Origin of the sequence: Azospirillum sp. (genome assembly GCF_035628975.1) — a bacterium.
In the GTDB taxonomy this organism is placed as follows: domain Bacteria; phylum Pseudomonadota; class Alphaproteobacteria; order Azospirillales; family Azospirillaceae; genus Azospirillum.
Genome location: NZ_DASPIS010000016.1, coordinates 1 through 44,924, shown reverse-complemented (window position 1 = coordinate 44,924; position 44,924 = coordinate 1). Strand labels below are relative to the sequence as shown.

36 protein-coding genes are annotated in these 44,924 nt (G+C 68.4%); 19 read left to right on the top strand and 17 right to left on the bottom strand.

The features are described from left to right. From VD964_RS03535 to VD964_RS03525, 3 genes are all read right to left on the bottom strand, one after another. Positions 1-370: NAD(P)-dependent oxidoreductase (locus tag VD964_RS03535; protein ID WP_324865631.1), on the bottom strand; the 370-nt coding region annotated here is incomplete at its 3' end. 42 nt (positions 371-412) lie between these two features. After that, positions 413-1,747, bottom strand: coding sequence for a glucarate dehydratase (gudD, locus tag VD964_RS03530; protein ID WP_324865629.1), 1,335 nt, complete (start codon positions 1,745-1,747; stop codon positions 413-415). Positions 1,748-1,845: 98 nt separating this feature from the next. Continuing rightward, the gene (locus VD964_RS03525) at positions 1,846-3,240 is read right to left on the bottom strand and encodes an MFS transporter (protein ID WP_324865627.1); all 1,395 of its coding nucleotides are present in this window, start codon (positions 3,238-3,240) and stop codon (positions 1,846-1,848) included. Between the two features lie 590 nt (positions 3,241-3,830). On the opposite strand from VD964_RS03525, the gene VD964_RS03520 reads away from it, so the two are divergent. Beyond that, positions 3,831-4,010: a hypothetical protein gene (locus VD964_RS03520; protein ID WP_324865625.1), complete on the top strand. Its 180-nt coding sequence runs from the start codon at positions 3,831-3,833 to the stop codon at positions 4,008-4,010. 35 nt (positions 4,011-4,045) lie between these two features. Here VD964_RS03520 and VD964_RS03515 read toward each other — a convergent pair whose 3' ends face one another. Next, positions 4,046-5,131 carry a LacI family DNA-binding transcriptional regulator gene (locus VD964_RS03515; protein WP_414637091.1) on the bottom strand — a complete coding sequence of 362 codons (1,086 nt, stop codon included), beginning with the start codon at positions 5,129-5,131 and terminating at the stop codon, positions 4,046-4,048. Between the two features lie 395 nt (positions 5,132-5,526). Between VD964_RS03515 and pyk the strand changes: the two genes are divergently transcribed. Both pyk and VD964_RS03505 read left to right on the top strand, forming a co-directional pair. Continuing rightward, entirely contained in the window at positions 5,527-7,026 is a 1,500-nt protein-coding gene (pyk, locus tag VD964_RS03510) for a pyruvate kinase (RefSeq protein ID WP_324865621.1), read from the top strand. 95 nt (positions 7,027-7,121) lie between these two features. Next, on the top strand, positions 7,122-7,376 hold the full coding sequence (locus tag VD964_RS03505; protein WP_324865619.1) for a hypothetical protein: 255 nt from the start codon (positions 7,122-7,124) through the stop codon (positions 7,374-7,376). 33 nt (positions 7,377-7,409) lie between these two features. On the opposite strand, the gene VD964_RS03500 is transcribed toward VD964_RS03505, so the two are convergent. Both VD964_RS03500 and VD964_RS03495 read right to left on the bottom strand, forming a co-directional pair. Then, the gene (locus VD964_RS03500) at positions 7,410-7,940 is read right to left on the bottom strand and encodes a GNAT family N-acetyltransferase (RefSeq protein ID WP_324865617.1); all 531 of its coding nucleotides are present in this window, start codon (positions 7,938-7,940) and stop codon (positions 7,410-7,412) included. A gap of 5 nt (positions 7,941-7,945) precedes the next feature. Next, on the bottom strand, positions 7,946-9,196 hold the full coding sequence (locus VD964_RS03495; protein WP_324865615.1) for an MFS transporter: 1,251 nt from the start codon (positions 9,194-9,196) through the stop codon (positions 7,946-7,948). Between the two features lie 75 nt (positions 9,197-9,271). Here VD964_RS03495 and VD964_RS03490 point away from each other — a divergent pair, with 75 nt between their 5' ends. The 3 genes from VD964_RS03490 to VD964_RS03480 all read left to right on the top strand — a co-directional run bounded on the left by VD964_RS03490 (position 9,272) and on the right by VD964_RS03480 (position 13,120). Further along, positions 9,272-10,162, top strand: coding sequence for a LysR family transcriptional regulator (locus VD964_RS03490; protein WP_324865613.1), 891 nt, complete (start codon positions 9,272-9,274; stop codon positions 10,160-10,162). Positions 10,163-10,279: 117 nt separating this feature from the next. Next, a complete protein-coding gene (locus VD964_RS03485) occupies positions 10,280-12,787 on the top strand; it encodes a PAS domain-containing protein (RefSeq protein ID WP_324865611.1) in 2,508 nt (835 codons plus the stop codon). A 138-nt stretch (positions 12,788-12,925) separates the two neighbouring features. Next, positions 12,926-13,120, top strand: a complete 195-nt coding sequence (locus tag VD964_RS03480; RefSeq protein ID WP_324865609.1) for a hypothetical protein — start codon at positions 12,926-12,928, stop codon at positions 13,118-13,120. A gap of 91 nt (positions 13,121-13,211) precedes the next feature. Here VD964_RS03480 and VD964_RS03475 read toward each other — a convergent pair whose 3' ends face one another. Then, complete coding sequence (locus VD964_RS03475) at positions 13,212-13,616, bottom strand: 6,7-dimethyl-8-ribityllumazine synthase (RefSeq protein WP_324865607.1); 405 nt, start codon at positions 13,614-13,616, stop codon at positions 13,212-13,214. 414 nt (positions 13,617-14,030) lie between these two features. Between VD964_RS03475 and VD964_RS03470 the strand changes: the two genes are divergently transcribed. Together VD964_RS03470 and VD964_RS03465 are read left to right on the top strand one after the other, a co-directional pair. Then, positions 14,031-15,137, top strand: a complete 1,107-nt coding sequence (locus VD964_RS03470) for a hypothetical protein (RefSeq protein ID WP_324865605.1) — start codon at positions 14,031-14,033, stop codon at positions 15,135-15,137. Beyond that, positions 15,134-16,555 (top strand): hypothetical protein, encoded by a 1,422-nt coding sequence (locus VD964_RS03465; RefSeq protein ID WP_324865603.1) that lies wholly within the window; start codon positions 15,134-15,136, stop codon positions 16,553-16,555. The genes VD964_RS03470 and VD964_RS03465 overlap by 4 nt, the downstream gene beginning before the upstream one ends. A 69-nt stretch (positions 16,556-16,624) precedes the next feature. Here VD964_RS03465 and VD964_RS03460 read toward each other — a convergent pair whose 3' ends face one another. Continuing rightward, positions 16,625-17,620, bottom strand: coding sequence for a bile acid:sodium symporter family protein (locus VD964_RS03460; protein WP_324865601.1), 996 nt, complete (start codon positions 17,618-17,620; stop codon positions 16,625-16,627). Positions 17,621-17,933: 313 nt separating this feature from the next. On the opposite strand from VD964_RS03460, the gene VD964_RS03455 reads away from it, so the two are divergent. From VD964_RS03455 to VD964_RS03415, 9 genes are all read left to right on the top strand, one after another. Further along, positions 17,934-19,106: an isovaleryl-CoA dehydrogenase gene (locus VD964_RS03455; protein ID WP_324865599.1), complete on the top strand. Its 1,173-nt coding sequence runs from the start codon at positions 17,934-17,936 to the stop codon at positions 19,104-19,106. A gap of 68 nt (positions 19,107-19,174) precedes the next feature. Beyond that, complete coding sequence (locus VD964_RS03450; RefSeq protein ID WP_324865597.1) at positions 19,175-20,356, top strand: acetyl-CoA C-acyltransferase; 1,182 nt, start codon at positions 19,175-19,177, stop codon at positions 20,354-20,356. Positions 20,357-20,539: 183 nt separating this feature from the next. After that, complete coding sequence (locus tag VD964_RS03445; RefSeq protein ID WP_324865595.1) at positions 20,540-21,673, top strand: acyl-CoA dehydrogenase; 1,134 nt, start codon at positions 20,540-20,542, stop codon at positions 21,671-21,673. 46 nt (positions 21,674-21,719) lie between these two features. Next, the gene (locus VD964_RS03440; protein ID WP_324865593.1) at positions 21,720-23,327 is read left to right on the top strand and encodes a carboxyl transferase domain-containing protein; all 1,608 of its coding nucleotides are present in this window, start codon (positions 21,720-21,722) and stop codon (positions 23,325-23,327) included. Positions 23,328-23,338: 11 nt separating this feature from the next. After that, a complete protein-coding gene (locus VD964_RS03435; protein ID WP_324865591.1) occupies positions 23,339-24,121 on the top strand; it encodes an enoyl-CoA hydratase/isomerase family protein in 783 nt (260 codons plus the stop codon). A gap of 19 nt (positions 24,122-24,140) precedes the next feature. Then, the gene (locus VD964_RS03430) at positions 24,141-26,144 is read left to right on the top strand and encodes an acetyl/propionyl/methylcrotonyl-CoA carboxylase subunit alpha (RefSeq protein ID WP_324865633.1); all 2,004 of its coding nucleotides are present in this window, start codon (positions 24,141-24,143) and stop codon (positions 26,142-26,144) included. A gap of 2 nt (positions 26,145-26,146) precedes the next feature. Beyond that, complete coding sequence (locus VD964_RS03425) at positions 26,147-27,046, top strand: hydroxymethylglutaryl-CoA lyase (protein WP_324865589.1); 900 nt, start codon at positions 26,147-26,149, stop codon at positions 27,044-27,046. Between the two features lie 136 nt (positions 27,047-27,182). Beyond that, the gene (locus VD964_RS03420; RefSeq protein ID WP_324865587.1) at positions 27,183-28,577 is read left to right on the top strand and encodes a YcjX family protein; all 1,395 of its coding nucleotides are present in this window, start codon (positions 27,183-27,185) and stop codon (positions 28,575-28,577) included. Beyond that, positions 28,574-29,596: a TIGR01620 family protein gene (locus tag VD964_RS03415; RefSeq protein WP_324865584.1), complete on the top strand. Its 1,023-nt coding sequence runs from the start codon at positions 28,574-28,576 to the stop codon at positions 29,594-29,596. The genes VD964_RS03420 and VD964_RS03415 overlap by 4 nt, the downstream gene beginning before the upstream one ends. Positions 29,597-29,600: 4 nt before the next feature. Here the strand turns inward: VD964_RS03415 and VD964_RS03410 are convergent, their stop codons facing one another. The 7 genes from VD964_RS03410 to VD964_RS03380 all read right to left on the bottom strand — a co-directional run bounded on the left by VD964_RS03410 (position 29,601) and on the right by VD964_RS03380 (position 39,363). Beyond that, entirely contained in the window at positions 29,601-30,299 is a 699-nt protein-coding gene (locus VD964_RS03410) for a pirin family protein (protein WP_324865582.1), read from the bottom strand. A 119-nt stretch (positions 30,300-30,418) separates the two neighbouring features. Next, the gene (locus VD964_RS03405; RefSeq protein ID WP_324865580.1) at positions 30,419-31,873 is read right to left on the bottom strand and encodes an ATP-binding protein; all 1,455 of its coding nucleotides are present in this window, start codon (positions 31,871-31,873) and stop codon (positions 30,419-30,421) included. Between the two features lie 40 nt (positions 31,874-31,913). Further along, positions 31,914-32,591: an RNA pseudouridine synthase gene (locus tag VD964_RS03400; protein ID WP_324865579.1), complete on the bottom strand. Its 678-nt coding sequence runs from the start codon at positions 32,589-32,591 to the stop codon at positions 31,914-31,916. Positions 32,592-32,598: 7 nt separating this feature from the next. After that, on the bottom strand, positions 32,599-32,916 hold the full coding sequence (locus VD964_RS03395; protein WP_324865577.1) for a CcdB family protein: 318 nt from the start codon (positions 32,914-32,916) through the stop codon (positions 32,599-32,601). Beyond that, positions 32,916-33,155: a type II toxin-antitoxin system CcdA family antitoxin gene (locus VD964_RS03390; RefSeq protein WP_324865575.1), complete on the bottom strand. Its 240-nt coding sequence runs from the start codon at positions 33,153-33,155 to the stop codon at positions 32,916-32,918. Before VD964_RS03390 ends, VD964_RS03395 begins: the two co-directional genes overlap by 1 nt. Before the next feature lie 127 nt (positions 33,156-33,282). Then, the gene (locus VD964_RS03385; RefSeq protein WP_324865573.1) at positions 33,283-34,908 is read right to left on the bottom strand and encodes a fumarate hydratase; all 1,626 of its coding nucleotides are present in this window, start codon (positions 34,906-34,908) and stop codon (positions 33,283-33,285) included. A gap of 336 nt (positions 34,909-35,244) precedes the next feature. Beyond that, entirely contained in the window at positions 35,245-39,363 is a 4,119-nt protein-coding gene (locus tag VD964_RS03380; protein WP_324865571.1) for a Pls/PosA family non-ribosomal peptide synthetase, read from the bottom strand. 614 nt (positions 39,364-39,977) lie between these two features. Between VD964_RS03380 and VD964_RS03375 the strand changes: the two genes are divergently transcribed. Next, a complete protein-coding gene (locus VD964_RS03375) occupies positions 39,978-40,742 on the top strand; it encodes an SDR family oxidoreductase (RefSeq protein WP_324865569.1) in 765 nt (254 codons plus the stop codon). Between the two features lie 30 nt (positions 40,743-40,772). Here the strand turns inward: VD964_RS03375 and VD964_RS03370 are convergent, their stop codons facing one another. Then, positions 40,773-41,255, bottom strand: coding sequence for an Lrp/AsnC family transcriptional regulator (locus VD964_RS03370; protein ID WP_324865567.1), 483 nt, complete (start codon positions 41,253-41,255; stop codon positions 40,773-40,775). Between the two features lie 132 nt (positions 41,256-41,387). On the opposite strand from VD964_RS03370, the gene VD964_RS03365 reads away from it, so the two are divergent. Beyond that, positions 41,388-43,799: a transketolase gene (locus VD964_RS03365; protein ID WP_324865565.1), complete on the top strand. Its 2,412-nt coding sequence runs from the start codon at positions 41,388-41,390 to the stop codon at positions 43,797-43,799. 20 nt (positions 43,800-43,819) lie between these two features. Here the strand turns inward: VD964_RS03365 and VD964_RS03360 are convergent, their stop codons facing one another. Beyond that, positions 43,820-44,569, bottom strand: a complete 750-nt coding sequence (locus VD964_RS03360; protein ID WP_324865562.1) for a FadR/GntR family transcriptional regulator — start codon at positions 44,567-44,569, stop codon at positions 43,820-43,822. Positions 44,570-44,924: the final 355 nt, after the last annotated feature.

The window sequence follows — 44,924 nt, the reverse complement described above, 5'->3', positions numbered from 1 at the left end:
CGCCGCCGGACACCGGCGCGTCGAGATAGTCGCAGCCCAGCTCGTTGACGCGGCGGGCGAAGTCCTTGGTGGCGACCGGGGAGATCGAGGACATGTCGACGACGATCTTGCCGGCGCCGAGGCCCTCGGCGACGCCGCCGGCGCTGAACAGCACCTTTTCGACGTCGGGGGTGTCGGGGACCATGATGAAGACGATCTCGGCCTGTTCCGCCACCTCCTTGCCCGACGCGCAGGTCACGGCGCCGCCGGCGGTCAGGCTGTCGGGCACCGGGCCGACGGTGTGGACGAACAGCGTGTGACCCGCCGCCTGAAGGTGGCCCGCCATCGGCGCGCCCATGATCCCCAATCCGATAAAGCCGATCTTGCTCATCTCTTTTCCTTCCAAAGCAATCTTGTCGTCGCGGGGCGGGGTTCAGCGAACCAGGCAGGGGCGCTTGTTGTCGAAGGTCCAGCCGGAGATCAGGTACTGCATGGCGATGGCGTCGTCGCGGGCGCCCAGGCCGTGTTCCTTGTAGAGCTCATGCGCCTTCGCCAGCTGGTCCATGTCGATCTCGACGCCCAGGCCCGGCTTCTGCGGCACGGCGACCAGACCGCCCTTGATCTGGAACGGCTCCTTGGTGAGGCGCTGGCCGTCCTGCCAGATCCAGTGGGTGTCGATCGCGGTGATCTTGCCCGGCGCCGCGGCGGCGACGTGGGTGAACATCGCCAGTGAGATGTCGAAGTGGTTGTTGGAGTGCGAACCCCAGGTCAGGCCCCATTCGTGGCACATCTGGGCGACGCGGACGGAGCCCTGCATGGTCCAGAAATGCGGGTCGGCCAGCGGGATGTCGACCGACTGCAGCTGGATGGCGTGGCCCATCTGGCGCCAGTCGGTGGCGATCATGTTGGTCGCCGTCGGCAGGCCGGTGGCGCGGCGGAACTCCGCCATCACCTCGCGGCCCGAATAGCCCTTCTCGGCGCCGCAGGGGTCCTCGGCATAGGCCAGCACGTCGCCCTTGCCCTTGCACAGGCGGATCGCCTCTTCCAGCGACCAGGCGCCGTTGGGGTCGAGCGTGATGCGCGCCTGGGGGAAGCGCTTGGCGAGCGCGGTCACCGCCTCGATCTCCTGCTCGCCGGCCAGGACACCGCCCTTCAGCTTGAAGTCGTTGAAGCCGTAGCGGTCATGGGCGGCCTCGGCCAGCCGGACCACCGCCTCGGGCGTCAGGGCCTCTTCATGGCGCAGGCGGAACCAGTCGTTCTTGGCATCGGGTTCGCTGCGATAGGGCAGGTCGGTCTTGGTGCGGTCGCCGACATAGAAGAGATAGCCCAGCATCTCCACCGCGTCGCGCTGCTGGCCCTCGCCGAGCAGGGCGGCGACCGGAACCTCCAGGAACTGGCCGAGCAGGTCGAGCAGGGCCGCTTCCAGAGCGGTGACGGCATGGATGGCGATGCGCAGGTCGAAGGTCTGCAGGCCGCGACCGCCGGAATCGCGGTCGGCGAAGGCCTTGCGGGCGGCGTTCAGGATGTTGTTGAAGGCGCCGATCGGCTGGCCGACCACCAGGGCGCGGGCGTCCTCCAGGGTCTGGCGGATCTTCTCGCCGCCGGGGACCTCGCCGACGCCGGTGTGGCCGGCGCTGTCCTTCAAGATCACCACGTTGCGGGTGAAGAAGGGGGCGTGGGCGCCCGACAGGTTCAGCAGCATGCCGTCATGGCCGGCGACCGGCACGACCAGCATTTCGGTGACTTTGGGGGAGGATTGGGAAGCCATGGTGGGTCTCCAGGGAAGGGGCGCGGCCATGGGAGCCGCGCTCCGCTTCGGATGATCGTGTGATGAGGGGGGGCGGATCGGGTTCCGGCGTGGAGGGGTCAGAGCGTCTTCAGTTCCACGCGCTTGATCTCGCCGACGATGAACAGGTAGCTGAGGATCGCGACGGCGGCGTTGGCGGCGACGAAGATCAGCGCACCGTCGAAGGACCCGGAACCGGCGACCAGATAGCCGATGACGATCGGGGTGGTGATGCCGGCGGTGTTGCCGAAGGTGTTGAACAGGCCGCCCGACAGGCCGCCGATCTCCTTCGGCGAGGTGTCGGCGACGACGGCCCAGCCCAGCGCCCCGACGCCCTTGCCGAAGAAGGCGAGCGCCATGATGGCGACGACCAGCCATTCGGCATCGACGTAGTTGCAGGCGATCATGCTCATCGACATCAGCATGCCGAGCACGATCGGCGTCTTGCGGGCAACGGACAGCGAGTAGCCTTTCTTGATCAGCCAGTCGGAGATCACGCCGCCCAGCACGCCGCCGATGAAGCCGGCGATGGCGGGAACCGAGGCGATCAGGCCGGCCTTCAGGATGGTCATGCCGCGGCCCTGGACGAGGTAGACCGGGAACCAGGTCAGGAAGAAGTAGGTCAGCGTGGTGATGGCGTATTGGCCGATGTAGATGCCCAGCAGCATGCGGTTGGACAGCAGCTGCTTCAGGTAACCGAGCTTCGGACCGCCGCCGGCCTTGGCCTTCTTCGCGTTGTCCATGTCGACCAGACCGCCGCCCTGCTCGATATGGTCGAGCTCGGCCTTGTTGATGAGCGGGTGGTCCTTCGGGCTGTACAGAACCTTCATCCAGACGAAGCCGAGCACGATGCCCAGCACGCCCATGACGTAGAAGACGTACTGCCAGCCGTAGGTCGCGGTGATCCACGCCATCAGCGGGGCGAAGATCACGGTGGCAAAATACTGCGCCGAGTTGAAGACGGCCGAGGCGGTGCCGCGCTCCGCCGTCGGGAACCAGGCGGAGACGATGCGCGAGTTCGCCGGGAAGGACGGCGCTTCGGTCAGGCCGACCATGAAGCGCAGGGCGAACAGCGTGAGGATCGCCGTGCCGGCGCCGAGGAAGCCGACGAAGCCCTGCAGCAGGGTGAAGATCGACCAGGTGATCAGGCTGAAGAAGTAGATGGTCTTGGAGCCGAAACGGTCGAGCAGCCAGCCGCCGGGAAGCTGGGCCAGCACATAGGCCCAGCCGAAGGCGGAGAACACGTACCCCATGGCGACGGCGTCGAGGCCGAGCTGCTTGGAGGCGGCGGGACCGGCGATCGACAGCGTGGCGCGGTCGGCATAGTTCACGGCGGTCAGGATGAACAGCATGAGCACGATCAGGTAGCGCACATGCGTCGGCTTCGCCTGGGCGGCTGCTGCCTTTTCTGCTGTTGGCGGTGTGGCCATTCCGTCAACCACCGTGTCGGTTGGTATGGAGGCTTCAGCGGACATGGACATTGCTCCCTATGATACCGCCCGGCTCCAGCCCGATTCTTGCTTTTTGGGGGCTTTGGCGTGTGCCTTGCGGAAGGTCACGGTTTGGCGCTTCTGCGGGTCCTGCCAGCGGGCGGTCCCTTGGTTTCGCAGCGCTATCAGTGACGAATTGATAGCGCTGCCATTCGGTAGATCCAAGGGCAAAATTCGATTCTTTCACGGCGTCTATGACAACGCTGTCAAAGAAAAATGGGCGCGATGTCCCTAAGGTGCTGAAAACAAAAAGCTCTTCTTGGGATCTGCGGCAGGGCGCCGCATCGTTTGCCTAGGTCAGGCTATACTTCTGGGGAGAGGGCATATTCATGGCCATGTCCCGGGTTCTTCTATGAAGCCCGCAAGTCATGGCTAAATAATAGCGCTGCGACCGGCAAGGAGCGAAGGGGCCGGGACCCATAATAGCGCTGCGCTGCGCTGCAGCATCGTAAAGCCAGTCATGCGGCACCGGCTGTTGTGCGTAGTGACAGCGCTGTCAATAATCTCGGGCAACGGCGGGAATGGCCCCGCCACCCTTTCACCCGATGCCTGCGCATCGTGATCAGGAGCGCAAAATGTCAGAACAGCCGGCGGAATTTCAACGTTTCGCCTTGAAGTTCATGGTCATGGCGATACTCGCGGCGGCGGTGGAGCTCGCCGTGCTGCACGGGTTCGACTCAGGCGAGGCCGAAACCGGCCATGCGGAGTGGGTCCGGAATGTTCCGGTGCTCGGCATCGATCTTCCCTTTACCTGATCGGGTCCTTCACCTGACTGGCGGACAGACCGGGCTCAGGTGCTTTCCCGCTCCACGATCTCGAAGCCGATGTCGACGATCTTCTCGACGGGCTTGTCTTCGAACCGCGCGAGCATCGCTTCGGCCGACAGCCGGCCGATCGCCTGCCGGTCGATCCGCACGGTGGAGAGGGCGGGATAGGTGTAGGGGGCGAACTCCAGGTCACCGAAGCCCATGATCGCGAGATCGCCCGGCACCGACAGGCCACGGGCCTGGGCTTCCGTCAGGACGCCTTGCGCAAGCGCATCGGAGCTGCAGAAGACGGCATCCGGAGGCTGCGGCCCGTCCAGCAGCTTCGCCAGCCCTTCGCGTCCAAGCTTCAGGTTGCCGGGCGCCGGCAGGATCGCGACCTGGATGTCGGTGACGCCACGTTCGGCCGCGGCCTCCTCGAAGCCCCGGCGGCGGACGGCGGCGCGTTCGTCGCTCGCCCAGACCAGCCCGAGGCGGCGGTATCCCTTGCCGATCAGATAGGCGGCCACCGCGCGCCCGAGCTTCTCATGCGAGAAGCCGACCAGCATGTCGATGGGCGTGGGCGTGAGATCCCAGGTCTCCACGACCGGAATCTTCGCCGCCAGAAGCCGCTGCCGGCTTTGGGGCGAATGGGTGATGCCGGTGAGGAACACCGCGTCGGGGCGGCGGCTCAGCACCGTGGCGAGCAGCTCGTCCTCCCGCGAGGCCGGATAGCCCGACAGGCCGAGCAGCACCTTGTAGCCGGCCTCGCCCAGCCGGTCGGTCAGGCATTCGACCGCCTCGGCGAAGATCGAGTTGCCGATGGTCGGGACGATCGCCGCCACCAGCCGGCTGCGCTTGGAGGCGAGGCCGCCGGCCAGCAGGTTCGGCACATAGCCGCTGCGGGCGATCACCTCCCGCACATGCTCCAGCGTGTCCTTGGTCACCAGTTCCGGCCGGTTGATCGCCCGTGAGACGGTGATCGGCGCCACGCCGGCCATTCGCGCCACTTCTTCCAGCGTGACGCTGCCGGAAGACCGGCTGGAAGTCCGGGGCGCAGGTTTTTTTTGATCCGGCTGGGGCGCCTTCTTGCCCGGCTTCCGTTTGGCATGGGTGGGCAGGGGATCCGACACGAGTGTACCTTCGGTAAGCCGGTTCAAGAGTTCAGGACAACATAGGGCTGTCGCGCGCCGTTTGCCAAGTTCCCGAGGGTCCGGTCCAAGCCCCTTCGGCAAGATGAACGAGAGGATGGGCGACTTGTCGCAGGAAACGACGAAGAAAATTCTTCTCAAGCCATGAGCACGGCGATACGGTGCCGATTGACAGCGCTGTCATAGGTGAATGTGGCTGGGATCGTATGCGATCCCCGCCGGCCGGGAGCGCGGTCCCCAATCCTCTGCCCGCTGCGCCGGCCCCGGTTCCGGGCGGCGCCGGTGCTCCGCCGTTCCGGCGATTCCGCAGCCCACGCGCCGTGCCGCATTCCGCCATGCCCATTGTTCCAGGCACCACGTTCAGGAGTAACCAGCCCATGGCCCTTCTCCGCAGCAGCCCATCAGGCCTTCCGCCGCGTCAGCGCAAGACCAAGATCGTGGCGACCCTCGGACCGTCCAGTTCGACGCCGGAGCGCATCCGCGAGCTGTTCGTCGCCGGGGTCGACGTCTTCCGCCTGAATTTCAGTCACGGCAGCCACGCGGACCATGGCGAGCGGCTGCGGGTGATCCGCGAGATGGAGCAGGAATTCGGCCGTCCCATCGCGATCATGGCCGACCTGCAGGGGCCGAAGCTGCGGCTCGCCACCTTCCGCGACGGGTCGATCACCCTCAACCCGGGGCAGGCGCTGCGGCTGGACCTGTCGTCCGAACCGGGTGACGGGACGCGCGTGGGCATGCCGCATCCCGAAATCTTCGCGGCCCTCCGGCCGGGGGCCGAACTGCTGCTGGACGACGGACGGGTCCGGCTCAGCGTCACCGCCTGCGGGTCGGACCATGCCGATACGGTCGTGGTCAGCGGCACCCGCCTGTCGGACCGCAAGGGCGTGAACGTGCCGGGCGTGGTGCTGCCGCTGTCGCCGCTGACCGCCAAGGACCGCCTGGATCTGGACTTCGCGCTGGAGCAGCGCGTGGACTGGGTCGCGCTCAGCTTCGTGCAGCGGCCGGAGGATGTGGCGGAAGCGCGCCGCCTGATCGGCGGGCGTGCCGCGCTGCTGTCGAAGATGGAGAAGCCGCAGGCGATCGAACATCTGGAACTGATCGTCGAACTGTCGGACGGCGTGATGGTAGCGCGCGGCGACCTCGGTGTCGAATTGCCGCCGGAGGATGTCCCGGCGCTTCAGAAGCGGATCGTGCGCGAGGCCCGCTTGGCCGGCAAGCCGGTGATCGTCGCCACCCAGATGCTGGAATCGATGGTGTCGGCGCCGGCGCCGACCCGGGCCGAGGCATCGGATGTCGCGACCGCCGTCTATGACGGTGCCGACGCCGTCATGCTGTCGGCCGAAACGGCGTCGGGCGAGTATCCCGTGGAAGCGGTGTCGATCATGGACCGCATCGCGCAGCGCGTCGAAGCCGACCCGCTTTACCGCAGGATCGTCGAATCCCAGCACCCGAGCCTGCAGGAAACCTCCGCCGACGCGATCACCGCGGCGGCCGGCCAGGTTGCCAGGACGATCCATGCGGCGGCGATCGTGACCTACACCACCTCCGGCTCGACGACCTTGCGCGCCAGCCGGGAACGGCCGGACGTGCCAGTCCTTTGCCTGACGTCGAACATGGCCACGGCGCGGCGGCTGCAGCTTGCCTACGGCGTGCACAGCCTCCACACGCGCGACATCGGCAGCTTCTCCGAGATGGTGCAGAAGGCCGTCCGCTATGCCCATGCCAGCGGGCTTGCCCAGGAAGGCCAGCGCGTCGTCATCACCGCCGGCGTGCCCTTCGGCGTTCCGGGCAACACCAACATCCTGCGGATCGCCTGGGTCGAGCGGCCGTCGCAGGGCTCCTCAATGCAACGCGAGACCGCGGCGTGTTTTCCGTGAGCGGCGCCTGTTGTGACGATCGGCCGCATGGTTCAAGCTGATCCCGGCACATGAGGCCTGTCGAAAAAGGCCCGACGGGAAGGGGAGGACGCAGCATGGCCCTGCCGGATCGCGACGACACCGGATCCGGCGGCGGGAAAGGCCCGCTGGCCGGGGTGGACCGCCGGCTGTTGGTGGTGGCGCTGGCCCTGGCGCTGCTGACATTGCTGGCGGTGCTGGACCGGCATCGGCCGACGCCGGGCTCGGCACCGCCGGTCGATTGGCGCCTGCCTATGGTGGAACTGCCGCGGACGGTGCCGATGGCGAAGGCGCCCGGCCCGCGTCGGGACGAGCTGCTGGGGGCGGATTGAGGTGGACGGATTGGTCGGGGCGGATTGATCGGGTCAGCCGACCGGCAGCCCGTCGCTCCCCTCGCCCAGCGGGCGTTCCATCAGAACGCTGTCCAGCCAGCGGCCGAACTTGAAGCCGACCGCCGGCAGCACCCCGACGGGACGGAAGCCGCAGGCGGCATGCAGGCCGATGGAGCCGTGGTTGGCGCTGTCGCCGATCACCGCGATCATCCGGCGGTATCCCGCCGCCTCGCAGATTTCGATCAGCGGCTCCATCAGCGCCCGGCCGATGCCGCGCCGGCCCATGCCGTCGGCGACGTAGACGGAATTCTCCAGCGTGAAGCGGTAGGCGCTGCGCGTGCGGTAGAGCCCGGCATAGGCGTAGCCGGCAAGCCGCCCCTCGCACTCCGCCACCAGATAGGGCAGGCCACGGGCCAGGATGTTGGCGCGGCGCCGCGCCATTTCCGCCTCGTCCGGCGGAACCTCCTCGAACGACGCGGTGCCGTGCAGGACATGGCGGGCATAGATCGCGGCGATGGCGGGGATGTCGGCGTCGGTGGACGCTCGCACGGTGATGGCAGGCATGAATGTCAACTCCGGTGAGGACGATCGGCGGGAAGAAGAAGGGCGCAGACGGTCGCCAACCCGCCGCCGACGCCGAGAAGTGCGAAACCCCAGCCCCAGGGCGAGCCTCCCATCTGGCCACCCATGCCGCCGGCCTGGTCCAGCACCAGCCCGACCGCCAGCGGCGCCGCGCCGCCGGCGCCGAAGCCGAGGATGGAGCGCACGGCCAGCGCCGCCCCCAGGCTGCCGGGCTCGACCGATTCCGTCATCGCCGTGGACAGGACGGGGGAATCGCCCAGCGCCGAGAAGCCGTAGAGGGCGGCCACCGCCAGCACCAGGACCAGCGGCATCCCGTCCATCCAGCCGATGGTGAAGGAACAGGCCGCACCCAGCAGCCCCATCGCCACCAGAACGGACCGCCGGCCCAAACGGTCGGAAGCCCGCCCCATCATCAGCGACGACAGGAAGCCCGAGAGATGGATGGCCGCGGCGATCCACAGCCCGCGCATGCCGGCTCCGCCGTCTCCTGAGCCGCTGAGGCTCGCGGTCAGGAAGGCAGGAAGCCAGGCCCACATGCCCAGCAGTTCCCAGCAATGGGTGGTGTAGCCGGCGGTCAGCAGGAAGGACCGGCGGTCGGCCAGGAAGCGGAAGGCGCCGCGCAGCCGCCGGGCGCCACCGCCGGCGACCAGATTGGCGCGCCCGCGCAGCCCCGGCGTGGCGAGCAGCGCCGCCAGCAGCGGCCCCAGCCCGCAGGCGATGAAGGCGGCCTCGTAGCCGAACCGCTCCGCCAGCCATGCTGCGAGAGCGATGGAGGCGAAATAGCCGAGCGACCCCGCCGCCAGCAGCCAGCCGACCGCCGCACCCCGGCGCGCCGTCGGCACGCCCTGCGCCACCAGCATGATGGACGGGGCATAGGTTCCGCCCTGCGTCAGCCCCATCAGCGCGAACAGCAGCAGGCCGCTTTCCGCCGAGCGGGCGAAGAAGGCGAAGGCGAGGCCGGTCAGGGCCGTCGCCCAACTCGCCCACAGGAAGACGCGCTTGGCGCCCAGGCTGTCGGCGAACCAGGAGGACCCCACCAGCGACAGGGCATAGCCGATGTTGAAGGCGGTCTGGATCGATCCGGCCTCCCCCGCCGACATGCCCCAGGCCTGCATCGCCGGCACGAGCGCGCCGGCATAGACCATGAAGGACAGCGACGTGGCGAAGCGGCTGGCGCACAGCAGCACGAGCCATGTGGAGGAGGGGGCCGGGGAAGGGGCCGGGGAGGCGGTCGTCATGGCCCCACCGTCGCGGAGCATCGCGGAAAAGGCAAATTTATTGATTTGATCGGAATCATAAGGAAGGCTGTGGGTATGCGCGGCTTGAATCTCGACCAACTCATCACCTTCGCCACCGTCGTCGAGCATGGCGGCTTCACCGAGGCGGCAAGCCGGCTCGGGCTGACCCAGCCGGCGGTCAGCATGCAGATCCGCAATCTTGAGGAGCGGTTCGGCGTGCGGCTGGTGGAGCGGGTGGGCAAGCGCGCCCTGCCGACGGCGGCCGGCCGCGACCTGCTGCCCTTCATCCGCCGCATGCGCGACGAGGTGGAGGCAGCATCCGCCGCCATGGGACGGCACCGCGCCGGGCAGTCGGGACGCGTGCGCATCGGCACCGGGGCGACCGCCTGCATCTACCGGCTGCCGCCGATCCTGACCGCGCTCCGCGCCGCCCATCCGGGGCTGGAGATCATCGTCGTCACCGGCAACACGCCCGACATCCTGGACGCGGTGGAGGCCGGAACGCTGGACCTCGCGCTGGTCACGCTGCCGGCCGTCCGCGCCGGCCTGTCCATCGAACCGGTGTGCAGCGAGGACCTGGTCTGCGTCGGGCCGCGGATCGGGGATGGGCCGGCGCCGGACGGCATCGCCCCGGCGGCACTGGCGGACGGGGCGCTGATCCTCTACGAGCGCGGCGGCACCATGCGGGCGGTGATCGACGGCTGGTTCATGGCCGGCGGAGTGCAGCCGCGCCCGGCGATGGAACTCGGCAATGTCGAGGCGATCAAGAACCTCGTCGCCGCCGGCCTCGGCCGGTCGATCCTGCCGTCGGTCACCGTCCAGGGACCAAGCGACTGCGACCGCTTCGCAGTCCAATCCCTGTCTCCGCCGCTGGTTCGCACGCTAGGGTTGGTTTTGCGGCGTGACAAAGTGCCTGATCCCGGTGTGCGGGCAATGGTCGGGGCGATTACAAATATGCGGTATTGATAAAGATAAAATTGATCGCCTCTTCAATCATCAGTCCTATTTCCTTTGGAGGGTTTACAGGGGCTTTCGGTCTTGCGCACTCTCGTCTACTGAGACTTTCGTTTTTCTTGAGCGCCTATGACCAAGCCGCAGTCTCTCCCGGATGAGCCCGCGACCAGCCGGATGGGGGGCGGGGCGGGTCCGGATGCCCAACCGAACGCTTCCCCGAACACTCAGCCGACTGTCCAACCGGGTACCGCTCCCGATGCGCAGCTGGCGGCGCGGGTGGAAGAGCTGGAGCGGGAAAACGCGCGGCTGAGCGCCGCCCTCGCCAACGCCTGCACCGGCTGCGACGACCTGCTGACGGTCACCGCGCTCAACGAGGATCTCCGAACCGCCTTCGATGCCCTGGAGCACAGCCGTGCCGCCCACGCCGACAGTGAAAGGCGGCTGCGCGCCATCCTGGACAGCGCCGTCGGCCACGCCATCCTGACCTTATCGCCGGACGGCAGGGTGACCAGCTGGAATCCCGGTTCCGTCCGCATCCTGGGCTGGACGGAGGAAGAGGCGCAAGGCCGTCCGGTCGCCTTCCTGTTCCCGCCGGAGGATGTCGTGGCCGGCGTGCCCGACGCGCTGAGGCTGCGGGCGCTGGCCGAAGGACGCATCCAGGAGGAGCGCGCCTTCCGCCGCAGCGACGGGGGCACGGTCTGGGGGGCGCTGACCATCCTGCCGCTGCAGGGCGACGAGGAGGGTTACCTGTGGATCCTGCACGACCGCTCCGACGAGCGGCGGATGGAGGAGGCCATAGCCGACGCGCGCAAGCGTGCAAGCGACATCCTGGACAGCATCGACGAGGCGCTGGTGGCGCTCGACCGCGATTACCGGGTGATCTACCAGAACCGGCGGGCCGAACAGCTCGACCACCAGCCGCTATCGGCGATCCGCGGCCGCCGCCTGTGGGAGATCTGGCCCCAGCTTGCCGGCTCCGACCTCGAGGCGCTGTGCCGCAAGACCATGACGGAACGGGTGCCGACCAGCATGGAGAAACGCCTGGACGGCGAGGACACCACGCTGTGGCTGGAGATCCGCATGCTGCCGACGGCGGAGGGGGTCGGCTGCTTCTCCCGCGACATCACCATGCGCAAGCGCGCGGAGGAGGAGGCACGCGCCTCGCACGAGCGGGCGGTGATGATCCTGGAAAGCATCAGCGACGCCTTCTATGCCATCGATCACGACTGGCGCTTCACCTACATCAACCGCAAGGCGGAGCAGCTCTGGGGCCGGTCGCGCGACACACTGCTGGGCCGGCGCATCTGGGACGCTTTCCCCAAGGTGCTGGGCAGCGAGGCGTTCGAGGCGCAGAAGCAGGCGGTGCGCGAAGGGCGGGAGATGACCGTCGAGGTCAAGTCGCCCATCCTCGGCGATTGGGTCGAGATCAGCATGTATCCAAGCCCGGACGGGCTTTCTGTCTATTTCCGCGACATCACCGCCCGCCGGCAGGCGCAGCAGGCGCTGATGCAGGCGAAGGAGACGGCGGAGGCGGCCGACCAGGCCAAGGGCAAGTTCCTGGCCGCCGCCAGCCACGACCTGCGCCAGCCGCTTCAGGCGCTTCTGCTGTTCGTCGACGTGCTGAAGCCCCATGTGCAGGGCAGCCAGGGCGCCAACGCCCTGATGCATCTCGGCCGCGGGCTGGACGCGCTGAAGGAGCTGCTCGACAGCCTGCTGGACATGTCGCGGCTCGACGCCGGGGTGGTGCAGCCGAACATCGAGACCGTGCCCATGGTCCCGCTGTTCGACCACATCGCCGCCTCCTACCGGCCGGTCGCGGCGGCCAAGGGGCTGGACCTGCATGTCCTGTCCTGCAACGCCTCCGCCCGCACCGACCGCACGCTGCTGACCCGCATGGTGCGCAATCTGGTGGAGAACGCGCTGCGCTACACCGAGAGCGGCCGGATCGACATCGAATGCCGGCAGACCGGCGGCCGCCTGCTGATCGAGGTGCGCGACACCGGCATCGGCATCCCGCCCGACCATCTGGAACGCATCTGGGAGGAGTTCCATCAGGTCGGCAATCCGGAACGCGACCGCAACCGCGGCCTCGGCCTCGGCCTTGCCATCGTGCGGCGGCTGTCGCAGCTGCTGAACCACCCCGTGGACGTCCAGTCGAAACCGGGGCAGGGGACCAGCTTCGTCATCGCCCTGCCGCTCGGCCGGACCGTCGAGCGTCCGCTCAGCCCGGCGGAAGCGGCGACGACCGGCCACGGCCGCTTCGCCGTGGTGGTGGACGACGACGCCATCGTGCTGCTGGGGCTGGAGACGATCTTCCGCGAATGGGGCTATGAGGTGCTGGTCGCCGGTTCCGCCGACAAGGCGGTGGAGGCGCTGCGCCGCAGCGGCCGCCGCCCCGATCTGGTCGTCGCCGACTACCGCCTGCGCGAAGGCCGCTACGGCACGGAAGCCGTCGCCGGCATCCGCGCCCTGTTCGAGCAGGCGGACGAGCCGCCGGTTCCGGGCCTGATCCTGACCGGCGAGACCGGCCCCGAGTGCGAACGCGACGCCGCCGCCCACGGGCTGGGCATCATCCACAAGCCGGTGACGCCGCGCCAGCTCAGCCATGCGCTCGGCGAACTGCTGGGATTGCAGTGATCGGGCCTGCGCCCCTTCGCCATTTGGAAGGGCGCAAATGTCGCGGCTCAGGATCCGGCTCGGACTTTGTTCGACCGCCGCGCGGCCTTAAGCTGGACAGCTGTGCTGTCGTGCGGGGGCTCTGTGGGAAGAGGGATCGTGAGTATTCTCGGATGGCTCGCCATGCTCTGCGGAGGGGCTTGGGCAGTGCTGGCGGTGATGTTCACGGGGCTGGACGCGCCGGAGAGTACCCTGGCGCTGCTGATCGCCATGCCCGGTGCACTGCTGGCGCTGCTTGGGCTGGGGCTGGTCGTCCTTGCGAATGCTTTGGGAGCGTCGCGGCGGTCCCGTTAGGTGCGGGCGCCCCGACGACCGGGGACGGCCTGCCGTTCGGCGGGGCGATGCGTGTTGCGCATCGCTGGAGTCCCGCCGAAATGCAACCGCGTCAGCCCTGCTCGATCAGGTCGGCGCAGGCGTTCACCGCGGCGGCGGCGTAGGGTCGGATGCGCGCCGGGATTTGCGACGGGTTGATGCCCGGCCCGAGGATGCCGACGCCGACCGGCTTCATGAACTGAAGCTGCAGGTCGATCAGGCTGCGGATCACCGCATGGCCCATGACGTTGCCATGTTCGGTCTCGCCCCGCTCGATGATGCCCAGCGCCACCGCGCCGGCGACGTCGTCGCGCATCAGCAGGCGCTTGATCGCCAGCGGCTTTTCCATCGAACCGGGAACCCAAACCTCCGCGACGATGCCGAGGCCGCGGCGGGCGGCGACCGCGCGCGCCTCGTCCAACATCTCTTCCCCTTCCTTGCGGTGGAACCGTCCGAGCACGATGCCGATGTTGCTCACCCTCTGTCTCTCCCCTGATTGGCGGCCCGAAGTCCGGCGGTCTGAAGTATTACGGTCTGAACCTGCGCCCAAACTGTCGCGTCGCCGCGCAAAGCGCAAGTGGCGTCGCCTGTTTGAAAATTTCCGCCGATCTTCGAAAGATTTCCGGCTCGCATTCTCAAATGCGGCCCGTCTTCCGCCGCATTACGTCAAGGCTTCGGCGAAGGATAGCCGTTTGCGGTCAAGGTTAAGTTTCGCCTACGGTTCGCTCCCAACTGCGGCAGGCCGTCGCAGCGTGCTACAAATCGGTACAAATTGCTCGCCGCCGCTTGTGTTGCGACCATGTAATGATGGGAGCGTGAGGTTTGCGCCGGTCCTGGCCTGAAGGGCGGCGCGGCCGTAACAGATCGGTCAGGCGAATCCGGAACGGCAATCATGTTGAAGGGTGCGATCGAATACGCGCCGTCGACCTTCGAGGAACGGGGGGCCGCGGTGGCCTTCACCACGCCGCTGCTGTCCCAGACCCGCGTGCGCCGCGGCGAACGGTCAAAGCTGGAGGTGCTGATTCCCAGCCTGTCGCAGGGCATGGGCATCTATGTGGTCGCCTGGAAATCGGTGCCCGACATGGTGTCGATGACCATGCACGACCGCTATCTCCACGACCTGATCGTGAAGGAGGACGCCTGTTCCCCCCACGAGATCCGCCGGGCGACGCTGAAGGCGGCGCGGCGCGGGCTGGCCGGGCCGAAGGCGGCGCAGGCCGCCCGCCGCGCCCTGGAGGATGATGAGGAGCAGAGCACCCTCACCCATTACCTGCTGATCCTGTCGATCCTGAAGGCGGTCGGGCTGGAATCGCCGGACATGCTGAAGGCCGGCATCGACACCGACGAAGGGCAGCGGTTGACCCGCCAGTTGATGACCCGCGCGGCGGAAAGCCTTCGGATGGACGCGACCCTGCTCTATTCCCGGCTGGCCGACGTCGCCGCGGTTGCCGCCCCGGTCGGGCTGGCGCGCTCGCCAAAGCCCGGCCGGCTGACGCGCGGGCTGATGGACCTGAAGGGGTTCCGCGACAGCCTGACCGACTGGGCGCGCGAGGTGCCGGGCGACGCCGCCCCGGTCGCGGCCTTCTGCGCGGAGGTGGCGCAGCACACCATCGCCATCGGCGACAAGGTTCTGGGCGACTTCCACCGCCGCATCGAGGCGATCGGTCCGCTGATGCGCGACTGGGACAGCGAGATCGTCCGCGTGCGCGCCCAGGCGGCGCGGATGGCGTGGCTGCTCGACGGCTGGAGCCACATCACCGGGGCCTGGGAAGTGGCGCAGACCGAGGACCACCACCAGCAGGCCGCGACCGTCAACGACCTGTTCCGCATCCTGCCCCTGCTGCCGAGGAAGGAGTCCAGCCGCGACTTCGTGGAGGATTCCAAGCAGGTGAGGCTGGCCCAGCGCCGCTCCGTCCGCATGCTGGAGGACTGGCGCACCGGCCAGATGGACATGGACGCCATCCGCCGGATCGAGGCGGTGAAAGCGCGCTCGCCATGACGGAACCGGCGGACGGAAGCGGACAGGGCAAGGTCGACCGCCTGCCGGGGCTGGAAAGCCGGCTGTTCGACATCCCCGAGGACAAGTTCATCGAGGTCGTCCGCCTGCTGGAGCGGGTGCGCGACCATCCCGACGTGCGCCAGACCTTCGCCGCCATCCGCCCGCGGCTGGTCCAGGTGCGGCCCGGCCGCCGCCCGACGATGAAGCGTGTCCTGTGCATGCCGTTCGAGGATGTGCTGGAGAGCTTCAGCGGGGTCGACGTGCCGCTTGGCCGCATCGAGCGGCGGGTGATCGAACCGGTCTGGCGGCTGGTGACGGAGTGCGGCGACACCGCCCTGATAGACCAGCTCGACCGGCAGGTGCAGGAGACCGCGCCCGGCAACATCAACGCGCTGCGCAACATCGGGCGCCGGCTGTGGCCGATGGCCGCCCTGGCCATTCGGAGCGCGGTGGAGCAGGACGGATCGCGCCAGATGGTGTGGCGGCTGCTTCACGGCGACGAGGAGCTGCGGCGGCAGGTTCTGGATGTCGCCGCCTTCCTGGACATCGGCCTGACGGTGGAGGCGCTGAAGGACGCGCTGGCGCCCAAGCCGCTGCCGAAGCTGGACGACCGCCATGTGGAAGCCATCGAGCAGGCGGCCCAGGCGGCGGCGCGCCAATCGCCGACGCTGGTCTATTACCTGCTGCTGGTCGCCGCCTCCCGCATGGCGAACCCGGCCGACCTGCTGACCGTGCTGAACGACATCGACCTCGGCAAGGCGCGGCGGGAACAGCCGGTGATCTTCGCCCAGCTTAGCGGGCTGGTGGTCACCAACCTGGAGGAGCGGAGCGCCCGCCTGGACGGGAACGGCTTTGGCAATGGCGGCGGGGCCGCCGTCGCCATCGCTCCGGAGGAGGCCATCGCCATTGCCGAACGGCTGGTCGCCAGCGTCAACACCACCTCCGCCGTCATGGATTTCCTGGCCGAGCCGGTCTATCGCGAGCGGCTGGACGCGGTGAAGGCGGCGGTGCGGACCATGGTGACCGGCAGCGTTCTCGACACCGCGCCCCAGGGCATCCTGACCGCGGTGGCGGCCCCCGCCGCCAATGGGCGGCCGGTTGCCGTGGACGACGACGCCCAGAGCGCGGCGGAGGACCATGCCCGCGCCTTGCGCCGGTGCGAGGGGCTGGCCGACGCGCTCGGCCTGCACCAGCCGCTGAAGGACGCCATGGCGTCGATGGAAAAAGGCCTGCTGGAGCGGGCACAGGCGCTGCTGGCGCAGTATCCCAGGGCCGCCGGCGACCCGGACGATGCGGAGACGGCGGAGATCAACCTGTTCTACGCCCTGCGCCTGCTGGAAATGGTCGCCGGCCCCGCCAGGGCCGACCGGCTCCGCACCGCCATCATGGCCGCGACGGGAGAGTTTGGAGAGGGGTAGGGGGCACCTGCTTCCCCCCTCTCCCCCCCGGGGAGAGGGGACTCTATCCGGGAGAGGGCGATCACCCCCTCACGAGGTCGCCGGCAGGGCGTCGCGCGCATCTTCCTCGTCGGCGTAGCGGCGGGCGAGGACGGCGCCGACCATCAGCTGGATCTGGTGGAACACCATCACCGGCAGCAGCACCAGACCGGCGGTGGCCGGGGCGAACAGCACGCCGGCCATCGGCACGCCGCTGACCAGCGACTTCTTCGATCCGCAGAAGACGATCACCGCCTCGTCCGCGCGGGAGAAGCCCAGGCGGCGGCTGAGCAGCGTCGTCCCGACCAGGAAAAGCGCCAGGATCGCGCAGTCGATCAGCACCACCATGCCCAGCGCCGCAGGCGGAACCTGATGCCACAGGCCGTTCACCACCGCCTCGCTGAAGGCGATGTAGACGACCAGCAGGATCGATCCGCGGTCGGTGAACTTCAGCATCGCCTTGTGCCGCGCCGCCCAGGCGCCGACCCAGCGCCGCAGCAGTTGTCCGGCGACGAAGGGCAGCAGAAGCTGCGCCGCGATGGTCTGCAGCGTGTCCAGCGACAGCGCGCCCCCCTGCACCTTCAGGAACAGCGCCACCAGCAGCGGCGTCATCAGGATGCCGGAGATGTTGGACAGGGTGGAACTGCACACCGCCGCCGCCACATTGCCCCGCGCCATCGAGGTGAAGGCGATGGAGGACTGGACGGTGGACGGCAGCAGGCAGAGGAACTGAACCCCGACCGCCAGGGCCGGCGGCAGCAGGCTGTGCGGCAGCGTCGCCACCACCGCCCAGCCGATCAGCGGGAAGGCGGCGAAGGTCAGGCTGAAGATCAGCAGGTGCAGGCGCCAGTGCGACATGCCCGCCACCACCTCTTCCCGCGGCAGACGGGCGCCGTGCAGGAAGAACAGCAGCGCGATGGCCGCCTCCGCCAGATAATGCACCCAGTGGGCGATCTGGCCCTGCACCGGCAGCACGGTCGCCAGCCCGACGGTCGCCACCAGGGCGATTGTGAAGCCGTCCATGTTCGGGCGCGGTACGCGGATCATCGTCACAAGGCTCCTTCGCAGCGTCCTCAGGTATACGGTATCCAGAAACTAGCCCCGCACCGCAGCAATATGAAAGCGCGACCACGCCGCACCCAGCCGGACGGCACGCATGGCAGCGTTGAAATCACTGCCTTTTTTAGACTCTTTCCACGATGCGGCAGCGTATCCGCAAGGGCCAAGGCGGTGGCGAAGCGCCCTTAATCCCTTGAAGGACTACAGGTTTCGCAGGCGTCAGCTTGCCCCTTGCCACCCGCCTCGCCATACGGTAACGTATGGTCAAAGAACGGATGATTTCCTAGGGGAGCGATACGCCATGCTGTCCAACCAGTACCCCAGCCTGAATTTCGACCTCGGTGAATCGGCCGATATGCTGCGCGATTCGGTGCGCAGCTTTGCCGCCAACGAGATCGCCCCCCGCGCCGCCGAGATCGACCACAGCAACGAGTTCCCGAACGAATTGTGGCGCAAGATGGGCGACCTCGGCATCCTCGGCGTGACGGTCGAGGAGGAATATGGCGGCGCCGGCATGGGCTATCTGGAGCATGTCGTGGCGATGGAGGAGGTGTCGCGCGCCTCGGCCTCGGTGGGGCTCAGCTACGGCGCCCATTCGAACCTCTGCGTCAACCAGATCCGCAAGAACGGCACCGAGGATCAGAAGCGCCGCTACCTGCCGAAGCTGATCTCCGGCGAGCATATCGGCGCGCTGGCGATGTCGGAGCCGAACGCCGGGTCCGACGTGGTGTCGATGAAGCTGCGGGCGGAGAAGAAGGGCGACCGTTACGTCCTGAACGGCACCAAAATGTGGATCACCAACGGCCCCGACGCCGACACGCTGGTGATCTACGCCAAGACCGACATCAACGCCGGCCCGCGCGGCATCACCGCCTTCCTGGTGGAGAAGGGCTTCAAGGGCTTCTCGGTGGCGCAGAAGCTGGACAAGCTGGGCATGCGCGGCTCCAACACCGGCGAACTGGTGTTCGAGGACTGCGAGGTGCCGGAGGAGAACATCCTGGGCGGCGTCGGCCGCGGCGTGAACGTGCTGATGTCCGGCCTGGATTACGAGCGCGCGGTGCTGTCCGGCGGTCCGCTCGGCATCATGCAGGCCTGCATGGACGTGGTGATCCCCTATGTCCACGACCGCAAGCAGTTCGGCCAGCCCATCGGCGAATTCCAGCTGATGCAGGGCAAGATCGCCGACATGTACACGATCATGAACGCCGCCAAGGCCTATGTGTACGCTGTCTGCAAGGCCTGCGACCGGGGCGAGACCACCCGCAAGGACGCCGCCGCCGCCATCCTGTTCTCCGCCGAAAAGGCGACCTGGATGGCGCTGGAGGCCATTCAAACCCTGGGGGGCAACGGCTACATCAATGAGTACCCGACCGGCCGCCTGCTGCGCGACGCCAAGCTCTACGAGATCGGCGCCGGCACCAGCGAGATCCGCCGCATGCTGATCGGGCGCGAATTGTTCAAAGAAACGGCCTGAAGGCTGGGAGACCGCGTAAAGCGGTTCGGCAAAGCATAGAGAGCATCGAGGGAAAGGGACCGACCACCATGACCGACAGCATCGTCATCGCCGCCGCCGTCCGCACGCCGATGGGCGGCTTCCAGGGCGACCTCATGGGCCTGACCGGCCCGCAGTTGGGCGCCGTCGCCATCCAGGCGGCGCTGGAACGCGCCGGCTTGGCCGGGGACGCGGTGGACGAGGTGTTCATGGGTAACGTGCTGTCGGCCGGTCTGGGCCAGGCGCCGGCGCGTCAGGCGGCGCTGGGCGCCGGGCTGCCGAAGGGGGTGGGCTGCACCACCATCTCCAAGGTCTGCGGGTCGGGCATGCGGGCGGTGATGTTCGCCCATGACGTCATCAAGGCCGGCTCGGCCAAGGTCGTGGTGGCCGGCGGCATGGAGAGCATGTCGAACGCCCCCTACCTGCTGGACCGCGCCCGTGCCGGCTATCGCATGGGTCACGGCAAGGTGCTGGACCACATGTTCTTCGACGGTCTGGAGGACGCCTACGAGAAGGGCCGCCTGATGGGCACCTTCGCCGAGGAATGCGCCAGCAGCTACAACTTCACCCGCGAGGCGCAGGACAACTACGCCATCGAAAGCCTGACCCGCGCCCGCAAGGCGGTGGAGGACGGCTCCTTCAAGGCGGAGATCGCGCCGGTTCTGGTGAAGGGTCGCAAGGGCGACACGCTGGTCGACACCGACGAGCAGCCGGGCAAGGGCGATCCGAAGAAGATCCCGACGCTGAAGCCAGCCTTCGCCAAGGACGGCACGGTGACGGCGGCCAATGCCTCGTCGATTTCCGACGGCGGCGCGGCGCTGGTCGTCACCACCCGCAGCGAGGCGGAGAAGCGCGGCCTGCGCGTGGTCGCCGAGATCAAGGGCCATTCCAACCACGCCCAGCAGCCGGCGCTGTTCACCACCGCCCCGGTCGGTGCCATGCAGAAGCTGTTCGACAAGCTGGGCTGGTCCGCCCGCGACGTCGATCTGTTCGAGATCAACGAAGCATTCGCCGTGGTGACCATGGCGGCGATGCGCGACCTCGACCTGCCGCACGACAAGGTGAACGTGCATGGCGGCGCCTGCGCGCTTGGGCATCCGATCGGGGCTTCGGGGGCGCGGATCCTGGTGACGCTGCTGGCGGCGTTGGAGAAGTATGACCTGAAGCGTGGCGTGGCGTCGCTGTGTATTGGGGGCGGTGAGGCGACGGCGATCGCGGTGGAGCGGGTGTAAGGGCGGGCACTTGCCCCCTCCCTAACCCTCCCCCTCTTCGAGGGAGAGGGAATTGCCGCCGCTTCGCGCTACGTCACGCCGCCAAGCGTCCTACCCCCCTCTCCCTCGAATAGGGGGAGGGATGGGGAGGGGGCACGGCACAGCACGCCACCAACAAAGAACCATCGCCCGAGGAAACGCCCGATGCACCTGACCGAAGAACAGACCATGGTCCGCGACATGGCCCGCGCCTTCGCGCAGGACCGGCTCGCCCCAACCGCCGCCGAGCGCGACCGCAGCGGCGCCTTTCCCAAGGCGGAACTCGCCGAGATGGGCGAACTCGGCCTGATGGGCATGCTGGTGCCGGAGGAGTATGGCGGCGCCGCCACCGACCATGTCGCCTACGCGCTCGCCATCGAGGAGATCGCCGCCGGTGACGGCGCCGTCTCCACCATCATGAGCGTCCACAACTCGGTCGGCTGCATGCCGATCCTGAAGTTCGGCACGGACGCGCAAAAGGACCGCTTCCTCAAGCCGATGGCGCGCGGCGAGATGCTGGGCGCCTTCTGCCTGACTGAACCGCAGGCGGGGTCCGACGCCTCGGCGATCAAGACCCGTGCCCGGCGCGACGGCGATTGCTGGGTGCTGAACGGCACCAAGCAGTTCATCACCTCCGGCTCGCAGGCCGACGTCGCCATCGTCTTCGCGGTGACCGATCCGGCCGCCGGCAAGAAGGGGCTCAGCGCCTTCATCGTGCCGACGGACACGCCGGGCTATCAGGTGGCGCGGACGGAGGAGAAGCTGGGACAGCACTGCTCCGACACCTGCCAGATCGTGTTCGAGGAGTGCCGGGTTCCCGCCGACCTGATGCTCGGGGCCGAAGGGGCGGGCTACAAGGTGGCGCTGGCGAACCTGGAGGGCGGGCGCATCGGCATCGCCTCGCAGTCGGTCGGCATGGCGCGCGCGGCGCTGGACCACGCCATCCGCTATGCCCAGGAACGCCAGAGCATGGGCGTGCCGATCATCCAGCATCAGGCCATCGCCTTCCGCCTCGCCGACATGGCGACCCGGGTGGAGGCGGCGCGCCAGATGGTGCTGCATGCGGCGAGCCTGCGCGATGCCGGGGTGCCCTGCATGAAGGAGGCGGCGATGGCCAAGCTGTTCGCCTCCGAGATCGCGGAGAAGGTCTGTTCCGACGCCATCCAGGTCCATGGCGGCTATGGCTATCTCGCCGATTTCCCGGTCGAGCGCATCTATCGCGACGTCCGGGTCTGCCAGATCTACGAGGGCACCAGCGACATCCAGCGGTTGGTCATCAGCCGCGCGCTTGTTCAATAACCCCCAAGCCCAATAACCAAGACCGCCAAACCGGGAGGAAGACGGCATGACCGTCCTGAAGAGCGCCCTGAACGCGCGCTCCGCCGAGTTCCAGGCCAACGCCGACGCCATGCAGGCGCTGGTCGACGATCTGCGCCGGAAGGTCGCCGCCATCCAGCAGGGCGGCGGAGCCAAGGCGCGCGACAAGCACCTCGCCCGCGGCAAGCTGCTGCCGCGCGAGCGCATCCGCCAACTGCTCGACGTCGGCTCGCCGTTTCTGGAGCTGTCGCAGCTGGCCGCCGACGGCGTCTATGCCGAGGACATCCCGTCGGCCGGCATCATCGCCGGCATCGGCAGCGTCGCCGGGCAGGAGTGCATGATCGTCGCCAACGACGCGACGGTGAAGGGCGGCACCTATTTCCCGCTGACGGTCAAGAAGCACCTGCGCGCGCAGGAGATCGCCCAGCAGAACAACCTGCCCTGCATCTATCTGGTGGATTCGGGCGGCGCCAACCTGCCGAACCAGGACGAGGTCTTCCCCGACCGCGACCATTTCGGCCGCATCTTCTACAACCAGGCCAACATGTCGGCCGAGGGCATCCCGCAGATCGCCGTGGTGATGGGAAGCTGCACCGCCGGCGGCGCCTATGTCCCGGCGATGTCGGACGAGGCGATCATCGTCCGCAACCAGGGCACCATCTTCCTGGGCGGCCCGCCGCTGGTGAAGGCCGCGACCGGCGAAGTGGTGTCGGCCGAGGATCTGGGCGGCGCCGACGTGCATTCCCGCACCTCGGGCGTGACCGACCATTACGCGATGAACGATGCCCACGCCCTGGCGATGGCGCGCCGCGTGGTGTCGAACCTGAACCGCGCCAAGCACATCGACCTCGACCTGCGCGAGCCGGAGGAACCGGCCTTCGACCCGCGCGAGCTTTACGGCGTGATTCCCAGCGACGCCCGCAAGCCCTTCGACGTGCGTGAGGTGATCGCGCGGGTGGTCGACGGGTCGCGCTTCGACGAGTTCAAGCCGCTCTACGGCACGACGCTGGTCACCGGCTTCGCCCACATCTTCGGCTATCCCGTCGGCATCATCGCCAACAACGGCATCCTGTTCAGCGAATCCGCCCTGAAGGGCGCCCACTTCGTCGAGCTGTGCTGCCAGCGCCGCATCCCGCTGGTGTTCCTGCAGAACATCACCGGCTTCATGGTGGGCCGCAAATACGAGGCCGGCGGCATCGCCAAGGACGGCGCCAAGCTGGTCACCGCGGTCGCCTGCGCCAAGGTGCCGAAATTCACCGTAATCATCGGCGGCAGCTATGGCGCCGGCAATTACGGCATGTGCGGCCGTGCCTACAGCCCGCGCTTCATGTGGATGTGGCCGAACGCCCGCATCTCCGTCATGGGCGGCGAGCAGGCGGCCGGCGTGCTGGCCCAGGTCAAGCGCGATGCCATGGAAGCCCAGGGCAAGCCGTGGTCGGCCGAGGACGAGGAGGCGCTGAAGGCGCCGATCCGCGCCCAGTTCGAGCGCGAGAGCCACGCCTATTACGCCAGCGCCCGGCTGTGGGACGACGGCATCATCGACCCGGCCGACACCCGCATGGTGCTGGGCCTCGGCCTGTCGGCCTCGCTGAACGCGCCGGTGCCGAAGACGCCCTTCGGCGTCTTCCGGATGTGATGGGGGCGACCATGAGCGATATCCTGATCGAGGTTGCCGACACCGGCGTCGCCACCGTCACCATGAACCGCGGCAACGTCCACAACGCCTTCAACGAGCAGGTCATCGCCGACCTGACCGCCGCCTTCCGCCGGGTGGGCGAGGATCCGGCGGTGCGCGTCGTCCTGCTGCGCGGGGTGGGCAAGAGCTTCTCGGCCGGGGCTGATTTATCCTGGATGAAGAAGATGGCCGGCTACTCCCGCGAGGAGAATCTGGCCGACGCCATGGGCCTCGCCACCATGCTGCGCACGCTGGACGAATGTCCGAAGCCCACGGTCGCCGTGGTCCAGGGGCCGGCCTTCGGCGGCGGCGTCGGGCTGGTTTCGGCCTGCGACATCGCCATCGGCGTGGAGACGGCCACCTTCGCCCTGTCGGAGGTGCGGCTGGGCATCATCCCCGCCGCCATCAGTCCCTATGTCATCGCCGCCATCGGCGAGCGCGCCTGCCGCCGGTATTTCCTGACCGGCGAGCGGTTCAGCGCGGCGGAGGCCCACCGCATCGGCCTGCTGCATGAGCTGACCAGCGCCGACGGGCTGGAGGAGACGGTGGCGAAGACGGTCAAGAACCTGATGGACAGCGCCCCCACGGCGGTCACCGCCGCCAAGGAGCTGATCCGCGCCGTCGCCCGCCGGCCGCTGACCGAAGAGGTCATGCGCGACACGGCGGAGCGCATCGCCCGCCAGCGCGCCAGCGCCGAAGGCAAGGAGGGCGTCGGCGCCTTCCTCGACAAACGCACCCCGTCCTGGCGGAGCTGATCCAATGTCCCAAATGGCAATGTTCGACAAGATCCTGATCGCCAACCGCGGCGAAATCGCCTGCCGGGTCATCCGCACCGCCCGCCGGATGGGCATCAAGACCGTCGCCGTCCATTCGGAAGCCGACGCCAAGGCGATGCATGTCCAGATGGCCGACGAGGCCGTCTGCATCGGCCCGGCTCCGGTCGGCGAAAGCTATCTGCGCGGCGACGTCATCCTCGACGTGGCGAAGTGCACCGGCGCCCAGGCCATCCATCCCGGCTATGGTTTCCTGTCGGAAAATGCCGGCTTCGCCGCCGCCTGCGCGGAGGCCGGTGTCGTCTTCATCGGCCCGCCGATCGACGCCATCCGTGTCATGGGCTCCAAGGCGGAATCCAAGCGGCTGATGGCGAATGCCGAGGTGCCGCTGGTTCCGGGCTATCACGGCACCGATCAGGACTTCGTCACCCTGTCGGCGGAGGCCGAGCGCATCGGCTATCCGGTGCTGGTCAAGGCGTCGGCCGGCGGCGGCGGCAAGGGCATGCGCGTGGTGCGTGCCGCCAACGAGCTGGCCGACGCGGTTGCCGGTGCCCAGCGCGAGGCCAAGGCGGCGTTCGGCGACGACAGCCTGCTGCTGGAGAAATATCTCGGCCGGCCGCGCCATGTCGAAATCCAGGTCTTCTGCGACACCCACGGCAACGGCGTCTATCTGTTCGAGCGCGACTGCTCGGTGCAGCGCCGCCACCAAAAGGTGATCGAGGAGGCGCCGGCCCCCAACTTGCCCGACGATCTCCGCCGCCGCATGGGCGAGGCCGCGGTGGCCGCCGCCAAGGCGGTGAACTATGTCGGCGCAGGCACTGTCGAGTTCCTCTATGAGGATGGCGGCTTCTACTTCATCGAGATGAACACCCGGTTGCAGGTGGAGCATCCGGTGACGGAGAAGATCACCGGGCTGGACCTCGTCGAATGGCAGCTGCGTGTGGCCGCCGGGGCGGAGCTGCCGCTGCGCCAGGAGCAGCTGACCCGTAGGGGGCATGCCTTCGAGGCGCGGCTGTACGCAGAAGACCCGCAGCGCGACTTCCTGCCGGCCATCGGCAAGCTGGTGCGGCTGCGCCCGCCGGCTGAGAACGATCACGTCCGCGTCGACACCGGAGTCCGCGAGGGCGATTCGGTGACGATGTATTACGACCCGATGATCGCCAAGCTGATCGTCTGGGACGAGGACCGCGACAGCGCGCTGCGCCGCCTGCGCGTGGCGCTCGCCGAATATGAGGTGGTCGGCGTCACCACCAACGTCGCCTTCCTCGGCGCCATCGCCGGCCATCCGGCCTTCAAGGCGGTGGAGATCGACACCGGCTTCATCGAGCGCCACCGCGCCGACCTGCTGCCGCCGCCGGCCCCGGTGGCCGACCGGGCGCTGGCCGCCGCGTCCCTGTCGGTGCTGCTGAAGCGCCGGGAGGAGGCCCAGGCCGCTCTGCGTGCCCGTTCCGACCGTTACTCGCCCTGGCTGCTCGCCAATGGCTGGCGACTGAACGAGGAGAACCATTACGACCTGCGCCTGATGGACGGAGAGGCGGCGCGCGAGGTGACGCTGCATTTCCGCGCAGATGGCTATGAGGTCGCGGTGGATGGCGGCAAGCCGATGCCGGTCACCGGCGTCAGCCTGTCGGACGGCCTGCTGACCGCGACGCTGGACGGCATGCGCACCCGCGCCACCGTGGTGCAGCAGGGGCTGGACATCACCGTGCTGATCGACGGCGCGGTGTCCCGCCTGACGCTGGACGACCCCAGCGCCCGCGCGGCGGAGCAGGAGGGCGGCTCCGGCCGTCTGACCGCGCCGATGCCCGGCACTGTGGTCCGCGTGCTGGTCGAGCCGGGCCAGAGCGTCGAGGCCGGCACACCGCTGATGCTGCTGGAAGCCATGAAGATGGAGCACACCATCAAGGCCCCGGCGGCCGGTACCGTCAGCGCCGTGAATTTCGCGGCGGGCGATCAGGTGTCGGAAGGCGTCGACCTGCTGGTTCTCGACATCGCGGAGGCCTGACGATGCAGTTGCCGAAATTCGTCCGCATGGTGGAGGTCGGCCCGCGCGACGGCCTCCAGAACGAAAAGTCGATGGTGCCGACGGCGGTGAAGGTGGAACTGGTGAACCGCCTGTCCGACGCCGGGTTGAGCGTGGTCGAGGCGGCCAGCTTCGTCTCGCCCAAATGGGTGCCGCAGATGGGCGACAGCGCCGATGTGCTGGCGGGCATCGCCCGCAAACCCGGCGTGCGCTATGCCGCCCTCACCCCGAATCTGAAGGGGCTGGAGGGTGCGCTGGCGGCCAAGGCCGACGAGGTGGCGGTGTTCGGCGCCGCCTCGGAAAGCTTCAGCCAGAAGAACATCAACTGCTCCATCGCAGAGAGCCTGGACCGCTTCGCGCCGGTGATGGAACAGGCCAAGGCGGCGGGAGTGCCGGTGCGGGGCTATGTCAGCTGCGTGCTCGGCTGCCCCTATGAGGGGGAGATCGCGCCGAAGGCGGTGGCGGACGTGGCGGAGCGGCTGTTCGCCATGGGCTGCTACGAGATCTCGCTGGGCGACACCATCGGCACCGGCACGCCGACCAAGGCGCAACTGATGATCGCCGCGGTGGCGGAGCGGGTGCCGGTCGACAAGATCGCTGTCCATTTCCACGACACCTATGGGCAGGCGCTGGCCAACATCCTGGCGGCGTTGCAGATGGGGGTGGCGGTGGTCGACAGCTCCGTCGCCGGTTTGGGCGGCTGCCCCTATGCCAAGGGGGCGAGCGGCAACGTGGCGAGCGAGGATGTGCTGTACATGCTGAACGGCCTCGGCATCGAGACCGGGGTGGACCTGGACAAGCTGATCGCGGCCGGGGCGTTCATCAGCGACGCCATCGGCCGTCCCACCGCATCGAAGGTGGCCCGCGCTCGTGGTTGTGCGTGAGGGATCCTTCGGCAACGAAGGGCCGCGCTTCCGGCAGGGGGTGCGGCCCTTTCGTATCCGGGGGGATGGCCCCTTCGCATCTTGGGCGGTCCACCCCATATAGGTCCGGTCCTCGGCCAGACGTGAACGACCGCCCGTGCGTATTCCCGACCTGAACAGCCTGTACGATGCCGGCAGCCGGCTTCTTCTGGAATCGACGGTGCGCGTCGGCGTCACCGGGCTGCGGCGGGCGGGCAAGACCGTCTTCGTCACCGCGCTCGTCGACAATCTGCTGAAGGCCGGGCGGCTTCCCTTCCTCGACGTCATGTCGTCCGGGCGTTTCCAGGCGGCGCGGCTGCGGCCGCAGCCCGATCCGGACGTGCCGCGTTTCGACTTCGAAGGCCATCTGGCGGTGTTGACCGGTCCCGATCCCCATTGGCCGGAGCCGACGCGCGGCATCGGCCAGATGCGCGTCTCATTGCGCTACCGCCCGGATTCGGCGCTGAAGCGGGCGGTGCAGCCGGTGGCGACGCTGAACCTCGACCTCGTCGATTATCCCGGCGAATGGCTGCTCGACCTGCCGCTTCTGCGCCAGAGCTTCGCGGAATGGAGCGCGCTCACCCTTGAGCTTGCCGCCCGGCCGCCGCGCGACGAGCTGTCCGCCTCCTGGCGCGGCTGGCTCGCCACCATCGATCCGATGGCATCGGCGGAGGAGGAGACGGCCCGGCGCGGGGCGGCGCTCTACACCGACTATCTCCATGCCTGCCGGCGGGCGGACACGCTGCTGAGCCTGATCCAGCCCGGCCGCTTCGTCGAACCGGGCGACATGAAGGACGCGCCGCTGCTGACCTTCTGCCCGCTGCCCCCGCCGCAGTTCGCCGGGTCGCGGGGGCGCGGCAGCCTGTGGGCGCTAATGGAGGAACGGTACGAGGCCTACAAGACCAACGTCGTCCGCCGCTTCTTCTCCGAGCATTTCGCCAAGCTCGACCGCCAGATCGTGCTGATCGACGTGCTGGGCGCGCTGAACGCCGGCCCGGCCGGGATGGCCGACATGAAGCGGGCGCTGGAGCTGAGCCTGGAGCCTTTCCGCCACGGCTCGTCGGGCTGGCTCGACTGGCTGCTGGGCACCAAGATCGACCGGGTGCTGTTCGCCGCGACCAAGGCCGACCACATCGCCGCCCACCAGCATGCCCAGCTGCGCGCGCTGCTCGACCGGCTGGTCGGCGATGCCCGCAACGCCATCCGCTTCGAAGGCGCCCAGGTCGAGACGATGGCGATCGCCGCGCTGAAATGCACCGACAGCGTGGTGACGGAGCATGAGGGGCGGCAGCTGCGCTGCGTGCGCGGGGTGCCCGTGGGGCGCGACCGCCCGACCGTTCTGTTCCCCGGCGAGATCCCGGAAGATGCGGAGGCCTTTCCGCCCGGCCGCGACCGCCCCTACAATTTCCTGGCCTTCCGTCCGCCCGACGACCTCGGCCGCGATCCTCGCGGCCTGCCGCACATCCGCGTCGATCAGGCCCTGCAATTCCTGCTGGGGGATTACCTGCTGTGACGGAGCGCGACACCGACACCCGCAAACCCTCAAGCGGCTGGGTTCCGCCGATGGAGCTGGAGCTTGACCGCGCCGCTGCGGTCCCGGCGGAGGAGGAGACGGCGCTGCTGACCGGATCGGGCGACCCGGCGGAGCTGCTGCCGGCCCCAGCCGCACCGGTGCGGACGACGCGCCGCCTGGGGCGCTGGCTGTTCGGGGCGCTGGCGGCGCTGGTGGTGGTGGCGTTGGGGTTCGACACCGCCGACCTGCTGAACCGCGCCTTCGCCACCAGCGTAGCGCTGGGCGTGCTGGTGGCGCTGCTGGCGGCGACCGCGGGCATCGCCGCGGTGGCGATGCTGGTGAACGAGCTGCTGTCGCTGCGCCGCCTGCGGCGGATCGAGGAATTGCGGGCCGAAGCTGGGCGTTTGGAGGTGGAGGCGCCGGGCGGGCGGGCCGACCGTTTCGCCGGGTCGCTGGTGGCGCTCTATGCCGACCGGCGGGAACTGGCCCCGGCGCTGGCCCGCGTGCGCGACCATGTGACCGACGCCCATGACGAGCATGAGGTGGTGCGGCTGCTGGACCGCGAGGTGCTGGCCCCGCTCGACCGTGCCGCCTACCAGCGGGTGTTGCTGGCATCGCGCGACACCGCCGTCGCCACCGCGCTGAGCCCGGCGGCGCTGCTGGATTTCGCGGTGGTGCTGTGGCGTAACCTGAAGCTGGTGCGGGAGATCGCTTCGCTCTACGGTGCCCGGCCCGGCTATGTCGGCTCGCTGCGGCTGCTGCGCCGGATGCTCGCCAACATCGCCGTCGCCGGGGTGACCGAAAGCGCCCATCATGTGGCGGTGGAGGCGCTGGGCGGCTCGCTTGCCGCCGCGATCTCCACCCGGATGGGGCAGGGGGTGATCAACGGCCTGCTGACCGCGCGGGTCGGGCTGACCGCCATGCATCTGTGCCGCCCCATCGCCTTCGGCACCGACAACCGCCCCAGCCTGAACCGCATCAGGAAGGAACTGCTGTCGGTGCCCAAGCAGGTGCTGTGACGCGTCAGGCGAGGTCGAAGACCAGCACCTCGGCATCGTCGGCGCGGTCGAGCGTCACCGCCTCCTCCTCCGTCAGCGCGGCGCCGTCGCCGGCCTTCAGCAGGGTGCCGTTCAGATGGACCCGGCCGCGGGCGACCTGAACCCAGGCATGGCGGCCGGGGCGCAGGGGCAGGGTGGCGCTTTCCTCGCCGTCCAGCAGCGCGGCGTACAGGTCGACATCCTGGTGGATGGTGACGCTGCCGTCGCGCCCGTCACGGGAGCCGACCAGCTTCAGCGTGCCCTGCTTCTGCTCGGCCGGGAAATCCGCCTGCTGGTAGCCGGGCGCCAGGTTGTTGGCTTCCGGCAGGATCCAGATTTGCAGGAAATGCACCGGCTCGGTGTCGGACGCGTTGTACTCGCTGTGGCGGATGCCGCGGCCGGCGCTCATCACCTGGACCTCGCCCGGACGGATCACCGACCCGGTGCCGATGGAGTCCTTGTGCTCCAGCGCGCCGTTCAGCACGTAGGAGACAATCTCCATGTTGGCATGCCCATGGGTGGGGAAGCCGGCGCCGGGGATCACGCGATCCTCATTGATGACCCGCAGGGCGCGGAAGCCCATATGGCCGGGATCGAAGTAATGGCCGAACGAGAAGCTGTGGTTGCTGTTCAGCCAACCCATGTTGGCAACCCCACGCTCGTCGCGATGGCGAATGGTGATCATGATGGAACCCTCCGTATCCTTGGGGTGTGTGCCCTTGTCTGGAGGGGAATTTGGCACCGGACGGCAAAAGGAACAATCTGGGGAGTTCGCATCAGATCGTTGCTAATGGAGCTACAATATCAGCCGGCCAGCGGCACCCCCACCGCGAAGACCGTGCCGCGCCCTTCCACCGAGCGCACCGTCACCGGATGCTCCAGCAGCCGCGCCAGCCGTTCGACGATGGCGAGCCCCAGGCCGATGCCTTCGCTGCGATCGCGGTCGGGGCGGTCGAGCTGGACGAACTCCTCGAAGATGCGCCGGCGGTCGGGTTCCGCGATGCCGCGTCCGGTGTCGTAGACCTCGATCCACAGCCGGTCCCCGCGGGTGCGGCAGCCGACCAGCACGCCGCCGGTCTCGGTGTAGCGGATGGCATTGCTGATCAGGTTGCGGACGATGCGCTCCAGCAGCGCCGGGTCGCTGCGCACCACGGCGTTGGTCGGGACGGCGCGCAGCCGCAGGCCCTTGTCCTCCGCCAACCCGGCGAACTCCGCCTCCAGCTGGTCGAGCAGCGGAGAGAGCGGCAGGTCGGCCAGCCTCGGCGTCACCGCGCCGGATTCCAGCTTGGAGATGTCGAGGATCGCGTTCAGCAGGTCGCGCATCGACCGCTGCGCCGCCTTCAGGTCGGTCAGCAGGGCCGCCGCCTTGGCGCTCTGCGGCTGGCGTTCCAGCATGCCGGTGAACATGCCGATGGCCTGGAGCGGCTGCTGCAGGTCGTGGCTGGCATGGGCGAGGAAGCGGGACTTGGCGCGGTGGGCCTGCTCCGCCGTGGACTTGGCGGCGTGCAGTTCGGCCGTGCGCTCGCGAACCTGCTGTTCCAGCGTGGCGTTGGCGCGCTCAATCGTCTCGGCCATGCGCAGGATTTCGGTGAACTGGCGGCGCACCTGCCGGGTCATCGGCCGGAAGATCGCCAGCGCTTCCACCGCCAGGATCAGCAGGGTGATCAGCAGGGCGGCCAGCCCCAACTGGTGCAGGGTGTGGAATCCGGCCTCGCCCTCCTCCTGGTAGAGGGCGACCATCTCCTCCAGCCGATCCAGAAGCGGGCCGAGGGCCTGGGAGGTGATGCGGTCCGCTTCGGCCCGGTCAGGGGGCTGGCCGGCGGATGCGGCGGCGATCACCCGGCGCAGGGCGGCGATGTGCCCGGTCACCACCGGGTCCAGCGGGTCGGCGCCGCCATGGAACAGGTCGTTGGGCGGCGGCCCCAGGGGCGGGCCTTCCTCCGGTCCGGCCCGGCCGCTCAGCCGGCGATGGGCAGCCTCGAACATGTCGGTGGTCTCGGCCAGCTGCCGGCCGAGGTCGCTGCGCACCGCCGGATCGGTGGCGGTCTTCAGCTGCTCGACCAGGAGGGCGGTGCGCTGCGACAGCATGCGCTGGCGGCCGGAGACGTTGACGACCTCCAGCATGCGTTCATGCTGGCCGATCACCCCTTCGGTCATGACGAAGCCGGCCAGCGTGCCGAGCGCGATCAGCGTCAGCGCCAGGGCATAGCGCACGGTCATCCAGCGCGCCGTGGTGGTGCCGGTCGGTATCATGCCCATATCTCGCCCATGTGTCCCCTCGGCGGTGGCGCCGACGCTATCAAGCCTCGGTGAAGCCGCAAGCCTCCAGCGCCGCCCGCATGTGCGGCGGGACCGGCGCCACCGCGCCGACCGGGTCGCGCTTCGGATAGAGCGGCAGCGAGATGGCGCGGGAGTGCAGATGCAGCGGCTTGCCCTCCGGCCCGCCATATTGCGGGTCGCCGACCAGCGGACAGCCGATGGAGGCGCAATGGACGCGGATCTGGTGGGTGCGGCCGGTGTGCGGCGTCAGCTCCAGCCAGGTGAGCCCGTCCGCCTGCCCGCGCACGACATAGCCGGTCACCGCCGTTTGCCCGTCGGGCGAGCCGACGATGCGCCAGCCGCCGGTCTTGTTGGAAACTTTGGCGAGCGGCAGCTCGATCCGTCCGGACTCCTGCGGCGGCGTCCCGGCGACCACAGCCCAATAGGTTTTGTCGACCTTGCCGTTCTGGAACAGGATGCCGATCTTGCGCAGCGCCTTGGCATGGCGTCCGAGGATCAGGCAACCGGAGGTGTCGCGGTCCAGCCGGTGGGCGAGGGACGGCGGCTTGGGGAAGCCGAAGCGCAGCGCGTCGAAATGCCGCTCCAGGTTCGGGCCGCCGGCGGGGCCGGCATGGACCGGCAGCCCGGCAGGCTTGTCGAGGATCAGCATCAGCCCGTCGCGGTACAGGATGCGGTCTTGGATTTGGGCGGGTGTCACGGGCAACTCATCCCCAGGCGCGGGAAATCAGGAGGTCGATGGCGGCGATGATGCGGTCGCTGTCGCCGACGAGGGAGCAGACTTTCTCGCCGATCTGGTCCGTCGGAACGGAGGCGAGCTGAAGTGGATTCAGAACGACATCTTGGCCTTCAATCACGAACTTCGGGGTCAAGGACGGTTCCGTGCTCTGGAGCTTGTCGGCCAGCAGCAGCGGTGCGATCACCCTGCGGGCCGATGCGTCAAAACGTTGTGATTGCACGATCACCAGATACGGAATGCCCGAGCGCGCGGCGGTTCGGTTCCGATGCACATCGAATTGAGCCATCACAGGTGATCGAGATGTTCATCGGCGAAAGAGCCATATTGGGCGTCGAAGTCGTTCAGTGCCGCAATCGTCGCATCCAGGCGACGTTCACGGTCCGCCTTCGCCACCTCGTCGGCCAGCAGCTTTTCGACCCGTTCCGACAGGTCGCCGGGAAGGGACTGCGCGCGCTGCAGGATGTCCTCGTCCAGCGACAAGGTGACGTCCCGCTTCGGCGCGCGCCGGTCATAGACACCGTCCATTGGAAAGCCCTCCCCCGATCCCGATGCACTGAAGATAGGCGCCCCCGGTGCCGTCCGGCAAGCAGGCAGGAAAAGGGCGCGGCCACCGCAAGGCGCCGCGCCCCCTTCACATCCGGTCAGGCCCGGATCAGGCGAGCTTCAACTCCTTGAAGAAGTCGTTGCCCTTGTCGTCGACGATGATGAAGGCCGGGAAGTCCTCCACCTCGATGCGCCAGATGGCTTCCATGCCGAGTTCGGGATACTCGACGCATTCCACCTTCTTGATGCAGTCCTGGGCCAGACGGGCGGCGGCGCCGCCGATCGAGCCGAGATAGAAGCCGCCATGCTGCTTGCAGGCCGCGGTCACCTCCGGGCTGCGGTTGCCCTTGGCCAGCATGACCATGGAGCCGCCCGCCGCCTGGAACTGGTCGACGAAGCTGTCCATGCGGCCCGCCGTCGTCGGTCCGAAGGAGCCCGAGGCGTAGCCTTCCGGCGTCTTGGCCGGGCCGGCATAATAGATCGGGTGGTTCTTGAAGTAATCCGGCAGCGGCTCGCCGGCGTCGAGGCGGGCGCGCAGCTTGGCATGGGCCAGATCGCGGGCGACGATCAGCGGGCCGGTCAGCGACAGGCGGGTGCGGATCGGATACTGGCTCAGCGTGGCGCGGATCTGCTCCATCGGCTGGTTCAGGTCGATCTTCACGACCTCGCCCGACAGATGCTCGTCACCGATCTCCGGCAGATACTGGGCCGGATCGGTCTCCAGCCGCTCCAGGAAGATGCCGTCCTTGGTGATCTTGCCCACCGCCTGGCGGTCGGCCGAGCAGGACACGCCGATGCCGATCGGCATGGAGGCGCCGTGGCGCGGCAGGCGGATGACGCGGACGTCGTGGCAGAAGTACTTGCCGCCGAACTGGGCGCCGATGCCCATGTTCTGGGTCAGCTTGTGGACCTCGGCCTCCATCGCCAGATCGCGGAAGGCGTGCGCGTCCTCGCCGCCCTCGGTCGGCAGGTTGTCGAGATAGCGGGCCGAGGCCAGCTTCACCGTCTTCAGGTTCTGCTCCGCCGACAGGCCGCCGATGACGATGGCGAGGTGGTAGGGCGGGCAGGCCGAGGTGCCGAGATAGCGGATCTTGTCTTCCAGGAACTTCAGCAGCCGGTCGGGCGCCAGAACCGACGGCGTGGCCTGGTGCAGGAAGGTCTTGTTGGCCGACCCGCCGCCCTTGGCCATGAACAGGAACTTGTAATAGTCCTCGCCCTCGGAATAGATGTCGATCTGCGCCGGCAGGTTGTTGCGGGTGTTCTTCTCCTCATACATGGAGATCGGCGCCAGCTGGCTGTAGCGCAGGTTGCGCTTCAGGTAGGCGTCGCGGGCACCTTCCGACAAAGCGGTCTCGTCGCCGCCCTTGGTCCAGACGCGGCGGCCCTTCTTGCCCATGATGATGGCGGTGCCGGTGTCCTGGCACATCGGCAGGGTGCCGGCGGCGGCGATGTTGGCGTTCTTCAGCAGGTCGAGCGCCACGAAGCGGTCGTTGGCCGACGCCTCCGGATCGTCAAGGATCTTGGCGAGCTGGGCCAGATGGCCCGGACGCAGCAGATGGTTGATGTCGGAGAAGGCAGCCTCGGCCAGCAGGCGCAGACCTTCCGGCTCGACCTTCAGGATCTGCTCGCCGTCGAAGTCGACGACCGAGACATGGTCCGAGGTCAGCTTGCGGTAGGTCGTGTCGTCCTTGGCGAGCGGAAACAGGCCGCGGGCTGAGGCGATGTCGTCGGGCATTGGGGCGTTCCTTCGTGACGAACCTGGCGTGACGATCCAACGGCCGCCATTCGCCTCCGCGGTACGCGACCCGCCGGGCGCGCGAAGGGGGCAGGCCGCGCTCGGCCCCCCTTATACACCGCTGCGGGGCGGAGACAACCATCGGCGGGACGGAAGGCGGCGCGGCGGTTTGTCGTGGGGGAAATGGTGGGGAAGTGGTCGTACCGGTGGCGCTTTTTGCCCCCTCCCCATCCCTCCCCCGCGTTCCGCGGGAGAGGGTGCCTTGTGCGAAGTGGCGGCAGTCCCCTCCACCGCCGAAGGCGGGGGAGGGCTAGGGAGGGGGCATCAAACGCCTGACTACGCCGCCGCCTTCACATGCCCCTCGACCGCTTCATGGGCGTGGACGGCCGGTTCGGCCGGGGCGCCGACCCAGTCGCCATGGGCGGGGATTTCCTCGCCCTTCATCACCAGGGTCAGCGGACCCAGCCGGGCGAAATCGCCGATATGGGTGTCGTACAGCACGGTGGCGCCGGCCCCGATGGTAACCCCGTTCCCGACGCTCACCCGGCCGACCTTCATCACACGGTCCTCATACAGGTGGGTCTGCAGGGCCGACAGGGCGTTGATGGCGCAATGGTCACCGACGGATACGCAGTCGAACTCCGTGATGTCGGTGGTGTCCATGTAGACGCCCTTGCCGAACTTCGTGCCGAACAGGCGCAGCACCCAGGGCAGCATCGGCGTGCCGCGCAGATGGTCGAGCAGCACCTTGCCGGCCAGACCCCAGTAGAGCACGGCCACCGCCTCCGTCCGCATGGCCCACCAGGACCACATCGGCTTCATGGTGGGGGCGTAGCGGCCCATCAGCAGCCATTTCACCAGCGCCACCACCAGCACCATCGCCGACGGGATGGCGACGCTGACCGCCAGGAACTGCCAAAGGAAGGTCCCCCAGCGCCCGTCGAGGATGGCGGGGGCGAAGAACTCCACCGCGAAGGTGCCGAAGGTGATGAACAGCATCGTCGGCATCGACAGGCTGAAGGCCTCGAACACGGCGCGGCCGAGACGGCGGGCGCGCGACGGCTCGAACGTCCAGTTGGCCGACACGTTGTCGAACTTCTGGCGCACCGGCAGCTTGATCGGCGGGCTGCCGAACCAGGTGTCGCCGGCCTGCATCTCGGCATTGGCCGGCGGCTTGGACTTGATGCCGATCAGCGTGCCGGTCGGGATGGAGGCGCCCGGCGGCACCACGGCGTCGTTGCCGACGAACACGCGGGCCTCGGTCTTCACCGGCTGCAGATGCATCCAGCCGCGGCGGATGTCCTCGTCGCCCAGCACCACCTCGTCGGCGATGAAGCACTTCTCGCCGATCTCCACCAGATCGTAGCGGCCCGCCAGGTTGGTCGAGATCTCGGCGTCGCGGCCGATCTTCGCCCCCATCAGGCGGTACCAGGCCCGCATGTAGACGGTGGCGTAGAGCGAGCTGAGGGTCTCCAGCATCACCTCGGTCGCCAGCGCCACGATCCATTTGCGGACGTAGAACCAGCTGTGGACCGAATAGGATCCCGCCTCCACCTTCGGCAGGACGATCCAGCGTGCGGCGGCGATCAGCAGGACGGTGATCGCCACCAGGAACATGGCGGTCGGCCAAGCGATGGCGGGGACATAGATCAGATAGTTCACCTTGAACAGCCCGCCCATCCAGGCGTCGAGCCGGTCGAACAGGTAGAAGGCCGGGAAGATCGGGATCAGCGCCACCGGCGGCAGGCCGACCAGCGCCACCAGATAGACCAGCGCCTGGATCGCCCGCTTGACGGCGCCGGCGCGCGGCTCCTGCGGCAGGGCGGCGCGGTCGACCATGCCCACCTTGCGGGCGGGCGAGCCGTCCCAGGATTCGTAGGCGCCGGTGCGGGTGCCGGCGGCGAGCGCGGTCAGGTCGGCCAGTTCGGTGCCGGGGGCGACGACGGCGTCATGACCGATCACGCAGGAGGTGCCGATATAGGCGTCGTCGCCGATCTCGATGGTGCCGATCACCAGCTCGTTGCCGATCACCTCGGCATTCGCCAGCTTGACCTTGCCGCCGGTGCAGGCGCCGCGGCCGATGCCGACCAGATCGATGGCTCCGGATTCGAACTCGCCGATCATCGCGTCGGCGCCGATCCTGGCGCCGAGCGCGCGCAGGAGCAGCCGCATCACCGGCGATCCCTGGAACCACTTCAGGTGGACCAGCGCGATGAAGCGCTGGGCCAGCCACCAGCGGTAATAATACACGCCCCACAGCGGGTAGCGGCCCGGCTTGGTCCGGCCGATGATCAGCCATTTCGCCGCGATGGCGATGGCGACGGTGGCGATGTTGATGACGACATAGACGCCGAACAGCGTCGTGACCTCGCCCAGCAGCCCGGCATCCTCGCCCGACAGCAGCATGTAGCTGACGAACACGCCCAGCCACTGCACCGTCATCAGCGCCAGGATGACCGGCAGCGCCGCGGCCTGGGCCAGACCGCACAGCAGGCGGCGGCGCAGCGGCGGCGGTTCGAAGGACAGGTCGGCCGGCTTGGTCCCGCGCCCGGCCGGCGCCTTGGCGTCCTGCCGCTCGGCCATCGCCCGCAGCGTGCGGGCGCCATAGACGTCCTGCAGGGTCAGGCTGGCCAGCCCGGCGGTCTCGCGCACGGCCGACACGAAGCGCGCCGCCAGCAGCGAATGGCCGCCGAGGTCGAGGAAGAAGTCGGCCTCCAGGGGGATCGACTGTCCGGGGAAGACGCGGCGGGCGGCCTCCAGCAGCGCGGCCTCGGTCGGCGTGCGCGGCTCTTCCTGCTCGCCTCCGCCGGCATCCTCGGTCAGGGCCATCGCCTGCAGGGTCTTGCGGTCGGCCTTGCCGGAGGTCAGGCGCGGCAGCTCCGCCACCTGCTCGTAATGCGCCGGCACCATGTAGGCCGGCAGCTGGGCGCGCAGCGCGTCGCGCAGCGCGATCTTGTCGAGGGAGGCGCCGGGCTGCGCGACCAGGAAGGCGACCAGACGGTCGAGCCCGTTGTCGGTGCGCAGGACCACGGTGGCCTGGGCGACGCCCGGCAGGTCGGTCAGCTTCGCCTCGATCTCGCCCAGCTCCAGACGGAAGCCGCGGATCTTCACCTGATCGTCGATGCGGCCATGGAAGCGAAGGTTGCCGTCGGCATCGACGCTGACCGCATCGCCGGAGCGGTAGAGCAGCGGGTCCTGAAATGCACCTGGCCCGTCGGCGCGGTACGGATTGGCGATGAACTTCTCTGCCGTCAGCTCCGGCCGGCCGAGATAGCCCTGGGCCACGCCGGGGCCGCCGATCAGCAGCTCGCCCTGGGTGCCGGCGGCCACCGGCTGCAGCGCCTCGTCCACCACATAGCAGGTGTAGTTGGGGATCGGGCGGCCGATGGTGACGGGGGTCTCGGGCAGCACCTCTGCCACCGTGGCGACGACGGTCGCCTCGGTCGGGCCGTAGCTGTTGAACAGGCGCCGGCCCGGACGGCACCAGCGCGCGGCGATGGCCGGCGGGCAGGCCTCGCCGCCCAGGATGACGACGCGCAGGGACGGCACGTCCTTCGGCAGCATCGCCAGCAGGGTCGGCACGGTGTCCAGTACGGTGACGCCGGCCTCGTTCAGCAAGTCAGCCAGCCGGTCGACCTCGTCCAGAACCTGACGGCTGGCGACCCACAGGGTGGCGCCGGCCAGATAAGGGACGAAAATCTCCTCCAGCGACAGGTCGAAGGCCACCGAGGCGCCCTGGAACGCCACGTCGTCGGCGGTGATGCCGTAGACGCTGTTGGCGGCGCGCAGGTAATGGCAGATGTTGCGGTGGCTGATGACGATGCCCTTTGGCTTGCCGGTCGAGCCCGAGGTGTAGATGGCGTAGGCCGGGCTGTCCGGCGTCACCCCGTCGGCGCGCAGGTCGAGCGGACGGTCGTCGTCGCCCAGCACGTCGCCGATGCGCAGGATCTGGACGTCGGCGCCGGCGTCGCCCAGCATCGCCGCCTTGGTCCCGGTCACCAGATCGATCAGGATCGCCGGGGCGGCGCAGTCGGTCAGGCTGACGGCCACGCGCTCGGCCGGGGCGTCGGCATCGAAGGGCAGATAGGCGGCGCCCGCCTTCAGGATGCCCAGCAGCGCCACATGCAGGTCGAGCGACCGCGCCATCCACAGCCCGACGAAGCAGCCGGGGCCGATCCCGCGCGCCCGCAGGCCGCGGGCAACCCGGTTGGCGCGCGCCTCCAACTCGGCATAGCTGACGCGCCGGCCTTCATAGACGATGGCCGTGCGGTCCGGATAAGCCGCGGCGGTCGCCTGCGGGATGTCGGACAGCAGCTCGTCCCGCAACAGGGACGGGTCGATGGGGCCGCTCAGCGTCGGCACCGCCGGAGGGGCGACCCAGGAAGGGGACGTCGTCGATTGACCGGCCGGGGTAACGTCGGTCGGGCCGTTGGCCCGCGCAGTCAGCAGAGTCACGCTGTGTCAGCCTTCCAAAGGGAATCAGCGCGGTGGCGCCGGAGGGACCCGTTCATCGGCTGGTCCCGGCGGTCGGCTGAACGCGGCGATGGGCCGCTCGCATGTTGTGGCGCTTTATGGTTAATGAATGCTTGCCGTCCGGCATGACGGCACGCGTACCGATGGGAGATGGCAAGTCTTGGGCTTTCCAAGCGCTGCGCAAGCAACATTCGCCCCAACCAAAAGAAAGAATAAGACCTGCCGGCACCGGATACATGGGTATACATGAACAAGCGGACGGCGCTTTCATGATCCGTTCCACGGCGGTGGTCAAGGGTGTCCTTATGTATGCCTGCCGATGCGCCAGGGCATGTGTCGGCGCCACCACATGCCCGCCGATGGCCGGGCTGCCGCCGCGCGCCTTCCGGAAAGTCATGCCCGATCCTGCGCTGATGTAGGTCGGCCGGCGGCATCCGCATCATTCGGCTTCTGCATGGCTGCTGCTCCCAGCGCTCCGCCTCGGCCATCCTCTTTCATGATGGACGTCATTAGAAATCATATTCATGATGATCGTCATCATAACTGGGCCGGTGCCGCACTGGCCGCGCCGGCCATCCGAACGACAGGAGAGGGTCATGAGCATTTCGACGGACATGAGTGGGCGGGTCGCGCTGGTCACCGGCGGCACCTCCGGCATCGGACGGGCGGCGGCGCTTGCCTTCGGCGGGGCGGGTGCGACCGTCGTCGTCACCGGCCGGCGCGAGGCGGAGGGGCTGGAAACGGTGGAACTGATCGACCGTGCCGGCGGGATCGGACAGTTCGTGGCGGCCGATGTCGCCGACGCGGCGCAGGTGGCATCCCTGTTCGAGAGGATCGAGCGCGACCATGGCCGTCTCGACGCCGCCTTCAACAACGCCGGCATTCATGAGGTCGGCCCGGTGACGGAGATGGAGGAGGCCGTGTTCGACCGCGTCCTGACCGTCAACGTGAAGGGCGTCTGGCTTTGCCTGAAGCATGAGCTGACGATCATGCGCCGCCAGGGCCACGGCGCAATCGTCAATACCGGGTCGGTGCTGGGCCAGATCGGCATGGCCGGCAACGCCGCCTATTCGGCGAGCAAGGCGGCCGTCGAGGGGTTGACCCGCACCGCCGCCATCGAAGTCGCGGCACTGGGAATCCGCGTCAACGCCATCTGCCCGGCGATCATCCAGACGCCGATGACCCAGGCCTCCTTCGGCGGGGCCGAGCGGGTCGAGGCGGCGCTGGGCCCGCTCCATCCCGTCGGCCGCGTCGGCCGTCCGGAAGAGGTCGCCGCGGCCGTGCTCTGGCTCTGTTCCGACGCCGCCGGCTTCGTCACCGGCCAGTCGATCAACATCGACGGCGGCGTCACAGCCCGGTAGGCCGGACAAAGCGAGCCGTGGGATGGCGCTCTATCCCCCCAAATGCTCCAGCGGCAAGGCGGTGCGGTAGCGCACCTGTTTCAGCGCGAAGCTGGAGCGGATGTTGGCGACGCCGGGGATGCGGGTCAGGTGCTCCTTCAGAAAACGCTCGTAACTGGCAAGGTCCGGCACCACGACCCGCAGCAGGTAATCGGCGTCGCCCGTCATCAGATAACATTCCAGCACCTCCGGCCGCGCCATCACCGCCGCCTCGAACCCGTCGAGCCGTGCCTCCACCTGCCGTTCCAGGCTGACGCTGACGAAGATGTTGACCGGCAAATCGACCGACGCCGGGTCGACCAGCGCCACATAGCGGGCGATCACCCCCGCCTCCTCCAGCACCTTGACCCGGCGCAAGCAGGGGGAGGGCGACAGGCCGACCCGCTCCGCAAGTTCGGTGTTGGGCAGGCGGCCATCCTCCTGAAGGGCGGCCAGGATCTTCCGGTCTATGCGGTCGAGAGATTGTTTTGGCATCAAATGCCGTTCCCCGTGCTGAATTGGCATACAATGCTAAAGCGGAACCGTGGCGACCGCCACTTTGCAAGCATCTGCCCGATCACAAATGATAGGCTTGTCCAACCATAACCTCCAGCCGGGAGCATCCCCATGACCGCGATCCAGCCGTCCTCCGCCGATCTCGCCTGCCTGGCCGAGCTGGAGCGCAAGGTTCTCTGGCTCGCCTCCTGGACCATCCACAACGCCAACCATGTCCGCCCCAACCTGGACGGGCTGAAGATCGGCGGCCATCAGGCTTCCAGCGCCTCGATGTCGACCATCCTGACGGCGCTCTATTTCTCCGCCCTGCGGCCGGAGGACCGTGTGGCGGTGAAGCCCCATGCCAGCCCGATCTTCCACGCCATCCAGTATCTGCTGGGCAACCAGACGCGGGAGAAGCTGGAGAATTTCCGCGGCTACAAGGGGGCCCAATCGTACCCGTCCCGCACCAAGGACGTGGACGACGTCGATTTCTCCACCGGCTCGGTCGGGCTGGGCGTGGCGCAGACCCTCTTCGCCTCGCTGGTCCAGGATTACCTGAAGGCCAAGGGCTGGGCGCCCGGCCTGCCGGAGGGCCGCATGGTCTCGCTGGTCGGCGATGCCGAGATGGACGAGGGCAACATCTTCGAAGCCCTGCAGGAAGGCTGGAAGCACGGCCTGCGCAACACCTGGTGGATCGTCGACTACAACCGCCAGAGCCTGGATGCGGTGATCCGCGAAGGGCTGTGGGAGCGGCTGGAGAACATCTTCCGCGCCTTCGGCTGGGACGTGGTGATCCTGAAATACGGCACCCTGATGCAGGAGGCGTTCAAGGAGCCGGGCGGCGAGCGCCTGCGCCACTGGATCGACAGCTGCCCGAACCAGCTCTATTCGGCCCTGACCTATCAGGGCGGTGCAGCGTGGCGCCGCCGCCTGATGGACGATCTGGGCGACCAGGGCGACGTCACCCGCCTGATCGAGCGCCGCAGCGACGAGGAACTGGCCCGGCTGATGGGCAATCTCGGCGGCCACGACCTGCCGTCGCTGCTGGAGGCCTTCGCCAATGCCCGCACCCATGACCGGCCGGTCTGCTTCATCGCCTACACCGTCAAGGGATTCGGCCTGCCGCTGGCCGGCCACAAGGACAACCATTCAGGATTGCTGACGCGCGAGCAGATGGACGGCTTCCGCATCGCCAACAAGGTCCGTCCGGGCCATGAATGGGACCGTTTCGAGGGGCTCTCCCTGCCGGAGACCGCGCTGGAAGACTTCCTCCGCCGCGTTCCCTTCGCGCAGAAGGGGCGCCGCCGCTACGAGGCGCCGGCCGTCGCCGTGCCCGCCGCCCTGCAGGCGCCGACGCAGAAGAGCCTGTCGACCCAGGCCGCCTTCGGCCTGATCCTGAACGAGATCGGGCGGGAGCGCTCGGCGCTGGCCGAACGCATCGTCACCACCGCGCCGGACGTCACCGTCTCCACCAACCTCGGCGCCTGGGTGAACCGGCGCGGGCTGTTCGCCAAGAGCGAGATGGCCGACCTGTTCAAGAAGGAACGCATCCCCTCCACCTACAGCTGGGACTTCTCGCCGAAGGGCCAGCATCTGGAGTTGGGGATCGCGGAGTCCAACCTGTTCATCCTGCTGTCGGCGCTCGGTCTGTCGCACAGCCTGTTCGGGGAGCGGCTGCTGCCGATCGGCACGGTGTACGATCCCTTCATCATGCGCGGCGCCGACCAGTTGAACTACGCCTGCTACCAGGATGCCCGCTTCATGCTGGTGGCGACCCCATCCGGCGTCACGCTGGCGCCGGAGGGCGGGGCGCACCAGTCCATCGCCACCCCGCTGGTCGGCATGGCGCAGGATGGCTTGGCCTATTTCGAACCCGCCTTCGCCGACGAACTGGCGGTGGTGATGCGCTGGGCCTTCGACTACATGCAGCGGGACGGGGAGGGGACGCCGAGCGAGCGCAACTGGCTGCGCGACGAGACCGGCGGCTCGGTCTATCTGCGCCTCTCCTCCCGCGCGCTGGAGCAGCCGACCCGGACGATGGACGAGGATCTCGCCCGCGACATCGTCGACGGCGCCTATTGGCTGCGCAAGCCGGGGCCGAACGCCCAGGTGGTGATCGCCTACACCGGTGCCGTCGCTCCCGAGGCAATCGCGGCGGTCGGCATGTTGGGAGAGGACCGGCGCGATGTCGGCCTGCTGGCGGTGACCTCGGCCGACCGGCTGAATGCCGGCTGGAGCGCCGCCCAGCGGGCGCGCGAGCGCGGCCTGTCCCATGCCCGCGGCCATATCGAGCGGCTGCTGGAGGGGGTGCCGCCCCATTGTGCCCTGGTCACTGTGGTGGACGGCCATCCGACGACGCTGGGCTGGCTTGGCTCCGTCGCCGGTCACCGCACGCGGGCTCTGGGGGTGGAGCATTTCGGCCAGACCGGCACCATCGCCGATCTCTACCGCCATCACGGCATCGACGCCCATGGCATCGTCGCGGCGGCGGAAGCGGCGTCTCCCGGCCGGCCGGTCCGCCACTTGCGCGCCATCGGTTGAATGCGTCGGCTGATCGTTTTTCAGCCGGCGCGCTCGGCCCGCTTTTCCAGCGCCTCGCGGTAGCGGTCGCGGGTGTAGTCGACCAGAGTACCGAGCGCCGCTATCGCGGCCTCGGCATCCCGCCTTTCCAGCGCCTCCAGCAGGCGGGCGTGGAATCCGATGATGGCCTCGCGCTCGCGCACCCGATAGATGATCATGTTGCTGACCGGCTGCAGCGCCTCGACCACGCCGTGCATCAGGTAGGACAGCAGGGCATTGCCGGCGGCATCCACCAGGGCGCGGTGGAACCTCACGTCCGAGGCGCAGAATTCCTCATCGGTCAGCGCCGCCTCGCCCTGCCGTGCCAACTCATTCCGCATCGTCGCCAGCGGAGTGGCAAGGTCTGCATCGTCCCGCGCAGTCGCCAGTCGGCAGCAGACTCCCTCCAACTCCAGCCGCGCCGTCGCCATATCGTCGAGCCCGATATCTCCGACCGCGACCATCAGGGTGGTGGCATTGGCCAGCGAGCGGGCCGCATCCTCCGGTGCCGGGCTGGCGACGAAATTGCCGCCGGTTGGGCCGCGGCGGGAGCGGATCAGGTGCTGGGCCGCCAGACGCTTCAGGGCCTCCCGCACGGTCGGGCGCGAAACCTTGAAGCGCTGGGCCAGTTCCTCTTCCGTCGGCAGCCGCTCGTCCACCTTCAGCCGTCCATCCATGATGGCGGCACGCAGGCTGTCGGCGATCTGCTTGGCCGCGCTGACGGTGACGACGCTCTCGAACTCGACCGGCATGTCCGCTCGCTGCTGGTTTCGAACAACTCTATGGTCAGAAGGTCAGACGTTTCAACATTTGCCGCGGAGGACGCGGATGGCACTGCCGACGCCGTCCGGTCAAAAAAACGTCACCCTGCCGAAAAAAGTGCTTGCGCGGTTTGGGGCAGCCCGCATATAAGACGCCTCCCGACGCGAACGACGCCGGCGCCGCCGAAACGGCAGCGACCGGTATCGCGAAACGGGAAGCCCGACAAACCGGCGCTTGTCACCTGAACCCCAGAGGTTCGGTGAGGCTCTCGGTTTCTGCATCGGGCGGGTTCTTTGACAAGTTTATACCGTGTTGTGAGAAGGGATGCGCAGGCGGCGGCAGTTG

What these genes read in the sequence shown, in the direction of transcription:
- VD964_RS03425 (WP_324865589.1), top strand. Translation starts at nt 26,147, where the DNA reads ATGCAGTTGCCGAAATTCGTCCGCATGGTGGAGGTCGGCCCGCGCGAC.
- VD964_RS03375 (WP_324865569.1), top strand. Translation starts at nt 39,978, where the DNA reads ATGAGCATTTCGACGGACATGAGTGGGCGGGTCGCGCTGGTCACCGGC.
- VD964_RS03370 (WP_324865567.1), bottom strand. Translation starts at nt 41,255, where the DNA reads ATGCCAAAACAATCTCTCGACCGCATAGACCGGAAGATCCTGGCCGCC.
- VD964_RS03405 (WP_324865580.1), bottom strand. Translation starts at nt 31,873, where the DNA reads ATGGGCATGATACCGACCGGCACCACCACGGCGCGCTGGATGACCGTG.
- VD964_RS03385 (WP_324865573.1), bottom strand. Translation starts at nt 34,908, where the DNA reads ATGCCCGACGACATCGCCTCAGCCCGCGGCCTGTTTCCGCTCGCCAAG.
- VD964_RS03435 (WP_324865591.1), top strand. Translation starts at nt 23,339, where the DNA reads ATGAGCGATATCCTGATCGAGGTTGCCGACACCGGCGTCGCCACCGTC.
- VD964_RS03470 (WP_324865605.1), top strand. Translation starts at nt 14,031, where the DNA reads ATGTTGAAGGGTGCGATCGAATACGCGCCGTCGACCTTCGAGGAACGG.
- VD964_RS03500 (WP_324865617.1), bottom strand. Translation starts at nt 7,940, where the DNA reads ATGCCTGCCATCACCGTGCGAGCGTCCACCGACGCCGACATCCCCGCC.
- VD964_RS03395 (WP_324865577.1), bottom strand. Translation starts at nt 32,916, where the DNA reads ATGGCTCAATTCGATGTGCATCGGAACCGAACCGCCGCGCGCTCGGGC.
- VD964_RS03485 (WP_324865611.1), top strand. Translation starts at nt 10,280, where the DNA reads ATGACCAAGCCGCAGTCTCTCCCGGATGAGCCCGCGACCAGCCGGATG.
- VD964_RS03495 (WP_324865615.1), bottom strand. Translation starts at nt 9,196, where the DNA reads ATGACGACCGCCTCCCCGGCCCCTTCCCCGGCCCCCTCCTCCACATGG.
- VD964_RS03445 (WP_324865595.1), top strand. Translation starts at nt 20,540, where the DNA reads ATGCACCTGACCGAAGAACAGACCATGGTCCGCGACATGGCCCGCGCC.
- VD964_RS03440 (WP_324865593.1), top strand. Translation starts at nt 21,720, where the DNA reads ATGACCGTCCTGAAGAGCGCCCTGAACGCGCGCTCCGCCGAGTTCCAG.
- VD964_RS03520 (WP_324865625.1), top strand. Translation starts at nt 3,831, where the DNA reads ATGTCAGAACAGCCGGCGGAATTTCAACGTTTCGCCTTGAAGTTCATG.
- VD964_RS03460 (WP_324865601.1), bottom strand. Translation starts at nt 17,620, where the DNA reads ATGATCCGCGTACCGCGCCCGAACATGGACGGCTTCACAATCGCCCTG.
- gudD (WP_324865629.1), bottom strand. Translation starts at nt 1,747, where the DNA reads ATGGCTTCCCAATCCTCCCCCAAAGTCACCGAAATGCTGGTCGTGCCG.
- VD964_RS03505 (WP_324865619.1), top strand. Translation starts at nt 7,122, where the DNA reads ATGGCCCTGCCGGATCGCGACGACACCGGATCCGGCGGCGGGAAAGGC.
- VD964_RS03410 (WP_324865582.1), bottom strand. Translation starts at nt 30,299, where the DNA reads ATGATCACCATTCGCCATCGCGACGAGCGTGGGGTTGCCAACATGGGT.
- VD964_RS03365 (WP_324865565.1), top strand. Translation starts at nt 41,388, where the DNA reads ATGACCGCGATCCAGCCGTCCTCCGCCGATCTCGCCTGCCTGGCCGAG.
- VD964_RS03490 (WP_324865613.1), top strand. Translation starts at nt 9,272, where the DNA reads ATGCGCGGCTTGAATCTCGACCAACTCATCACCTTCGCCACCGTCGTC.
- VD964_RS03430 (WP_324865633.1), top strand. Translation starts at nt 24,141, where the DNA reads ATGTTCGACAAGATCCTGATCGCCAACCGCGGCGAAATCGCCTGCCGG.
- VD964_RS03465 (WP_324865603.1), top strand. Translation starts at nt 15,134, where the DNA reads ATGACGGAACCGGCGGACGGAAGCGGACAGGGCAAGGTCGACCGCCTG.
- VD964_RS03525 (WP_324865627.1), bottom strand. Translation starts at nt 3,240, where the DNA reads ATGTCCGCTGAAGCCTCCATACCAACCGACACGGTGGTTGACGGAATG.
- VD964_RS03360 (WP_324865562.1), bottom strand. Translation starts at nt 44,569, where the DNA reads ATGCCGGTCGAGTTCGAGAGCGTCGTCACCGTCAGCGCGGCCAAGCAG.
- VD964_RS03390 (WP_324865575.1), bottom strand. Translation starts at nt 33,155, where the DNA reads ATGGACGGTGTCTATGACCGGCGCGCGCCGAAGCGGGACGTCACCTTG.
- VD964_RS03450 (WP_324865597.1), top strand. Translation starts at nt 19,175, where the DNA reads ATGACCGACAGCATCGTCATCGCCGCCGCCGTCCGCACGCCGATGGGC.
- VD964_RS03455 (WP_324865599.1), top strand. Translation starts at nt 17,934, where the DNA reads ATGCTGTCCAACCAGTACCCCAGCCTGAATTTCGACCTCGGTGAATCG.
- pyk (WP_324865621.1), top strand. Translation starts at nt 5,527, where the DNA reads ATGGCCCTTCTCCGCAGCAGCCCATCAGGCCTTCCGCCGCGTCAGCGC.